The following is a 51,320-nucleotide window of genomic DNA, read 5'->3' as shown; positions in this document are numbered from 1 at the left end:
ACGGCAGATGTGGGAATGGGCACTGCGCCCGAGGTCAGGGGCTCCACCACGAAACCCATGGGTCATGTCATTGCGATGCCCTTCGGGCCGTTACGGCAGATACCAGCAGAACCACTGGCCGTACGACGCAACCACCGACCCCCACAAGCCTGATTGCTCGGCTCCCGGCAGGGTCTTGGGTGCAATAACCAACGCCGCCTAAACAACAGGCGCCACCCACCCCCAAAGTCCCATTTAATCATTTGATCCATCCCCCATCCCCCACCCCAATCAAGCAACCAACCCGCTTGTTGCGCCGCATGCGCCCGCAATCCCTTCCCCCTCCTACCCCTAACCTCCTTCCTTGTTGCGGCGCCGCGGCCTCGCAAAGAGACACCTGGCTCCCCGCAAACCGCCACCCAGCGCGGCCTTTGATCATTTGATCAAATTCCACCATCCACTTCATCAAATGATTGAGCCGCGGCGCATGCGCAGTTCCGGGTAAACGCGAAATCCAGCGCGGCCCGAATCCCGACGCGCCTTGCGCCGCCGTCGTTTGCAGCCGCTGGCACGCTCTTCGCAATAGAGGCCATACAGCCCACGCGAAGGAGCAACGCCATGATCAACCAGTCGGTCCCCTTGTTTGAAGCCTCGCCCCGGTTCGTGCGCGTTGACGGCCGCACGCCCGAGGGCTTCGTGCAGTTCGCGTTCAGCGTGGCGGACCCCGAGCTCAATGTCGAGCTGATCATGCCCGAGCTGATGTTCGAGGCCTTTTGCAGCGTCAACCACGTGCGCTTCCTGCCCCCGGAGATTCCGGCGCCCGATCAGGACGCCTGAGCACAGCAAGCCGCGCGCACCGAATCCACCCACATAAAAACAGCAAGACCCAGGAGACCAAGCGATGCAAGTCGATATCAAGACCCAGCAGATCCAGCCGCTGCGCCAGACCTACGGCCATGTGGCGCGCCGCTTCGGCGACAAGCCCGCCTCGCGCTACCAGGAGGCCACCTACGACGTGCAGTCGGAAGTGAATTTTCACTACCGCCCAACCTGGGACCCGCAACACGAGATCTACGACAAGCGCCGCACGGCAATCGTGATGGCGGACTGGTATGCGCTCAAGGATCCGCGCCAGTACTTCTACGGTGCCTACGTGACGGCGCGTGGACGCCAGCAGGACGCCACCGAGAAGAGCTTTGCCTTCGTGGAAAAACGCGGCCTGCTGCAGGCGCTGCCGGCCGAATGGCAGGACCGCCTGGCCGACGGGCTGCTGCCGCTGCGCCATGTGGAGTGGGGCGCCAACATGAACAACTTCTATTGCGCGGATTATGGCTGGGGCACGGCCATTACCCAGGCCTGCACTTACTGCGCCATGGACCGCCTCGGCATCGCCCAGTACCTGTCGCGCATCGGCATGCTGCTGGACGGCAACACTGGCGTGGCGCTGGAGCGCGCCAAGGTGGCCTGGATGGAGAGCGCCGCGTGGCAGCCGATGCGCCGCCTTGTCGAGCGCAGCTTCGTGATCGAGGACTGGTTCGAGACCTTCGTCACCCAGAACCTGGTGCTCGACGGGCTGCTGTATCCGCTGGTGTACCAGCATGCCGATGCGGCCATCGTGCGCGCCTGCGGCACCGGGCTGGCGGTGCTCACCGAGTTCATGAACGACTGGCGCGAGGAGCACGCACGCTGGGTCGACGCGGTGATCCAGACCGCCGCGGCAGAGTCCGATGCCAATCGCATGCTGCTGTCGGGCTGGGCCCGCGCCGCGCGCGCGCAAGCGGCCGAAGCGCTGGTGCCCGTGGCCGACACCTTGCTGGGCGAGGGCGGCGAGCAGGTGGTGGCGCTGTGCCTGGAGCAGTTCGACGTGCGTCTCAACAAGCTTGGCCTTGCCGCCTGAGGAGCCTGCCATGACCGCCAACGTCTATATCGCGCTGCAGAGCAATGACGACACCCGTCCCATCATCGAGGCCATCACCGAGGCCAACCCGCACGCCGTGGTGTCGCAGTTTCCCGCCATGGTGAAGATCGATGCGCCTGGGCACCTGACCATCCTGCGCGAACTGGTCTCCGACAAGCTCGGGCGCGACTGGGACCTGCAGGAGATCCACCTGAACCTGATTTCGCTGTCGGGAAACATCGACGAAGACGACGACGCCTTCACCCTGCACTGGAACGCCTGAGACGGGCCGCCCACGGCAAAGACAAAGACAAACGGAGACAGAACACCATGGACGCACGCAAGAAGCTGAACCTGCGGGAAAAATACGCGACGATGACCCGCGACCTCGGTTGGGAAACCACCTACGAGCCGATGGACAAGGTCTTTCCCTACGACAAGTACGAGGGCATCAAGATCCATGACTGGGACAAATGGGAAGACCCGTTCCGCATGACCATGGACGCCTACTGGAAATACCAGTCGGAGAAGGAGCGCAAGCTGTACGCGATCATCGATTCGTTCGTGCAGAACAACGGCCACCTCAACGTCTCGGACCCGCGCTACCTGAACGCGCTGCGGCTGTTCCTGACCGGCGTGACGCCGCTCGAATATGCGGCGCACCGCGGCTATGCCCACCTCGGGCGGCACTTCCGCGGCGCCGGCGCGCGGGTTGCGGCGCAGATGCAGTCGGTCGACGAGCTGCGCCATGCCCAGACCCAGATGCACACGCTGTCGGTCTACAACAAGTACTTCAACGGCTTCGGCGAATGGCAGCATATGCACGACCGGGTCTGGTACCTGTCCGTGCCCAAGTCCTATTTTGAGGATGCCATGAGCGCGGGGCCGTTCGAGTTCATCACCGCGATCTCGTTCTCCTTCGAGTATGTGCTGACCAACCTGCTGTTCATGCCCTTCATGTCCGGTGCCGCCTACAACGGCGACATGGCCACGGTGACCTTTGGCTTCTCGGCACAGTCCGACGAATCGCGCCATATGACGCTGGGCCTGGAGGTGGTGAAGTTCCTGTGCCAGCAGGACCCGGACAATATCCCCATCCTGCAGAAGTGGCTGGACAAATGGTTCTGGCGCGGCTTCCGCCTGCTTACGCTGGTCGGCATGATGATGGACTACATGCTGCCCAAGCGCGTGATGTCGTGGGCCGAAGCCTGGGAGATGTACTTCGAGCAGGCCGGCGGCGCGCTGTTCAAGGACCTGGAGCGCTACGGCTTGCGCATGCCCAAGTATCACGAGGTGGCCACCAAGACCAAGGATCGCATCACCCACGAGGCTTGGGGCACCTTCTACAACTACGCCGCCGCGGCCGGCTTCCATACCTGGGTGCCCAAGCAGGACGAAATGGCCTGGCTGACGGAGAAGTATCCCGACACCTTCGCGCGCTACTACAAGCCGCGGCTCGATTACTGGCAGGAACGCCAGCAGCAAGGGGAGCGCTTCTACAACGCCACGCTGCCCATGCTGTGCCAGACCTGCCAGATCCCGATGGTGTTCTCGGAGCCGGACGACCCGACCCAGACCTGCTACCGGGAGAGCAGCTACCACGGCATGCAGTTCCACTTCTGCTCGGACGGCTGCAAGGACATCTTCGACGGCGAGCCGCAGAAGTACGCGCAGGCCTGGTTGCCCGTGCACCAGATCTACCAGGGCAACTGCGGCGGTGGATCGCTTGACGACGTGCTCAAGTGGTACCGCATCAACCCGGGCGCGGACAACCTCGATTTCGAGGGCTCGCAGGATCAGAAGAACTGGAACGCCTGGAAGGGCGTGCCGGGCGCGGCAGCCTGAGCAGCCGGCAACCAAAAGATAAGGAGACCACCATGTCCGTCGTATCCATTGGCCCCTACGCGTTCGAGCCCGCCGACCGCGAAGCGGTGTTCCACGGCAACCGCCTGCTCTATATCGGCTGGGACCGCCACCTGCTGTTTTGCGCACCGCATTGCTTTCCCTTTGCGCCGTCGATGTCCTGGCGCGAGGTCGTGGAGAACGTGCTGCCGGGCGTCTACGGCTATCACCCCGATTTTGCCCGCATCGACTGGAGCCGCGTGGAATGGCTGCGCGGCGGCGAGCCCTGGCAGCCGGATCTCGAGCGCACGCTGGAAGAGAACGGCCTGGGCCACAAGGCGGTGATCCGCTTGCGCACCCCGGGACTGGACGGCATTGGCGGCAGTTGCAGCTAAGGTAGGAGGCAGACGATGTATTCCCTGACCATTGAACCGATCGGGCAGACCATCCCCATCGCACCGGGCCAGACCGTGCTGGATGCTTGCCTGCGTAACGGAGTGTGGTTGCCGCACGCCTGTTGCCACGGGCTGTGCGCCACCTGCAAGGTGCAGGTGGTGGACGGCGAATTCGAGCATGGGGAGGCCTCCAGCTTCGCGCTGATGGACTTCGAGCGCGATGGCGGCCAGTGCCTGGCCTGCTGCGCCACCGCGCAGTCCGACATGGTGATCGAGGCCGATATCGAGGAGGACGCCGACTCGCTAGGCCTGCCGCTGGCCGACTATCGCGCCGAGGTGGTGGAGGCCCGCGCGTTGACGCCCACCATCCGCGGCATCTGGCTGCGGGTGAAGGGGGGCGATACGACGGCCTTCCAGGCCGGCCAGTACCTGAACCTGCACGTGCCGGGCTGCGACCAGCCGCGTGCGTTCTCGCTGGCCAACCGTCCTGGTGACGAGCTGGTGGAACTGCATGTGCGGCGGGTGGAAGGCGGGCAGGCCACCGCCTACCTGCACGAGCAGCTGTCGGTGGGTGACGAACTCGGATTCTCCGCGCCTTACGGCCGCTTTTTCGTGCGCAAGTCGGCGCGAAAGCCGATGCTGTTCCTGGCGGGCGGCTCGGGCCTGTCGAGCCCGCGCGCCATGATCCTGGACATGCTGGGCGCCGGCGAGACCTTGCCGATCACGCTGGTGCAAGGCGCGCGCAACCGCACGGAGCTGTACTACGACGAGGCGTTCCGTGCGCTGGCCGGCGCGCATCCCAATTTCCGCTATGTGCCCGCACTCTCCGACGAACCCGCGGACAGTGGCTGGGATGGCGCGCGCGGTTACGTGCACGACGTGCTGCACGGGCTTTACGCCCATGGCGCCACCGCGGACTTCCGTGGCCACAAGGCCTACCTGTGCGGCCCGCCGCCGATGATCGAGGCTTGCATCCGTACGTTGATGCAGGGCCGGCTGTTCGAGGAGGACATCCACACCGAGAAGTTCATCTCGGCCGGCGATGCGCAGAACAGCGCGCGCAGTCCGCTGTTCAAGATCTGACCAGGGGCGCGGCATGCATACCGTCGAGATCGCGGGAAGCGGCCAGTGCTACCCCTGCGCGCGGGAGCAGAACCTGCTGCGCGCCATGGAAGCCCTGGGCAAGCGCGGCATACCCGCGGGCTGCCGGGGCGGCGGCTGCGGGGTGTGCAAGGTGCGCATCGAGGCCGGCCGCTACCACACCGCCAAGATGAGCCGCGCCTGCCTGTCGGAGGCGGAGGACCGTGGCGTTGCTGCAGCGCTGCCTGGACAAGCAGCGGGAGCAGCGGGAGCGGCAGGGCGCGGCGCAAGAACCGTTGAACAAGCCGCAATAAAGCAGCAAAGAAAGCGGCAAAGAAAGCAGCAAAGAAAGCGGCAAAGAAAGCGGCAAAGAAAGTGGCAATAAGAGCAGCAAAACAAGATGGACCAATCACCCCATCATCAAGGAGACAGTCATGGCATTGACAGGCGTATTGCGCCCGGGGCACGTGGCACTGCGCGTGCTGGAGCTCGAACCGGCGCTCAGGCACTACACCGAGGTACTCGGGCTGATCGAAACCGCGCGCGACGACAAGGGCCGCGTCTATCTGAAGGCGTGGGACGAGCACGATCACCATAGCGTCGTGCTGCGCGAGGCCGACAGCCCGGGCATGGATTACATGGGCTTTCGCGTGGACAGTGGCCGCACGCTGGAGCGGCTGGCGCAGGAGGTGGAGCAGTCAGGACTGGCTTCGGGCTTCCAGTGGATTCCCGCCGGCGAGCATCCGCGCACCGGCGTGCGTTTTCGCTTCACCATTCCCACCGGACATGCCATCGAACTGTTTGCCGACAAGGACAAGCTGGGCTGCCTGACCGGCGACAGCAATCCCGACCCGTGGCCGGACGACCTGCGCGGCATGGCGCCCAGCCGCTTCGATCATTGCCTGTTGTACGGCGACGACCTGGACGGCACCGTCAAGCTGTTCCGCGACGTGCTTGGCTTCACGCTGTCCGAGGAGGTGGTGGCCGGCCCTGACAAGATGATGATCGGCGCCTTCCTGACCTGCTCCAACAAGGCGCATGACATTGCCTTCATCCGGCACGCGGAGAAGAACAAGTTCCATCACGCCTCGTTCAACCTGGACAACTGGGGCGAAGTGCTGAAGGCCGCCGACATCATTTCCAAGAAGGATGTGTCGCTCGATATCGGGCCGACGCGGCACGGCATCACGCGCGGCGCGACGATCTATTTCTTCGATCCTTCGGGCAACCGGAATGAGGTCTTCTCGGGCGGCTATATCCACTATCCCGACAAGCCGACCATCACGTGGACCGACAACGAACTGGGCCGGGCGATCTTCTATCACGACCGCAAGCTGAATGAATCGTTCCTGAGTGTACTGACGTGATCGGAGCGAAACGCCAGCACGACAACGCGGCACGCCCTGTGCGCAACCAGCGAGACAACATGAAAGAGTTCAAGAACTTCATCAACGGCGAATGGGTGGCCACCAACCGCCAGTTCGACGACCGCAACCCGGTCGACAACAGCCTGATCGCCCGTGTGCACGAAGCCGGGCAGGCCGAGGTCGATGCGGCGGTGGCTGCGGCAAGGCAAGCACTGCGGGGGCCGTGGGGCAAGATGACCGTGGCGCAGCGGGTCGAGCTCCTGCATGCGGTGGCCGACGGCATCAACCGCCGCTTCGACGACTTCCTGCAAGCCGAGATCGCCGACACCGGCAAGCCGCGCTCGCTGGCCAGCCACGTCGACATCCCGCGCGGCGCCGCCAATTTCAAGGTGTTCGCCGACCTGATCAAGAACGTGCCTGCCGAGAGCTTCGCCATGGCGACGCCGGACGGCGGCGAGGCCATCAACTACGCGGTGCGCTCGCCCCGTGGGGTAATCGGCGTGGTATGCCCCTGGAACCTGCCGTTGCTGCTGATGACCTGGAAGGTCGGCCCGGCGCTGGCGTGCGGCAATACGGTGGTGGTCAAGCCATCGGAGGAGACGCCCGCCACCGCCACCTTGCTTGGCGAGGTGATGAACGAGGCTGGCGTGCCGCCGGGCGTCTATAACGTGGTCCACGGCTTCGGCCCGGATTCCGCCGGGGCCTTGCTGAGCGCGCACCCGGACGTGAACGGCATCACCTTCACCGGCGAGACCCGGACCGGCGAGGCCATCATGAAAGCCGCCGCCAATGGCGTGCGCCCGGTCTCGTTCGAGTTGGGCGGCAAGAACGCCGGCATCGTCTTCGCCGACGCGGATTTCGACAAGGCGGTTGCCGGCATCACCCGCTCGGCCTTCGAGAACAGCGGCCAGGTCTGCCTGGGCACGGAGCGCGTCTATGTGCAGCGGCCGATCTTCGAGCGTTTCGTCACGGCGCTCAAGGCCAAGGCTGAAGGCCTGCGTGTGGGCCGCCCGGGCGACGAGGGCGTGAACATGGGCCCGCTGGTGTCGCTGGAGCACCGCGCCAAGGTGCTCTCCTATTACAAGAAGGCGGCGGATGCGGGGGCCACGGTGGTCACCGGCGGCGGCGTGCCCGACATGCCCGGCGCGCTGGCCGAGGGTGCCTGGGTGCAGCCCACCATCTGGACCGGCTTGCCGGAGGACTCGGCGGTGATCCGCGAGGAGATCTTCGGTCCTTGCTGCCATATCGCGCCGTTCGATACCGAGGAAGACGTGATCCGGCTTGCCAACGACACGCCTTACGGGCTGGCCGCGACCGTATGGACGTCCGATCTGGGCACCGCGCACCGCATGGGCAGCGCGTTGGAGGTGGGCATCTGCTGGATCAACGCGTGGTTCCTGCGCGACCTGCGCACTGCCTTCGGCGGCGCCAAGCAATCCGGCATCGGCCGCGAGGGCGGGGTGCACTCGCTGGAGTTCTATACCGAACTGCGCAATGTCTGCGTGAAACTGTGAGCCAGGCCATGAAACCCGAACAAATCCTCGACATCGGCGCCAGCCTGCACCACGCGCTGTCCATGCGGCAGGCCGTCGCGCCGCTAACCGAGCGCTATCCCGAGCTTTGCATCGACGATGCCTACCGCATCCAGCTCGCCATGGTGCAACACCGGCTCGACGCGGGCGAGCGCGTGATCGGCAAGAAGATCGGCGTGACCAGCCGGGCGGTGATGGACATGCTCGATGTGCACCAGCCGGATTTTGGGCACCTGCTGTCCGGCATGGTCTACGCCGATGGCGCGGCCATCGCCGCCGATACGCTGATCGCGCCCAAGGCCGAGGGCGAGATCGCCTTCGTGCTGAAGGAGGACCTGGCAGGGCCTGGTGTGACCAACGCCGACGTGCTGCGCGCCACCGCCTACGTGCTGCCGTGCTTCGAGATCGTCGACTCGCGCATCCGCGACTGGAAGATCCGGATCCAGGACACCGTGGCGGACAACGCATCGTCCGGCGTGTTCGTCCTGGGCGACGCCGCCGTAGACCCGCGCGGCCTTGATCTCGGCACAGTCGGCATGACGCTGGAGAAGAACGGCGAGATCGTCGCCACCGGCGCGGGCGCCGCCGCGCTTGGCCATCCGGCCAACGCCGTGGCGTGGCTGGCCAATACGCTGGGCCGTCTTGGCATCGGGCTGAACAAGGGCGAGGTGATCCTGTCCGGCTCGCTGGCCGCGATGGTGCCGGTCAAGGCCGGCGACCAGCTTCGCATCAGCCTGGGCGGCATCGGCTCTGCCGGCGTGCGCTTCATTTGATTGGACTCCATATAGCAGCCCAGGACATTGCCATGAACCTCACCCAAGACACCATCCAGCAGCTTGCCGAGCACCTGGAAAACGCCGAACTCAACCGCGAGCCGGTGCGCAAGATCACCGACACTCATCCCGACATGGACTGGGACGACGCCTACGCCATCCAGGACGCGATCCGGGCGCGCAAGGCAGCGCGCGGCACCCGCATCGCCGGGCTCAAGATGGGGCTGACCTCGTTCGCCAAGATGCGCCAGATGGGCGTGACGGAACCGGTCTACGGCTTCCTGACCGACTACGGCGCCTGCATGGACGGTGGCGCCATCGATACCGCACCGCTGATCCACCCCAAGGTGGAGGCCGAGATCGCCTTCGTGCTCAAGCATCCGCTCAAGGGGCCGGGCTGCCATATCGGCGACGTGCTGGCCGCGACGGATTTCGTTGTGCCGGCGGTGGAGGTGATCGACTCGCGCTATGAGCACTTCCGCTTCGACTTGAAGAGCGTGATCGCGGACAACACATCGTCGGCCCGCTTTGTCGTCGGTGGCACGCATCGCGGCGCCGAGGGGATCGACCTGAAGAACCTCGGCGTGGTGCTGGAAAAAAACGGCGAGGTGGTCGCCACCGCCGCCGGCGCCGCCGTGCTCGGCCACCCGGCCAGCAGCGTGGCCATGCTGGCCAACATGCTGGGCGCGCGCGGGCGCGAACTGCCCGCGGGCACCTTCATCATGACCGGCGGCGTGACCGAGGCCATCGCGGTGGCGGCCGGCGACAACATCACGGTGCGCTACCAGCGCCTGGGCACGGTGTCGATGCGGTTCGTTTGAACCGAACCAGGACCGCACTGAACTGAATCGAAGTAAATCGAAATAAATCGAACTGAGCAGGAGAAACACTATGCCCATCATGCAAGTCTTCTTGATCGAAGGGAGGACCGAGGATCAAAAGGCCCGCCTGATCCGCGCGCTGACCGATGCCGCCGTGGCATCGATCGGCGCGCCGGTGGAGTCGGTACGGGTGATGATCACCGAAGTTCCCAATACGCAATTCGGCATCGCGGGCAAGACGGCGAAAGCACTCGGCCGCTGAAGCGGCAACGGAGAGTCAGCATGGACATGAAAACAAGCGGCAAGCATAAGGTGGCCATCATCGGCTCCGGCAATATCGGCACCGACCTGATGATCAAGGTGATGCGCCACGGCCGGCATCTGGAAATGGGTGCGATGGTTGGCATCGACGCCGCCTCGGATGGGCTGGCCCGGGCGGCGCGGCTCGGCGTGCCGACTACCGCCGAGGGCATCGAAGGCCTGGTGACGATGGAAGGCTTTGGCGATATCCGCATCGCCTTCGATGCGACCTCGGCAGGCGCTCACGCGCATCACAACAAGATCCTGCAGCAGCACGGCATCCAGGTGATCGACCTGACCCCGGCCGCGATCGGGCCATACGTGGTGCCGGTGGTCAACCTGGACCAGCATCTCCAGGCCAGCAATATCAACATGGTGACCTGCGGCGGCCAGGCCACCATCCCGATGGTGGCGGCGGTGTCCCGCGTGGCCAAGGTGCACTACGCCGAGATCGTGGCGTCGATCTCCAGCAGGTCCGCCGGGCCGGGCACGCGCGCCAACATCGACGAGTTCACCGAGACCACCAGCCAGGCGATCTGCTCGGTAGGCGGCGCGGCGCGCGGCAAGGCCATCATCGTGCTCAACCCGGCCGAGCCGCCGCTGATGATGCGCGACACGGTCTTCACGCTCTCCGAAGACGCCGACCAGGCGGCCATCGAGGCCAGCGTGCAAGCGATGGCAAAGGCAGTGCAGGCCTACGTGCCGGGCTACCGGCTCAAGCAACGGGTGCAGTTCGAGCGCATCGATCCGAGCGCGCCGCTCAACATCCCGGGGCTGGGTCCGGTGAGCGGGCTCAAGACCTCGATCTTCCTGGAGGTGGAGGGCGCCGCCCACTACCTGCCGGCCTATGCCGGCAACCTCGACATCATGACCAGCGCCGCACTCGCCTGCGCCGAGCGCCTGGCGCAAACGCGTCTGGCCGCATAAGCGGATAGCGCACGGAGACAGACATGACGCAACAAGCCACACAGAAAAAGCTCTATATCTCGGACGTCACGCTGCGCGACGGCAGCCATGCCATCCGCCATCAATACAGCCTGGGCGATGTGCGCCGCATTGCCGCGGCACTGGACGCCGCCAAGGTGGATTCAATCGAGGTCGCGCATGGCGACGGGCTGGCCGGCTCCAGCTTCAACTACGGGTTCGGCGCGCATAGCGACCTTGAGTGGATCGCGGCGGCGGCCGACACCGTGCGCCATGCCAAGGTCGCCACCTTGCTGCTGCCCGGCGTGGGCACCGTGCACGACCTGCGCGCCGCGTTCGACGCTGGCGCGCGCGTGGTCCGCGTGGCCACGCACTGCACCGAGGCGGATGTATCGCGCCAGCATATCGAGTACGCGCGCAACCTGGGCATGGACACGGTGGGTTTCCTGATGATGAGCCACATGACCACGCCCGCCGCGCTGGCGCAGCAGGCCAGGCTGATGGAGAGCTACGGCGCCCAGACCGTCTACGTGGTGGATTCCGGCGGCGCGCTCAATATGAACGATGTGCGCGACCGCTTCCGCGCCTTCAAGGACGTGCTGAAGCCGGAGACCCAGACCGGCATGCACGCGCACCATAACCTGAGCCTGGGCGTGGCCAACTCCATCGTGGCGGTGGAAGAGGGCTGCGACCGCGTCGACGCCAGCCTTGCCGGTATGGGCGCGGGCGCCGGCAACGCGCCGCTGGAGGTGTTCATCGCCGCCGCCAGCCGGCTTGGGTGGAACCACGGCTGCGACCTCTACACGCTGATGGATGCCGCCGACGAGATCGTGCGGCCGCTGCAGGACCGCCCGGTGCGCGTGGACCGCGAGACCCTCGCGCTTGGCTATGCGGGCGTTTATTCCAGCTTCCTGCGCCACGCGGAGGCAGCCGCCGGGCGCTATGCGCTGAAGACCGTGGATATCCTGGTGGAACTGGGCCAGCGCCGCATGGTGGGCGGGCAGGAAGACATGATCGTCGACGTGGCGCTGGACCTGGTGGCGCGGCGCGAGGCGAAGGCCAGCATCGCCGCCTGATGCTGGCAAGGCAGCCCTAGCCGGCCCGGCCGTCAAGCGGCCGCAGGCTCCTCTTCCCCGCGCGCCATGCGCCGGATTGCCTGCGGCGGTTGCCCGAATGCGCGCAGGAATGCGCGCCGCATGCGCTCGCGGTCGCCAAAACCGGTCTCCCTGGCTACCACATCGATCGGATGCCGCCCGGACTCCATCAACAGCCGCGCGGCCTCGATGCGCAGGTGCTCCACCGCCTTGGCCGGGGTTTGCCCCGTCTCTTCGCGAAAGGAGCGGCTGAACTGGCGCGGGCTGAGGCGCGCCGCTTGCGCCAGTTGGTCGACCGACAATTCGGCATGCAGGTTTTGACGGGCGAAGGCGAGCGCGGACTGGATGCGGTCGGACTTGGGCTCAAGCTCGAGCAGCGCCGAGAACTGAGATTGCCCGCCGGCACGGCGGTGATAGACAACCAGCTTGCGCGCGACAGCGCGCGCGGCTTCGGCGCCGGCGTCTTTTTCGACCAGCGCCAAGGCCAGGTCGATGCAGGCGGTCATGCCGGCGGAGGTCCAGACCGGTCCGTCGACGATGAAGATGCGGTCTTCCTCGACGCTGACCGCGGGATACTTGCGCCGGAACTGGGCGGCGTAAGCCCAGTGCGTGGTGGCCCGGCGGCCGTCCAGCAGCCCAGCCTCGGCGAGGTTGAAGGCGCCCGTGCAGGTGGCGCCGATGCGCCGCGCGCAGGGCGCCGCCTTTTGCAGGAAGGCGACCAGGCCGGGCGAGGCCGGCTGGATATCGTTGTCGCCCACCACCAGCAGCGTGTCGAACGCGCGGTCGTCGAATGCCTCCGTGGTGACGCAGAAGCCTGCCGAGGTCGGCACCAGCCCGCCTCGCTCGGACAGCAGGTGGACCGAGTAGAGCGGATTGGCCGCGGTGCGATTGGCGAACTCAAGGACAGTGGTGACGCCCAGGTTCATGACCTGGAAGCCAGGATAAAGGACGATTCCGACACGCAGCATGACAAACTCCCGCGATGGCATAAAAAGTGGCATCTATGACATTGTTGCCATCGAATTATGCACCTAATCTTCGCTCCGTGGTGACCGGCAACGGGCCGGCAGCAACAACATCGGAGAACGAACATGAGCGCATCGACCGCAACCCCGGCAACCCCGGGCATCAACGCGCACCAAGGCACCGCCCTGATTACCGGCGCGTCCTCAGGGATCGGCGCCGTCTACGCGGACCGCCTCGCCCGGCGCGGCTACGACCTGATCCTGGTCGCCCGCAACCGCGACAGGCTGGCCAGGCTGGCGGAACGCCTGACCAGCGAGACGGGCCGCTCGGTCGAGATCGTGACCGCGGATCTCGGCGCCGATGCCGATGTCCGCCGCGTGGAGACGCTGCTGCGCACCGACGCCAGCATCACCTTGCTGGTCAATAACGCCGGCATCGGCGCGGCGGGGACGCTGCTCCAGTCCGATGCCGACAAGATGGCCTTGATGATCGCGCTCAACGTGACCGCGCTGACCCGGCTGACCTACGCCGCCGCGCACGGCCTGGTGGCGCGCGGCAAGGGGACCATCATCAACATTGCCTCGATCGTGGCGGTCGCGCCGGAATTGCTCAACGGCGTCTACGGCGGGTCCAAGGCCTTCGTGCTGGCCTTTACGCAATCGCTTCAGCATGAGCTGGCGGACCAGGGCGTGCGCGTGCAGGCCGTACTACCCGGTGCGATCCGCACGGCGTTCTGGGATGTGGCCGGCCAGCCGGTGGAGAACCTGCCGCAGGACTGGGTGATGAGCGCGGAAGACCTGGTCGACGCGGCCCTGTCCGGGCTGGACCAGGGCGAGGTGGTGACGCTGCCGTCGTTGCCGGACGCGGCGGACTGGCATGCGTTCGAGGCCGCGCGCGCGGCGCTGGGGCCAAACCTGTCGCGCAGCGTGCCGGCAGCGCGCTTCAGGGTCGCCTGAAAGACGCTGTGCCGTTCAGGCGGAGGGGGAGCGCTGAGGTTGCGGTGCGGCAACCCGCAATGGGTTTCCAAGACCTTACCCCAGCCTGAACTGTCCCACGACCCCCGCCAACGCGCCTGCCTGCCCCTGCAACGCCTCGGCCGCCGCCGTGGATTCCTCAACCAAAGCCGCGTTCTGCTGCACCATCTGATCCAGCTGGCTAACCGCCCGGTTCACCTCCTGGATGCCCCGGGTCTGCTCCTGCGCCGCACTCGTGATCTCGGAAATAATGCTGGTCACCTTGTCCACGTTTCCGACGATCGCACTCATGGTCTCCCCGGCGCGGCGTACCTGTCCGGAGCCGGACACCACGCTGCCGACGGTGGTCTCGATCAGCGTCTTGATCTCCTTCGCTGCCTGCGAACTGCGCTGCGCCAGCCCGCGCACCTCACTGGCAACCACGGCAAATCCACGGCCTTGCTCACCGGCGCGCGCCGCTTCCACGGCAGCGTTCAGCGCAAGGATGTTGGTCTGGAATGCAATGCCTTCGATCACGCCGATGATGTCGGACACCTTGACCGAAGCCCGCTCGATCTCGCTCATGGTTTGAATGGCATCGCCAATGGCGGCGCCACCATTTCCGGCTACCTGCGAGGCCGCAATCGCAGACGCATCAGCTTGCTTGGCCGACATGGCAGACTGGGTCACGGTCGCGGTGATCTGTTCCATCGACGCCGCAGTCTCTTCCAGGCTCGCCGCAGCCGATTCGGTACGCCGCGAAAGGTCGATGTTCCCGGCAGCGATCTCTTCAGCCGCGGCATGTACGGACGCACTGGCATCGCGGATCTGCCGCATCACGCTGACCAGCTTCTCGGCGAACGCATTGAACGCCTGCGCAATCTGCGCCACCTCATCGGAGCCATTGGCTGGCAGGCGACGCGTCAGGTCGCCATCCCCGCTGCCAATATCCCGCATGGCGTCGCGAATCACCGACAGCCGCCGGAACGAGACCGCGGTCACCCCAGCGACGATGGCAGCAGCCACGCAAGCGATCACGATCAGCACGAACACCGATACTTCCAGCATGGAGCGCATGCCGGCAGTGGCCTCGCCCTTGTCCAGCGCGATCACGGCGATCCAGTCGGTACCGGGCACGCCGCGCGCCCGCAACAGCTTGGGCATATTGTCCGCATCGGCCTGCAACGGCGCCTTGGCGCCTTCGAGCGCCGCGAGCTTGTCGATGGCGAGCGCAGGCATCAGATCGGTCACCGGCTTGAGCGTGAGCTTGTCGTCCTGGTGGGCGACGATCTTGCCGTCCCTGGTTACCAGCACGCCGAAGCTGGCGGGCGTGGGGTGGATGGCCTTGATGTTGGCGATGACGCTGTCCATGGACACGTCGCCCGCCACCACGCCCTTGAGCGCGCCGTCGCGCAGGATGGGCACGGCGAAGGTCACCACCAGCTTGCCGCTGCTGGCGGCCACGTAGGGCGGCGTGACCACCGGCTTGCCGGCGGCCACGGCCTGCTTGTACCAGGGGCGGGACGTGGGATCGTAGTTGGGCCGCAGGCCTTCGGTATCGGAGAATCGGTGAGACTTGTCGGGAAAACCGACGTAGGTCATGACGAAACCGCCCGCGCTGGTGACCTGCTTGAGCGCGGCGCTGGCGGCGCTGGCGTCGGGCTGCGTTGCCGCGTCCTGCAGCGAGTCGATCATCTGCATGTGGCTCGCCACCCAGTCGGCGATGGCGCCGACGTGACCGTTCTGCACGGCGGCCAGGTTGCTGTCGATGGCGTCGTCGTTGTACGAACTGGCCACCATGTGGTTGAGAACGGCATTGGCAATGAGTGCGACCACGACGATGGCCACGGATAGGGCCACGATGCGCGCGCGGAGGGAAGACAGCATAGTCAGGTCTTGTTTGTTTGGCTCGTCGGGCGGATAGCCGTTGGAGCAATGGGGGCGGAAGGTCCTGGCTCGCTTTTACGGCAGTGTTGCCTGGGGATTTAGGACGGCCGGGCGGCTTATTTTCAAAGTGCGAAGAGCGCCATTCGGATATCCGGACAAGACGCGCTCGGGCCGTTCGGATATTCGGATACCCGGTACTTTCTGCCTGTCTGGCACCGAAGCGGTGCGCCGGTTGGCAGCGCGCGGATTGGCGGCCGGTAGCGGCGGAGCATGCCGCGCGCCCCCCAAAAAAAGAGAGGCCCCCGGAGTGGAGGCCTCTTATCTTTTTCAGGTTATGCTCTATGCGTGAGAACGCTGCGTCTTTTCCATTGACTGGGCGGACGGATGTCCCCCGCTATCAACTTGACCTGGGCGCATAGCTGGAAACTCAGCGCTGGTAGGCCGGCGGCAGGAAGCCGGCGAAACGTTGCTGCGTGGTCGCCTTGAATTCCGGCGACTGGTACGCCTCGCGGATGTCCTTGACGAACGGCTTGCCGGTGTCGGCGGTGCGCACGGCAACCAGGTTCATGTAGTAGTCGGGAATCTTTTCCAGGCTCAGCGCTTCGGTCAGCTTCAGTCCGGAGGACAGCGCGAAGTTGCCGTTGACGAAGGCGTAGTCCACGTCGTCGAGCGAGCGCGGCAGTTGCGCCGCTTCGAGCTGGATCAGCTTGAGCTTGTTCGGGTTGCCTTCGATGTCGCGTTCGCTGGCGCGGATCGGGTCGGTGCCGGCCTTGAGCGTGATCCAGCCGATCTGCTGCAGCATGGCGATGGCGCGTGCCAGGTTGGACGGATCGTTAGGCAGCGACACCGAGGCACCCGGCTTTACTTCCGTCAGCGACTTGTGCTTGCGGCTGTAGATGCCGATCGGGGCAGTGGGGACCTGGATGACTTCGGATAATTGCAGCTTGCGGTCGCCGGAGAACTTCTTCAGGTAGGCCACGTGCTGGAAGGCATTGGCGTCGATGGCGCCATCGGCCAGCGCCAGGTTGGGCTGCACGTAGTCGCTGAATTCAACGATGGTGACCTTGTAGCCCTTTTTCTCCAGCAGGGGCTTGATGCCATAGCGGATCTGGTCGGAATACGGGCCAGCGGTGGCGCCGAAGCGGATTTCCTTCTTGTCCGGATCAGCCGCGCCGGCCGTCTGGATCACGCCGAGCGTGAGCGCCGCGGCAATCAGTCGAATTCCGAAACCTAGTTTCATCTAAAGCTCCCCGTATTGTTTGTGTGCGCCGTGGCTTGCCGGGATGGCGGCAAGCAAGGATGCCCATTGTAGGGAAGTGCATACGTTCAAGGAACGAGTAAAAATGCATGGCCTTATAACGCACTTGCATATGGGTGCCCGCAACGGCTCTTGTGCCGCGGCCTATGCCTATCGCAATTGGGTAGTTGCGGGATAACCCGTATTGCGGTTATGATTGAACTGTCTCCTCCAATCCCACCAAGGAATTGGATTCGCGCCCGCCTCATTGGTGGGCGTTTTTATTTGTGTTTCGCGCTTTGCCGGGTGCTGCACAAAACAAAACGGCCGGTGGCGCCTCTGCGCCACCGGCCGTTTTGTTGCCTGCGCCGCGCTGCGGCGCCAGGCATCAAGTGCTACCCAGCCACGCCTCAGGCGGCGGCCAGCGCACGCTCCAGGTCTTCCAGCAGGTCGTCGATATGCTCGATGCCGATCGACAGGCGCACCATGTCTTCGCTGACACCGGCGGCTTTCAGCTCAGCGGCGTCGAGCTGGCGGTGCGTGGTGGAGGCCGGGTGGGTCGCCAGCGACTTGGCATCGCCGATGTTGACCAGCCGGGTGAACAGCTGCAGCGCGTCGAGGAAGCGCGCGCCGGCTTCGCGGCCGCCGCTCTTCAGGCCAAACGACAGGATGCCCGGGCCGCGTCCGCCCAGGTAGCGCTGCACCAGCGCGTGATCCGGGTGCTCCGGCAGGCCGGCAAAGTTGACCCACTCCACCTTGGGGCTGGCCTTCAGGTGGCGCGCGACGGCCAGCGCGTTCTCGGTGATGCGGTCCAGGCGCAGCGCCAGGGTCTCGATGCCTTGCAGGATCAGGAAGGCATTGAACGGCGACAGCGCCGCGCCGGTATTGCGCAGCGGCACCACGCGGGCGCGGCCGATATAGGCGGCGGCGCCGAGGGCTTCGGTGTAGACCACGCCGTGGTACGACACATCCGGCTCGTTCAGGCGCTTGAAACGCGCCTTGTGGTCGGCCCACGGGAACTTGCCGCTATCGACGATGGCGCCGCCCACGCTGTTGCCGTGGCCGCCCAGGTATTTGGTGAGCGAGTGCACGACGATGTCCGCGCCATGCTCGAATGGACGGCACAAGTAGGGCGAGGGCACGGTGTTGTCCACGATCAGCGGGATGCCGTGGCTGTGCGCCACCTTGGCGATGGCTTCGATATCGACGATGTTGCCCAGCGGGTTGCCCACCGATTCGACGAAGATCGCCTTGGTGCGCGCATCCACCAGGTCGCCGAAGGCGGCCGGGTTGCGGCCATCGGCAAAGCGGGTCTCGATGCCGGACAGCGGCAGCGTGTGCGCGAACAGGTTGTAGGTGCCACCGTAGAGCTGGCTGGCCGAGATGATGTTGTCGCCGGCCTCGGCGATGGTCTGGATGGCATAGGTGATGGCGGCCATGCCGGACGCCAGCGCCAGCGCGCCCACGCCGCCCTCGAGCGCGGCCAGCCGCTGCTCCAGCACGTCGTTGGTGGGATTCATGATGCGGCTGTAGATATTGCCGGGCACCTTGAGGTCGAACAGGTCGGCGCCGTGCTGCGCGTTGTCGAACGCATAGGCAACGGTCTGGTAGATCGGCACGGCCACGGCGCGCGTGGTGGGGTCCGGGGAGTAGCCGCCGTGAACGGCAATCGTCTCGATTTTCATGATGTCGTTGTCTTCTTATTGGAGTGAATACGCTCAGGAGAGGCCATGGTAGCAGCCGTGCTTCGCGCGTGTCATCCAGGGCGGCGTGCGCGGGCTCGCCCCGGATTCGGGCATTGGCGCCCTTACTGGCTGGCCAGGGGGAAGCTCGCCTGCCAGACGTTGTCCTTGACCTTGATGGCGGTGGGGATCAGTTTTTGCTCGTGGAACAGGTCGGCCACCTGCTGCTGGGCGGCGATCACCTCCGGCGTCACCGGGGTGGCGCCGTACGGCACGCGCTTGAGCCAGGCTTCCACTACCTGGGCGTCCAGGCCCACGGCAGGCGCGAGCAGGGCGGCAGTCTCGCCGGGGTTCTTCACCACCCACAGGCCGGTCGCGCGCAGTTGCTCCAGGATGGCATTGACCACTTGCGGGTGGGCCTTGACGAAGCCGTTGGCGGCTTCATAGAAGTTGAAGGGAGAGGGCACGCCTTCATAGTCGGCGATGGTGCGCACTTTCAGCGCCTTCTGCGCCAGCGCGTAGTACGGGTCCCAGACCACCCAGGCATCCACGCTGCCGCTCTCGAAGGCGGCGCGCGCATCGGCGGGCGGCAGGTAGATCGGCTGGATGTCCTGCAGGGCCAGGCCATGCTTCTTTAGCAGCTGCACCAGCAGGTAGTTGGAACTGGAGCCTTTTTGCAAGGCGATGCGCTTGCCCCGCAGGTCGGCCACCGAGCGGATTGGCGACTTCTCCAGCACGAACAGCGCCTCGTTGGTCTTGCCGCCGGGCTCCGCGCCCACGTAGACAAAGTTGGCGCGGGCCGCCTGGGCGAATACCGCCGGCGGCGCGCCGGTGTAGCCAAAGTCGATGCCGCCGGCGTTGAGCGCCTCGAGCAGTTGCGGGCCGGCGGGGAATTCCTTCCACTCCACCTTGAAGCCGAGCGGGGCGAGTTTTTTCTCCAGCGAGCCCTGCGCCTTGAGCACGGCCAGCAGGCCGGCTTTCTGGTAGCCCACGCGGACCGGCGCGTCGGCCGCATGGCCCGTGGCGGACCAGGACAGCGCGGCGATGGCCAGGGCGCGGCCGACGACAGGTAGCCATTGGCGGAAAGGATGCATTGCGTTTTTTCTCCGGGGTCGACGAGTGAGGCAGCAAGGGTCTGGCTTTGGGATGCGGCCCTATGGTTGCCAAATCGCGCGGGGAGGGGAACGAAGGTTATTGCATTTGGATAGAACCGCGGCGGGGGCAACGCAGTGGCAAGCACGTTTCGGCGGTCCGTGGCATCCTGTTTTCCCGCCACATTGCCCACCGCCCGCGCGTTGCGGTTTGTGCAGTTGCTTTCAAGGGTGCGCACCCCTGCGACACCTTGCCGCAGTCAGAAATGTCCGGGCTTAATCGGGTGTTGCCGGTGCGATGGCAGACGAAGCTGCATTGTCCGGTTTGCTGAACAGTGTGTTCTGCCTCACGGGTTTACCCTCAATGCTGCGATGCGGTAGATTCGCGGCCACGATGTCTGACGTACCGCGAACCTCACCCGAATGCCCTGTTTGCCCACCAGGCAAGCTCGCCGGGCCGCGCCACGCCGACGTCCTCCTGTGTGGACCACCGCAGTCCCACTTTGATCCGTCCCACAAGGACCAAGCCAGGCTGCCGCTGATCGGCGCGTCCCCCGGCACACCGGTCGCTTGACCCGGATCTGACCCAGTTTCCCCCAAGCCTTAAGCCTGCCTCTTGCTCCCGCATCCGGCAGCAAAACCGCGCCGCGCCGTCGCTTGCCGTGGCCAACTCAACCAGTCGTGACATGAAGATACCCAAACTTCCGCGTTGGACGCGGCTAATGCCTTGCGCCGCCCTGCTCTTGCTGGCCGGATGCAACATGGCCGTGCTAGATCCGAAGGGCCAGATTGGCGCCGACGTCAAAAACATCATCCTGATCGCGACCTGGCTGATGTTGCTCGTCGTGGTGCCGGTGATCGTGCTGGTCTTCACCTTCGCCTGGAAGTACCGGCCTGGAAGTACCGCGCCAGCAATAAGTCGGCCCGCTACGAACCGGACTGGTCCCACTCGACCGGGATCGAAGTGGTGGTCTGGCTGATTCCCTGCCTGATCATCGTGGTGCTGGGCATCATCACGTGGAAGTCCTCGCACGACCTGGACCCGTACAAGCCCATCGAATCCAACGTCAAGCCGATCACCATCGAGGCGGTGGCGCTGAACTGGAAATGGCTGTTCATCTATCCGGACCTGGGCATCGCCACGGTCAACGAGATCGCGTTCCCGGTGAACACGCCCGTGAACTTCAAGATCACGTCCGACTCGATCATGAATTCCTTCTTCATCCCGCAACTGGGCAGCCAGGTGTACGCCATGGCGGGCATGGAGACCAAGCTGCACCTGATCGCCAACCAGACCGGCGCGTTCGACGGCATGTCGGCCAACTACAGCGGCGGCGGCTTCTCGGGCATGAAATTCAAGGCCAAGTCGGTGTCGAACTTCGACTTCGAACAGTGGGTCAAGCAGGTCCGCGCCTCGTCGAGCCAGCTCACCCTGGCTGACTACAGCGCGCTGGCCAAGCCCAGCGAGGCGAACCCCGTGGCGCTGTACGCCAAAGTCGACCCGCAGCTGTACCACGGCATCCTGCACAAGTACATGGACGGCGCCGGTGGCGCTATCGCCGGCAACGGCACCTCGTTTGGTCCCGTCTGCACCTCGCGCAACACCCTTGGCGTGAGCCAGGTGTCGATGGCGCCCGCTACGCCGGCGCCGGGCTCGAATTCCTAGGAGTAGAGATGTTTGGCAAATTGAGTTTGGATGCCATCCCGTTCCACGAGCCCATCATCATGGGCACGTTGACGATGGTGGCGCTGGGTGGCGTGGCGCTATGCGCGCTGATCACCTATTTCGGCAAGTGGAAATGGCTGTGGAACGACTGGTTCACCTCGGTCGACCACAAGAAGATCGGCATCATGTACACCGTGGTCGCGCTGATCATGCTGCTGCGCGGCTTTGCCGACGCCATCATGATGCGTACCCAGCTGGCGCTGTCCACCAACGGCTCGCCGGGCATCCTGCCGCCTGAGCACTACGACCAGATCTTCACCGCCCACGGCGTGATCATGATCTTCTTCGTGGCGATGCCGCTGATGACGGGCCTGATGAACCTGGTCGTGCCGCTGCAGATCGGCGCGCGCGACGTGGCCTTCCCGTTCCTCAACACGCTGAGCTTCTGGCTGTTCGTGGCCGGCGCGATGCTGGTCAACGTCTCGCTGGGCGTTGGCGAGTTCGCGCGCACCGGCTGGCTGGCCTATCCGCCGTTGTCCGGCATTGCGTACAGCCCGGGCGTGGGAGTGGATTACTACCTCTGGAGCTTGCAGATATCCGGCCTGGGCACCTTGCTGACCGGCGTCAACTTCCTGGTGACCATCCTCAGGATGCGCGCCCCGGGCATGACCCTGATGCGCATGCCGGTGTTCACCTGGACCGCGCTGTGCACCAACGTGCTGATCATCGCCGCTTTCCCGGTGCTGACCGTCACGCTGGGCCTGCTGGGGGCCACCCCGAGGTGTACATCCTGATCCTGCCGGCATTCGGCATCTTCTCGGAAATCATCTCGACGTTCTCCGGCAAGAAGCTGTTCGGCTACAAGGGCATGGTCTACGCGACCTGCGCCATCATGGTGCTGTCGTTCCTGGTCTGGCTGCACCACTTCTTCACGATGGGCTCCGGCGCCAACGTGAACGCGTTCTTCGGCATCACCACGATGATCATCTCCATCCCGACCGGGGTGAAGATCTTCAACTGGCTGTTCACCATGTATCGCGGCCGTGTGCAGATGACCACGCCCGTGCTGTGGACCCTGGGCTTCATGGTCACCTTCGTGATCGGCGGCATGACCGGCGTGCTGATGGCAGTGCCGGCGGCGGACTTCGTGCTGCACAACAGCCTGTTCCTGATCGCCCACTTCCACAACGTGATCATCGGTGGCGTGCTGTTCGGCTACATCGCCGGCATTACCTACTGGTTCCCGAAGGCCTTCGGCTTCAAGCTCGACGAGCGCCTGGGCAAGTACGCGTTCTGGTGCTGGATCATCGGTTTCTACCTGGCCTTCATGCCGCTGTACGCACTGGGCTTCATGGGCATGACCCGCCGCCTGAACCACACCGACAATCCGGCGTGGAACCCGTACCTGTACGTGGCCGTGCTCGGCGCCGTGTTTGTCGGACTGGGCATCCTGTTCCAGGTCCTGCAGATCGTGGTCAGCGTGCGCCGCCGCAAGGAACTCCTCGACGTGACCGGCGACCCCTGGGGTGGCCGTACGCTGGAGTGGGCAACTTCGTCGCCGCCGCCGTTCTACAACTTCGCGCACACCCCGGTGGTGCGTGACCTGGACGCGTTCGCCGACATGAAGGCGCGTGGCGAAGTGCCGCAGCAGCAAGCGCACTACGAGCAGATCCACATGCCGAAGAACACCGGCGCCGGCTTCTACATCGGTGCCTTCAGCCTGGCGCTGGGCTTTGCCCTGACCTGGCATATCTGGTGGCTGGCGGCGGTAGGCCTGGTTGGCATGATCGTCAGCTTTATCTTCCGCAGCAACGACGACCACATCGACTACTACGTGCCCGCGCACGAAGTCCAGACGGTCGAAACGAGCCATTTCCAGCGCATTGCGTCACAGGCCTGAACCATGACGACTGAAGTCCTACAGCGTTATCCCGCGCATGGCGCCGCCGAGGCGCATGCCCACTCGCACGATCATTCGCATGATCACGCCCATCACGACACCAGCGCCAACACGGTGTTTGGTTTCTGGGTGTACCTGATGAGCGACTGCATCATCTTCGCCGGGTTGTTCGCCGCGTTCGCGGTGCTGCGCGGCGAGGTGGCAGGCGGCCCGTCGGGCAAGGAGCTGTTCGAGCTGAACTACGTCCTGGTCGAGACCTTCCTGCTGTTGTTCAGCAGCTTGACCTCGGGCATGGCGATGATCTCGCTGCACAACGGCCAGCGTGCCCGCCTGCAGTTCTGGCTTGCCATCACGTTCTTGCTGGGCGTGGCGTTCATCGGCATGGAAATCAACGAGTTCCATCACATGATCGCCGAGGGCGCAGGCCCCGAGCGCAGCGCGTTCCTGTCGTCGTTCTTCACGCTGGTTGGCACCCACGGCCTGCACGTGGCGAGCGGCTTGCTGTGGATGGCCGTGCTGATGTGGCAGATCTCCCGCAAGGGCCTGACCGCCACCATGACCAAGCGCCTGGCCTGCTTCGCCTTGTTCTGGCACTTTCTGGACATCGTCTGGATCGGCGTGTTCACCGTGGTCTACCTGATGGGAGCGATGTAATGGAGCATAGCCACGTTTCTACCGCCGGCGCTCACGACGCGCACGGCACCACCTCGGCGGGCGCCAGCCATGGCAGCGTCAAGTCGTATGTGATCGGTTTCGTGCTGGCGGTGATCCTGACCGTCATCCCGTTCAAGCTGGTCATGGGCGGCACGCTGGAAGCCTCCACCACGCTGGCCGTGATCCTCGGCCTGGCCGTGGTGCAGATCGTCGTGCACCTGATCTACTTCCTGCACCTGGACAGCTCGTCGGAGCAGCGCTGGAACGTGATGGCCCTGGCCTTCACCGCGCTGATCCTGCTGATCGTGGTAGCGGGTTCGCTGTGGATCATGCACAACATGAACGCCAATATGATGGTGCATTGAGCGTTAAGCGTAGCTAAGAAAAACGACCCGGTCGCGTGAGCGCCCGGGTCGTTTTTGTTTGTGCGGCAGCGTGACGCTTGTTTCCGGCGTCGCGGGTGGCCGGTTTTTCCCCGCCAGGCCTTGATTCTTCGTTGTATACAACGTGTTCGGTGCAGTCGATTTTTCATCCGAATCTGGCGTCAAAATCTTCATTATTCTCCAGGTTTTCTGCGTTTTATCGACGTTTACCCTAAGTTTCCAGCTTTCACGTTGTCTGGCCATATTCTTGTGGATACAATCTGTATTCAAGAGCGGCCAACTTGCGTCACCGGACACGCTCGCCCCCACAAGTAGAGGCAACACATCATGCAGACCGACAACGACAACCTCAGCGACAACAAAGCCGGCGCCAGCGCTTCCCAGGCGGTGCGGGCCCTGCTTGGATTGCGGGAGTTGATCCTCGGTGGCGACCTCGCGCCAGGCGCCCGCATCTCCGAACTCTGGGTGGTCGAGCGCCTCGGCGTCTCCCGCACGCCGATCCGGGCGGCGCTGATCCGCTTGCAGGACGAAGGCCTGGTCGAGCCCATCCCGTCCGGCGGCTTTGCGGTCCGCTCCTTCGCCGAAAGTGAAATCAGCGATGCGATCGAACTGCGGGGCACGATGGAAGGCATGGCGGCCCGGCTTGCCGCGGAGCGCGGCGTCGGCCAGACCATCCTGAGCGGCTTGCGCGACTGCATCACGCACATCGACACGGCGCTCACCGGCGAGCTGACCGCGGTCAAATTCTCCGCTTATGTCGATCTCAACGCGCGCTTCCACCAGTTGCTGGCCGAAGCGGCCGGCAGCACGCTGGTTGCACGGCAGATCGAGAAAGTGACGAACATCCCGTTTGCCTCCGCGAGCGCCTTCGTGATGGTCCAGTCCATCGATGAAAGCGCGCGCGAAATGCTGCTGCTCGCACAGGCGCAGCACCGCTCGGTCGTCGAGGCGATCGAGCTGCGCGAGGGCGCCCGCGCCGAAGCGCTGATGCGCGAACACAGCCGCATCGCCAACCGTAACCTCAAGATCGCCATGCAGAACCAGCAGGCGATGTCGCAGGTGCTCGGCGGCAGCCTGATTCGCCGCGCGGGCCGCCCAGCCTGACCTAACCCACTTTCGTAAGTCACTGAACCTTGGCGCGATCGGGCGCCAGGGAGGGGATCGCTATGTTTCTGAAAAATACCTGGTACGTGGCCTGCACGCCGGACGAACTCGCGGGAAAGCCGCTTGGCCGCACGATCTGCAATGAAAAAATGGTGCTGTTCCGGGGCGAGGACGGCAACGTCGCCGCGCTGGAGGACTTTTGCCCGCACCGTGGCGCGCCGCTTTCGCTGGGCTTCGTCCGCGACGGGCAACTGGTCTGCGGCTACCACGGCATGACCATGGGACGCGACGGCAAATGCGCCAGGATGGCCGGGCAGCGCGTCGGCGGGTTTCCGTCGATCCGTAGTTATCCGGCCGTCGAGCGTTACGGTTTTGTCTGGGCCTGGCCCGGCGACGCCGCGCTGGCCGACGCGGCCACGATCCCGCATCTGGAGTGGGCCGTGAGCGCGGACTGGGCCCACGGCGGCGGGCTGTATCACATCCATTGCGACTACCGGCTGATGATCGACAACCTCATGGACCTGACCCATGAGACCTACGTCCATGCCTCCAGCATCGGGCAGGCCGAGATCGAAGAGTCGGCACCGGCCACCAAGGTCGAAGGCGACATGGTCGTGACCGGCCGGCATATGGAGGGCATCATGCCGCCGCCGTTCTGGGCCGCGGCGTTGCGCGGCAATGGCCTCGCGGACGATGTGCCTTGCGACCGCTGGCAGATCTGCCGCTTCACGCCGCCAAGCCACGTCATGATCGAGGTGGGCGTGGCGCACGCGGGCAAGGGCGGCTATCACGCCGAGCCGCAGCACAAGGCGTCGAGCATCGTGGTGGACTTCATCACGCCGGAAACCGAGACCTCGATCTGGTACTTCTGGGGCATGGCGCGCAACTTCAAGGCAGACGACGCGCAACTGACCGAAACCATCCGCGACGGGCAGGGCAAGATCTTCGCCGAAGACCTCGAGATGCTGGAGGCGCAGCAACGCAACATCCTGGCCAACCCCGAGCGCAAGCTGCTCAAGCTCAATATCGATGCCGGCGGCGTGCAGGCGCGCCGCATCCTCGATCGCCTGCTGCAGCAAGAGCAGTCCGGGCAGGCGGAGGGCGCGTGATGCAGGTCCGGATCGCGAGCAAGGCCGACGCGGCGTCGGGCATCGCCGTGTTCGAGCTGGTAGCGCCGCACGGCGGCACCCTGCCGGCATTCACCGCGGGCGCCCATATCGACGTACGGATCGGGCCGGGCCTGGTGCGCCAGTACTCCCTGTGCAACGACCCGGCCGAGACCCATCGCTACCAGATCGGCGTGCTGCGCGACCCGGCCTCCCGGGGCGGGTCGGTGGCCATGCACGCGCTGGCGGTCGGCGCCACGCTGGAAATCAGCGAGCCAAAGAACCACTTTCCCCTGGCTGCCGGCGCCGCGCATTCGCTCCTGCTCGCCGGCGGCATCGGCGTCACGCCGATCCTCGCCATGGCGCAGCGCCTGGCGCAATCCGGCGCATCGTTCGAGTTGCACTACTGCACCCGCACGGCGACGCACACGGCGTTCCGCGAACGCCTTGCGCACGACGATCTCCGGGACCGCACGCATTTCTATTTCGACGAGCCGCCGGGCCATCGTGCCGACCTGCCGCGCTTGCTCGCCGCCCCCGGCGCGCAGACGCATCTCTATGTGTGCGGCCCCGCCGGCTTCATGGACGCGGTGCTGCGGCAAGCGAAGGAGGCCGGCTGGCCGGAGGCGAATCTCCACCGCGAGTATTTTGCCGCGCCCGAGGTGCCGGGCGCCGTCGCCGGGGCGTTCCAGGTGAAGGTCCAGAGCAGCGGGCTGGTGATCGATGTCGCGCCGGACCAGACGGTGGTGCAGGCGCTGTCGGCCAATGGCGTGGAGATCCAGACATCGTGCGAGCAGGGCGTTTGCGGAACGGATCGATCGGACTGAACAGGTAAATCAGAATAATGACATGGAGGTAGACAATGAAGCTCGACATCAGGGAAACCATCAACCAAGGCGAGATGAGCCGGTTCCAGATCCTGGCGGTAACGATCTGCATCGTGCTCAATATGCTCGATGGCTTTGACGTACTGGCGATGGCGTTCACCGCCTCGCATATCTCGGCCGACTGGCACCTGAGCGGCAAGGAGATTGGCGTCCTGCTCAGCGCCGGGTTGTTCGGCATGGCGGCAGGATCGCTGTTCCTGGCGCCATGGGCCGACCGGCTTGGGCGCCGCCCCGTCATCCTGCTATGCCTGGTGACGATTTCTGCGGGCATGCTTTGTTCCGCGTTCGCACAGGGCGTGACCCAGCTGGCGGCCATGCGGGCGATCACCGGGCTGGGCATCGGCGGCATGCTGGCCAGCATCAACGTCATTACCGGCGAGTATGCCTCCGACAAGTGGCGCAGTACCGCGATCGTGCTGCAGGCCACGGGCTATCCGGTGGGCGCGACCATCGGCGGCGCCATTGCCGGCGTGCTGCTGATGCACTACGGCTGGCGCAGCGTCTTCGTCTTCGGCGGGCTGGTCACGCTGGCCATGATCCCGGCCGTGCTGGCGCGCTTGCCCGAATCGCTGGACTTCCTGATTGCCAAGCGCCCGGCCGGCGCGCTCGACAAGCTCAACAAGCTCCTCGCCGGCATGGGGCGCGAACGCATTGCCGACATGCCGGCGCGCGCCGCCGGGCAGACGCTAGCCCAGGGCGGGGTTCGCAGCTTGTTTGGCGGCCGCCTCGCGATGCAGACGCTGATGATCTGGACCTCGTTCTTCCTGGTGATGTTCAGCTTCTACTTTGTCCTGAGCTGGACGCCGAAGCTGCTGGTGGCGGCTGGCATGTCGGCGCAGCAGGGGATTACCGGCGGCGTGCTGCTCAACGTTGGCGGCATCGTGGGGGGCACCTTGTTTGGCTTTCTCGCCGCGCGCATCGGGCTCAAGCCGCTGCTGTGGAGCTGCTTTGTCCTGACCGCCTTGTTGCTGGTGGCGTTTGGCATGTACGCCAATACCTTGTCGGTGGCATTCGTGCTGGCCCTGTTCATCGGCGGTGGCATCTTTGGCTGCATGGTCGGCTTGTACGCCTACGCGCCCATTCTCTATCCGGCGCAAAACCGCACCACCGGCATGGGCTGGTCGATCGGCATGGGCCGCTTCGGCGCGGTGCTGGCCCCGCTGGTCGCCGGCGCGCTGGTCGACGCGGGCTGGCCTACCTCAAACCTGTACTACGTCTTCGCGTTGCCACTGCTGGTCGCCATCGCGAGTGTCGGCCTGCTTGGCCGGTCCCCGGCGGCTGGCGGGCAAGCGGCACATATCGCCGCGCACTGAGCGGTACCAGATAGAACACGCCATAGCGTGCCGACGTTGGGCGGCAGGCCCCCGGCTTGCCCCGAACTTTAGAATAAACGGGAGGATGACAATGAAACTTGGACATACGGTCGCAGCCATCGCGGCAGCGATCCCGGTGGTTGCCGCGGCGCAGGCCGTGACGGCTTATGGGGTGGTGGATACGGGTGTGGAGTACATCTCCCATATCGGCGCGGCGAAGGACAGTGTCTTTCGCATGCCGAACCTGACCGGCACGGTGCCGTCGCGCTGGGGCTTGCGCGGCACCGAGGACCTGGGCGGCGGTATGAAGGCCATCTTCTGGCTGGAGTCCGGATTTGCGCCCGATAGCGGCACCAGCAACCAGGGTGGACGCCTCTTCGGCCGCCAGGCCCTGGTCGGGCTTTCCGGTAACTGGGGGCAGGTCGCGCTGGGCCGCCAGTACACCATGCTGTTCTGGGCCATGGCCGATGCCGACATCCTGGGGCCGAACGCCTTCGGCTCGGGCTCGCTGGATAGCTATATCCCCAACGCGCGCACGGATAACGCCATCTCGTACAAGGGAACGTTTGGCGGCCTGACCGCTGGCGCCACCTACAGTTTCGGCCGCGATACGGTCAACGCGGGCCCGAGCCCGTCGGGCACCAACTGCGCCGGGGAGAATCCGGCGGACCAGCGCGCCTGCCGCGAGTGGTCCGCGATGCTCAAGTACGACACTGCGACCTGGGGCGTGGCGGCCGCTTACGATTCGCTGCGCGGCGGCCCGGGCGCCTTCGCCGGGCTGAACCGCAGCAGCCTGACAGATGACCGCCTGTCCCTCAACGGCTATATGCTGGTCAACAAGGACACCAAGATCGGCCTGGGCTGGCTGCGCCGGGACAACAGGGCCAGCCCGACCTCCGTGAGCGACATGTTCTACGGCGGCGTGACGTATCAGGTGACGCCGGCCTTCAGCGTCGACGGCGAAGTGTTCAACCTGCGCTATCACAACAGCGCCGACAAGGCATGGCTGTTCGCCGCGCGCGGAGTCTATGCCTTTACCAAGCGCACGTCCGTCTACGGCACCGCTGGCTTCATCAACAATGGCGGCAATCTTGCGCTGTCGGTCACCAACGCGGGGACGGGCACCAATCCCACACCCGGTGCTAGCCAGCTTGGCGCCATGGTCGGGATGAAGCACGTGTTCTGAGCGCGCATGCGCGCCCGACGCTCAGGCCACCCGCCGCGTGCCGCCAGACGCGCGCGGATGCGCCGGCCGCGCCAGGCCCAGGTGCTCGCGCAAGGTGCTGCCCGCATAGCGCTCGCGAAACAGCCCACGCCGGCGCAGCTCAGGCAGCACCAGTCCGATAAAGTCGTCGAGCCCGCCCGGCAGCCAGGGCGGCATGATGTTGAAGCCGTCGGCGGCGCCGCCTTCGAACCACGCCTGCAACTGGTCGGCAACGCTCTCGGCGGTGCCATGAATGGACCAATGCCCGCGCGCGGTAGCCACGCGCAGGTAGAGCTGGCGAATGGTCAGTCCTTCGCGCCGGGCTAGCCCCGTCACTAGCTGGAAACGGCTCTTGGCGCCGTTGGGCTCGGGCAGGTCATCGGGCAGCGGCCCGTCGAGCGGGTAGCCGGAGAGATCCACGCCGCCCAGGTTCTGCGACAGCAGGGCCAGCCCCACGGCCGGATGGATCAGGCTTTGCAGTGCCTCGAATTTCTCCTTTGCTTCGGCCTCGCTGCGCCCGATCACGGGGAACACGCCCGGCATGATCTTGAGCTGGTCGGGCGCGCGGCCATAGCGCGCCATCCGGCCTTTCAGGCCCTGGTAGAAGGCCTGTGCGTCCTCCAGCGACTGCTGCGCGGTAAAGATGACCTCCGCCGTGCGCGCGGCCAGCTCCTGCCCGGCCTCCGATGAGCCCGCCTGCACAATCACCGGATGGCCCTGCGGCGGGCGTGACACGTTGAGCGGCCCGCGTACCTGGAAATGCTTGCCGTGGTGGTCCAGCGCGTGCAACTTGTCCGGCGCGAAATGCAGCCCGCTCTCCTTGTCGTAGAGCAAGGCGTCATCCTCCCACGTGTCCCACAAACCGGTCACCACATCGACGAATTCCTCGGCGCGCGCGTAGCGATCCGCATGCTCGGGGTGCTTGTCCAGGTTGAAGTTGCGGGCCTCGGCGTCGGACCACGACGTGACCACATTCCAGCCGGCGCGGCCGCCGCTCAGGTGATCGAGCGAGGCGAATTTGCGCGCGACATGGAAGGGCTCGTTGTAGGTGGTGGAGACGGTGGCCACCAGGCCGATGCGCTCGGTCACCGCGGCCAGCGCCGAGAGCAGCGTGAGCGGCTCGAAGCTGGCGGCGCGCGCGGTGCGGGGCAGGGTGGCGTCGTCAAGCGCGCGAATTGCGACGCCGTCGGCGAGGAAGATCGTATCGAACTGCGCGGCCTCGGCGCTTCGCGCCAGCCGCACATAGTGCGCAAGATTCTGCCCGGCGTTGGCTTGCGCGCCGGGGTGGCGCCAGCCGGCCACATGGTGGCCGGTGGCTTGCAGGAAGGCGCCGAGCCTGAGCTGGCGCTTATGCGCGGGTTGGCTCATCCGTGGCTCCCTTATGCGGCGGCGCGCGCCGGCGCCGCGTGGTTGGCCGGCTCGGCTGGCTTGGGCGCTCCCGACTTCACCGATACGCTGCGGCGTCCGTCCACGCTGACCGGCACATCGCCTGCGATGGTCACGCGGCGCACGACCCGGTGCGCGTCGCCGTAATCGTTGATCGCATAGTGCTGGGTGGCGCGGTTGTCCCAGATTGCCACGTCGTTGGCACGCCAGCGCCAGCGCACGGTGTTTTCCAGGCGATGCACGTGATCCTGCAGTACGGAAACCAGATGCTGCGAGTCGGAGGACGAATAGCCCAGCAGCTTCTTCACGAAATGCCCCAGCACCAGCGTGCGCTCGCCGGTCTCCGGATGCACGCGCACCACCGGATGCTCGGTTTCGTAGATGGCGGCGGTGAAGACTTCGCGATAGCGCTTGATGGCATCGGTGCTGACCGTGTTGCGGGTGGCGGCGTAATCGTAGTCGTTGGTGTGCAGCGCCCAGAGCCTGTCGGCCAGTTCGCGCAATGCCTCGGGCAGGTCCTGGTAGGCCGCCGCCGTATTGGCCCATACGGTGTCGCCGCCGGCGGCGGGAATGACCACGCCGCGCAGCACGGACACCTGCGGGTAGGCCAGGTCGAAGGTCACATCGGTATGCCAGGAGTTGGCGCGCCCGCCGTGCCCGGAATCGAGTTCGAGCAGGTACTGCGTGCCGTCGCGTGACGGCACGGTGGGGTGGGGCACTGGCTTGCCGAACAGGCTGGCAAAGCCCTCATGGGCTTGATCGTCCAGGTGATCCTGGTCGCGGAAGAACAGCACCTTGTGGCGCAGCAGCGCGGCGCGCACGGCGCCGAAGGTGGTGGCGTCGAGGTCTGGCGCCAGCTTGATTGCGCGGATCTCGGCGCCGATGCGTCCAGCTACCGGGTGGATGTCTAGCGTGACTTGTGCTGCGGATTGCTGCTGGGTCATTTGGGCTTCTCCTGTGGGCCAAGGATGCGGTTCAGATCGCGAACTGGATATTGGGTGGCAGCCGGTCGGTGTATTGCGCCGCGGCATCGCGCTTGATGGGCGCTTCGGCGAGATCGGCCAGCCGTCCGGTGAATTCCTGCAGCACGTCATCCTTGACGCGCGCAAAGCCCAGCGCGGCGCGGTCGCGCGGATGGGCCAGCGGCACCGGCAGGATGCGCCGGATGCGCCCGGGACGCGGCTCCATCACCACCACGCGATCGCCCAGGTAGATGGCTTCTTCGACATCGTGGGTGACCAGGATCATGGTGATGCCTTCGGCCTGCCAGATACGATGCAGTTCTTGCTGAAGGTAAGCGCGGGTCAGGGCGTCGAGCGCGCCGAAGGGCTCGTCGAGCAGCAGGATCTCCGGGCGCGTGACCAGCGCGCGGGCAATGGCCACGCGCTGGGACATGCCGCCCGATAGCTGGTGGGGGAACGCGGTCTCGAAGCCGGCCAGCCCCACCAGGGCGATATGCTCGCGCACCGTGCGGCGCTTGTCGGCCTCGCTAAGCTTGGCGTTGAGCAGCGCCGTGCGGATGTTCTGCTCCACCGTCAGCCACGGGAACAGCCGGTGCTCCTGGAACACGATGCCGCGGTCCAGGCTGGTGCCCACCACGCGCTTGCCGTCGAGCAGGATCTCGCCCTTGTAGTCCTCCTCCAGCCCCACCACCAGCCGCAGCAACGTGGATTTGCCGCAACCGCTGGCGCCGACGATGCTGACGAACTCGCCGGGGGCGATGGACAGCGTGATGTCTTCGAGGACGGGCAGGGGCTCGCCCTTGACTTCATATTGCTTGCGCAGGTGCGCGATGTTGAGCGTGCCGGCTCGGGCCATGACAGGTCTCCGGGATGGGTTCAGAAGCAATGGGTTCAGGATCAGAAGGCGGCAACCGAGCGCCCGCGCCACGCCAGCAGGCGGCGCTCGATGCGGCTGGCGATCCAGTTCAGCGTAAAGCCGACCAGCCCGACCACGATCACGCCGAAGAGCACCAGGTCCATCCAGAAATTCTCGCGGCCATCGGTCAGGGTGTTGCCGATGCCCTTGCCGGACACCAGCATGTACTCGGCGCCGAGCGTGGCCAGCCAGGCGTAGATCAGTGCCAGGTGGATGCCGGCGAAGATCGACGGCGAGGCCGACGGCAGCACCACGCGCAGCAGCACCTGCCGGCCCACGCTGGCACCCAGCGCGAAGCCGGCAACGTCGCGCCACAGGCTGGCCGACAGCGCGGCAAGCAACGCGCCGCTGCGCACTTGCTCCACCGCCGTGGCCCAGACCTTGGACACCGGCACCAGCAGCGGTGATGTGCTCCAGCCAAAGCGCACCGCGGCCCACCACAGGATGATCAGGCCGATAGGAAGGACCCAGCCGCGCAACGCGCGCGGGAGGCGAAGGGAGCGCGGGTTGAGGGGATTCGTGACCTGCGTCGTGGCGGCATCGGCCATGTTGTTTTCCTTTGCTGTTGTTTTGCGCCGCAACTCAGAGCCCCGGCTTGCGCCAGCGCAATACCGCGCGCTCGGCCAGCGCCAGCACCTTGTCCAGCGCGAATCCCACCGCGCCCACCACGATCACCGCGGCAATCACCATGTCGAGCTGGAACAGCTGCCGGCCGTACACGATCATGTAGCCCAGCCCTTCGGAGGAGGCCAGCAACTCCACCACCACCAGCGCCAGCCACGCGTGCGTCAGCCCGTAGCGCACGCCGCTCCAGATCGGCGCGGCGGCGGCGGGAAACACCACCCGCGATAGCAACTGCCAGCGCGTGAAGCGCAGCACCCGCGCCACCTCGATATAGCGCGTGGGCACGTTCTGGATGCCCTTGTAGGTATTGAGCGCGATCGGTACCAGCGAGGCCTTGGCGATCAGGATGATCTTGAGCGCTTCGTCAATGCCGACCAGCAGCATCAGCAGAGGCAGCCAGCCCAGCACGGGCACCTGGCTGAAGGCCTTGAAGGTGGGATAGACGTAATCGCGGAAGCTGGGCGACAGGCCCATCGCCACGCCCAGCGCCAGCCCGCCGGCCAGGCCCAGCGCAAAGCCGCCCGCCACGCGCAATGCGCTGACGGCCAGGTTGGCCTGCAGCTCGCCGCTCTGGTACAGCTCGGTGAGCGTGTGCCAGACGGTGGCGGGGGCGGGCAGCACCTGTGGCGGAATCCACGCGAAGCGCGCCGCCACGTACCAGGCCAGCAGCAGCGTCAGCGGCACCGGCCAGGCCAGCAACCACGCGCCGTGCTGCCGGGTGGGCCGCCAGCCGCGCAGGCTTTTGCCGCTATGGGCGGGGGCGGCGCCCGCCACGGACGGCAGCGCCAGGGTCTCGTTGGCTGCCATCGCGTCAGGCTCCGAGGATTTTGCCGTTGGGCTGGTAGACGGGCCAATAGCTCTGCAGGCTCAGGTCGTTCAGCGCGGCCTTGAGGAAGCTCGGGTCGATCCACTGGTCCACGTCGAACTTCGCGCGTGAGAGCCGCAGGCGATAAGCCTGCTCGGCGGCATCCTTGTAGCGGGTCACCAGGAAGGGGTCGAAGTTCGGGTTCAGCCGCACGCGCAGCGGTTCGCCTTCGTAGTCTTCTTTCCAGTGCTCATAGGGCGTGCCGGCGCGCGCCCAGGTGCGCAGCACGTCTTCGCGGTTCTTTTCGTCGGAGGCCCAGCGCGCGGCCTGCACCGCGGTCTTGACGAGTTGCTGGGTGGCTTCGGGGTACTTGCTGGCGAACGCGTCGGTCACCAGCACATGGCTCTGGCGCGTGTAGATCGGCGACTGGTTCTTGCTGGAGTACAGGATGCGCACCGCGCCCTTGTCGCGCAGGCGCAGGATATCCATGGCGCCGATGGCGCCGTCGATATCGCGCGTGGTGAGCGCGGCCAGGTAGCCGGCGGTGTCCAGGTTCAGCAACCGCAGGTCCTTCTCGGCCAGGCCGTTGGCTTCGAGCAGGCGCAGCGCGGGCAGATGCATATTGGTGCCCTTGAACAGCGACACGCGCTTGCCGCGCAGGTCCGCCACGGTCTTGAGCGGGGAGTCGGGCGGCACGCCGATATAGATGTTGGTGCGCACGCCCGTGGCCAGCACCAGCCGCGTCTTGAGGCCCGCTGCGCGCGCCACGATGGCGGGCAGGTCGCCCTGCATCGCAAAATCGAGCTGGTTGGTGCTGATGGCTTCGTTCACGGCCGGCCCCGCGCCCTTGAAGAACAGCCATTCGATGCGCGTGCCGGACGGCTTGAATGCCTCTTCCAGCCAGCCGCGCGCATGCGCGATGGCCATGGAGCTGCCCGCGAAAGTGGGCGGCGTGCCGGTGGCCGGCTGTGCCACGCCAATGCGGATCACGTCCGGCCGCGCCGCGCCCGACGCGCTAAAACCGCTGAGCGGGCCAGCCGACGCGGCGGCACCCAGGCCGGACACTGCAAGGCGTTTAAGAAGGGTACGTCGCGTGATTGCCATCTTGGATGTGGTCCTGTGTCCTGTGCTCGTGGGGAAGAATTCCACCAACGGCTCTCAAGATACGCGGCGCCATCGGCATGGCAGAACGAATGTTTTTGGCTTTGGATATGGCCTGCGCGCATATGCACCGCAGATGGCGATGGCGACGCGGCAACGCATATAGGCATGCGCTTTCCTTCGTTCCGTGAGGCGGCGCGGTGGCATAGAGTGCGCCATTTTCGCTATGTGCCAAATGCACAAGGCCTGAGCCAATGACCAACAACAACGAAAAGAACGGGCAGCCGCAGCCCGGCCGGCGCCGCTTCCTGCGCCAGGGCGCGGGCCTGGGTGGCGTGGCGCTTGGCGCGGGCGCGCTCGCAACCGATGTGCCCGCCACCGCCCGGGCAGAAGTATTGACGGTGCCGCCATGGACCCGTACGCCCGGCGAGCCGGTGCTGTGGCGCGCCTACGGCCAGCCCTCGGAGTTCGAGAAGAATGTGATCCGGCGCAACCGCGGCCCCGCGCCGATGCCGGGCGCGAACTCCTCCATGACGCCGCTGCAGGACCTGCGCGGCATCATCACGCCGACGGGCCTGGTGTTCGAGCGCCATCACGCCGGCATCCCGCAGATCGATCCGGCGCGGCACCGCCTCGCGGTGCATGGCCTGGTGGACCGCCCGCGCATCTTCACCATGGACGACCTGGTGCGGCTGCCATCGGTCTCGCGCATCCACTTCCTGGAATGCTCAGGCAATACCGGGCGCGAATGGCGCGCGCCCAGCGCCGCTTCCGTGCAGATCAGCCACGGCTTGCTGTCGTGCTGCGAATGGACGGGCGTGCCGCTTGCGGTCGTGCTGGAAGAGGTGGGCGCACGCCCGGAAGCCGCCTGGCTGCTGGCCGAGGGCGCCGACTCCGCCACCATGACGCGCAGCGTGCCGATGGCCAAGGCGATGGAAGACGCGCTGCTGGTCTACGCGCAGAACGGCGAGATGCTGCGGCCCGAGCACGGCTATCCGCTGCGGCTGTTCCTGCCGGGCTTCGAGGGCAATATGAGCATCAAATGGCTGCGCCGGCTCAAGCTCGGCCGCGAGCCCTTCATGACGCGCGAGGAGACCTCCAAGTACACGGACGCATTGCCGGACGGCAGCGCGCGCCAGTTCACCTTCATGATGGACGTGAAGTCCGTGATCACCTTTCCCGCGCCGGACCACCGGCTGCGCGACAAGGGCTTTTACGAAATCTCCGGCCTCGCCTGGTCCGGCTACGGCCGCATCCGGCGCGTGGACGTGTCGGCGGACGGCGGGCGCAACTGGCGCGAGGCGCAGTTGCAGGATCCCGTGCTGGATCGCGCGCTAACGCGCTTTCACCTGCCTTGGCGCTGGGAGGGCGGCCCCGCCGTGCTGCAAAGCCGCGCCATCGACGAGGCGGGCAATGTGCAGCCCTTGCCGGATCAACTGGTGGCCGCACGCGGCTATGAGTCCACCTATCATTACAACGCCATACAAGCCTGGCGCGTTAGCGCCGACGGGAGCATTGCCAATGCGCGCGCTTGAATCTCACCGTCCCCACATTGCCGCCGCGGTGCTGGCGATGGCCGCGGTCTGCGCGCAGGCACAGGCGCAAACCTATGGCGTTGGCTTGCTGGCCAGCGAGCGCGATCTCGCCGCTTGGAACATCGATGTCGCGCCCGATGGCGCCGGGCTGCCGCCAGGCGGCGGCAGCGTGACGCTTGGCAAGCAGGTCTACGAGAACCAGTGCGCCGCGTGCCATGGCGTGAAAGGAGAAGGGAAGCCGGCCGATGCGCTGGTAGGCGGGCACGGCAGCCTGAAAGGCGGTGGCGCGAACGGCAAGCCACCGTTGAAGACCATCGGCAGCTTCTGGCCGTATGCGACGACAGTGTTCGACTTCATCAACCGGGCCATGCCGTACAACGCGCCGCAAAGCCTCAAGGCGGATGAGGTCTATGCGGTCACCGCTTATCTGCTGCACCTGAACGGCATTGTGCCGGCGGATGCCGTGCTGGATGCGCGCACGTTGCCACGGGTGCGCATGCCAAATCGCGACGGCTTCGTCGCGGACGCGCGGCCCGATACGGCGAACGTGCCTTGCCGCCGCAGCTGCGGCGCACCGGCACGCTGAGATTACGCTGAGATCACCCGAGGCGCCAATATGCGGTAAGCGAATAAGCGGCAGCGATTACATTCGTTGACCGCTCCAGCCCGGGATCACTACAGTGCAAAGCTTAGGAACAAGCGGTGCAGGCTCGGCTATTGCCGTAAGCGGCCAGGCGCCTCGCCGCGCGCGTTCAGCTATGCATTTTCGGTCTCCCGCTCAAGAGCCTGCCATGACGATTGGAATCCACCCCGCCTCAACTTCCCGTGCCACCGCGCCCGCTGCCTTCGCCGGCAGCGCCCGGTTCGAGATCCATCCCTTCGATGCGCCGCTGGGTGCGCAGATCGTCGGCCTGGACCTCGCCGAGCCGCTGTCCGCGGACGACTTCGCCCGCCTCCACCGCGCGCATCTCGATTACCACGTAGTGGTCTTGCGCGACCAGCGCATCACGCCCGCGCAGCAGATCGCATTCAGCCGCCGCTTCGGCCCGCTACAGATCCATGTGCTGCACCAGTTCCAGCTCGCCAATCACCCCGAGATCCTGATCGTCTCCAATGTGCTCAAGGACGGCAAGCCGATCGGGCTAGGCGATGCCGGGCACTTCTGGCACTCCGACCTCTCGTACAAGGAAAAACCCAGCCTGGGCTCGCTGCTGCACGCCCAGGAGTTGCCGGCCGAAGGCGGCGACACCTTGTTCGCCAACATGCACCTGGCCTGGGAAACGCTGCCCGCGCATCTCAAGGCGAAGGTGGAAGGGCTGAAAGCGGAGCACACCTACCTGGCCAAATACGCCGAGCTGCAACAGCGCAGCCCGTGGCGTCCCAACCTGACCCCCGAGCAGATCGCGCAGGTGGCCCCTGTGCTGCAGCCGGTGGTGCGCACGCACCCGGAGACCGGCCGCCGTGCGTTGTTCGTCAGCGAGCATTTCACCACGCGCATCGCCGGGCTGCCCGAAGACGAAAGCCGCGACCTGCTGGCGCAACTGTTCGCGCATAGCGTCAAGCCCGAGCATATCTACCGCCACGCCTGGCAGGAGCACGACCTAGTGTTCTGGGACAACCGCTCGACGTTGCATCTGGCAGCAGGATGCCCGCAGGCCATGCGCCGCGTGATGTACCGCACGACTATCGAAGGCGATCTGCCCGTCTGAGCGGCACGCATCGCACGCTGCCGGGCGGGCCTGGCCCGCTTCCCACTGTATCCACCGAATCCACCATATCCACCGGAGTCCCGCATGTCCGTGCTACGTTCCCGTCTTTTCTCCGCCCGCTGGCCGCGTGGTGTCGTCGCGCTGACGCTCGCCGCCGGCATGGCGGCCTCGGGCGCGGCCCACGCGGAAGGGAAGATCCGCATCGCCGAGCAGTTCGGCGTGGCCTACCTGCTGCTCAACGTGGCGCGCGACCAGCAACTGATCGAGAAGCACGGCAAGCAGCAGGGCGTGGACGTCAAGGTGGAATGGACCCAGCTCTCCGGCGGCGCGGCGGTCAACGATGCGCTGCTGTCCGGCGCCATCGATATCGCCGGCGCGGGCGTGGGCCCCTTGCTGACGGTGTGGGACCGCACGCACGGCAAGCAAAATGTGAAGGGCGTGGCATCGCTGGGCAACTTCCCCTACTACCTGGTCAGCAATAATCCCAAGGTCAAGACCCTTGCCGATTTCACCGACAAGGACCGCATCGCGCTGCCCGCGGTATCGGTATCGGTACAGTCGCGCGTGCTGCAACTGGCCGCTGCCAAGCAGTGGGGCGACAAGGAGTTCAACCGGCTGGACAAGTGGACGGTGGCGGTGCCGCATCCCGACGCGGCCGCCGCCATCATCGCCGGTGGTACCGAGATCAGCGGCCACTTCGGCAACCCGCCGTTCCAGGAGCAGGAGCTGGCCGGCAATCCCAATGCGCGCATCGTGCTGAATTCGTATGACGTGCTGGGCGGCCCCAGCTCGGCCACCGTGCTGTACGCCACCGAGAAGTTCCGCAACGACAACCCCAAGACCTACCGCGCCTTTGTCGATGCGCTGGCCGAGGCGGCCAAGTTCGCCACCGCCAATCCGGAAGCCGCCGCCGACCTGTATATCCGTGTCAACAAGGCCAAGATCGATCGCGCGTTGCTGCTCAGGATCCTGAAGAACCCGCAGGTGCAGTTCAAGGTCGCGCCGCAGAACACCTTTGCGCTGGCCGAGTTCATGCACCGGGTAGGCGCCATCCGCAACCAGCCAAAATCCTGGCAGGATTATTTCTTCCAGGATCCGGTCACCGCGCAGGGTAGCTGACATGGCCGTGCAACCTTCCCCGCTACGCGTGGTTTCCGCGCGCGCCGCCCCTGCGCCGCTGTTGCAGGTCGACGGCGTCTCGCTGGAATACCGCACCCCCGAGCGCGTGGTGCGTGCCACCCACCAGGTCAGCTTCGATGTCCATGCGGCCGATCGCTTTGTGCTGCTCGGCCCGTCGGGCTGCGGCAAATCGACCCTGCTCAAGGCCGTGGCGGGGTTCGTTGCGCCGTGCGAGGGCGAGATCCGGCTGGAGGGTTCGCCCGTCAGTGCGCCCGGCCCCGACCGCATCGTGGTGTTCCAAGAGTTCGACCAGTTGCCGCCATGGAAGACGGTACGGCAGAACGTGATGTTTCCGCTCATGCATTCACGCGCCATATCGCGACGTGAGGCGTCGGAGTGCGCGCTGCATTTCCTCGACAAGGTGGGGCTGGCGAATTTTGCCGATGCCTATCCGCATACCCTGTCGGGCGGCATGAAGCAGCGCGTGGGCATCGCCCGCGCGCTGGCGATGCGGCCCAAGGTGCTGCTGATGGACGAGCCCTTCAGTTGTTGACGTTGTGGCACGACGCCGCCTTGGGTGGGCAGCCGCATCCTGCTGCTGTCGCCGCATCCGGGACGCGTGCGCGCCGAGCTCAACAGCCACCAGTACGATCTCGCCAGCCAGGGCGGGGCGGAGTTCCAGGCCACCGCGCAGCGCATCCACCATCTGCTGTTCGACGAGGCGCCGCACCCGGCGCCGTCGCCGGCGCGCACCGCGCGGGCGCGCTGAACGCCTGCCAGGATCGACCATGACGAGTACAAGCACGGGCACAACCTCTCTTTGCCCCACCACGGTGGTCCGCGCGGAGTACGAGCGCGTACTGGAACCCTTCACCGCGCTGCCCGTCGCGCGCGCCTTGCCCTGGCCGCAGCGCCTGTGGCAGCAAGGCTGGCTGCGCAAGATGCTGATCCTGGTGGCGCTGGCCTGCCTGTGGGAACTCATCGCCCGCGTGCAGGACAACGATCTGCTGTTCCCGAGCTTTCTCGCCACCGCGCGGGCTTTCGTCGCGGGCATCGGCAACGGCGAGCTGCTGGCCAAGGCCGGCATCTCGCTCTCGGTGCTGCTGCAAGGCTATGCTGGCGGCATCGTGATGGCCTTCGTGCTGACCACGCTGGCGGTCTCCACCGAACTGGGGCGCGACGTGCTGGATACGCTCACCGCCATGTTCAACCCGCTGCCGGCCATTGCGCTGCTGCCGCTGGCGCTGCTGTGGTTTGGCCTCGGCAGCAAGAGCTTGGTGTTTGTGCTGATCCACTCGGTGCTGTGGCCGCTCGCGCTCAATACCTATGCGGGCTTTCGCGGGGTGCCGGCCACCTTGCGCATGGCCGGGCGCAACTACGGCCTGAGCGGGCTGCGCTATGTGCTGCTGATCTTGGTGCCCGCCGCGCTGCCGGCCATCCTGTCCGGCCTGAAGATCGGCTGGGCCTTTGCCTGGCGCACGCTGATCGCGGCCGAGCTGGTGTTCGGCGCGTCGTCGGGCAAGGGCGGGCTGGGCTGGTATATCTTTCAGAACCGCAATGAGCTGTACACCGACCGCGTCTTCGCCGGCCTGGCCATGGTGATCCTGATCGGGCTGCTGGTGGAGAACCTGGTGTTCAAGACCCTGGAGCGTGTGACCGTGCGTCGCTGGGGCATGCACCACTGAGGTCGGCGGCGACGGGGAATAGTGCCGTTACCGGCACGCGGCGCCGGGCGGGCTCAGGGATCGAGCGCAGGCGGCAAAACCCGCTCGCTTAACCCGAGGCGCTCCAGCACGCGGCCGGCGGCATTCGCCACGCTGTCGCCATGCGGGGGCATGATCAGGTGCGCGGTCTCGCGATACAGCGGGTCGCGCACCTGGAACAGCGCCTCGAGCGTGGCGCGCGGGTTGGCGACCTGCAGCAAAGGGCGGTTGCGGTTGCGCCGCGTGCGGTGCCACAGCTCGGCGGGCGAGGCGCACAGGTAGATCACGCAGCCGCGCGATCGCAGCATCTCGCGGTTTTCCGGGCGCAGCACGGCGCCGCCGCCGGTGGCCATTACGATGCCACTGCGCTGGCTGAGCTCGTCCAGCACCCGGGTCTCGCGCTCGCGAAAGCCTTCCTCGCCTTCCAGCTCGAAGATAGTGGGTATCCGCACGCCGCAACGCGCCTCGATTTCGTGGTCGGAATCGAAAAAAGGCAGCCCGAGCCGGCGCGCCACCGTCCTGCCGATGGTGGTCTTGCCGGCTCCCATGAAGCCCACGAAGAAGAGATTATCGAAATCCAAGTTTGCGTTGAGCCGTTTTCGGCTCCGGATCCGGTCTACTCTACGGTAGCACGAGATGCGCGGCGATCAAAACGGGGCGGCGGCGGGATTGCCGGCTGCGGATGCCAAAACGCTCATGCCAGGCCGAGCAACCGGCGCGCCTCTTCCGGCGTGGCCACGGCGCGGCCGTACTGCGCGCATAGCGCCGCCACCCGGCCAACCAGCTGGGCGTTGCTGGCGGCCAGCGTGTCCTTGTCCCAGCGCACATTGTCTTCCAGGCCCGTGCGGCAGTGGCCGCCGAGCTGGAGCGTCCAGTGATTGACCTCCAACTGGTGCCGGCCGATGCCCGCCGCGGTCCAGGTCGCGCCGGGCAGTACCTTGGCCAGTTGCGCTACCTGGAATTCGAGGATTTCCTTGCGCGCCGGCAGCGCATTCTTGATGCCGAGCACAAATTGCACGTGCGCCGGCGCCAGCAGCAAGCCCTCCTTGACCAGGTCCGCCGTGTTGTAGAGCATCGCCAGGTCGAAGATCTCGATCTCGGGCTTGATGTCGTAATCGCGCATCGCCTTGGCCAGCGCGCGCACGAACTCGGGTGGGTTCTCGTAGACGGTGGTGGGGAAGTTGACCGAACCCGTGGCCAGCGAGGCCATGTCCGGGCGCAGGTCGAGCATGGCACCGCGCTGCTCCATGGCCCGCCCGCGCCCGCCGGTGGAGAACTGCACGATCATGCCTGGGCAATGCTTGCGGATGCCTTCCTGCAGTTCGGCGAAGCGTGCGGGATCCGAGCTGGAATTCCCGGCCTCGTCGCGCACGTGCAGATGCACCAGCGTGGCGCCTGCCTCGAAGCTCTCGTGGGTGCTCTCGATCTGCTCGCCGACCGAGATCGGGATGGCGGGGTTGTCCTTCTTGCGGGGTACCGAGCCGGTGATGGCGACTGAGATGATGCAGGGATCTTGCATGGGAAACTCCAGTTCCAGTTTCAATATGCCAATGAATGAACGGCGCGCGTGGCCAGCCTCAGGCCGGCCGCAGCGGACGGCTGCGGCTGGCGAGGGCTTGCGCCGCCATGCGCAGCGAGGCGTTGGCCGCACCAAAGCCGAGATAGCCGTCGCGCTGCACCAGTTCGAAGAAGAAACGGTCGTGAAACGGCTCGGTGTAGGCATGCAGGAATTCACCGCCGGCATCCTTGTCGTACAGCAGCTGATGGCGCCGCAGGCGTGCCAGCAGCGCGTCGTCCAGCCCGAGGCGCGCGCCGACATCGTCGTAGTAGTTGTCGGGCACATGGAGCATGGCGGCTTCGGCCGGAACGATCTGCGCCAGCGTTGCGCTCAGGTCGGGCGTACGCAAGGCGATATGGTGGATGCCCGAGCCGGCATAGGCGGTGACGAACCACTGCTTTCCGAGACGTTGAGCGGAATCCGTATGTTTTGCCCGGGACTGACCATGGCGCGGCTCTTCACCAGGCCATAGGGATCGGCGATTTCATGGAGCGCCTCCGCCTGCAGGCCGAACACCGTCTTGTAGAACAGCACGAAGCTGTCGAGCCGGTGCGGGGGCAGGGCCTGGGCGATATGGTCGATGGCCGTGAGGCCGACGCCGGTGCCGTGGGCGCTGCAATCGTCCAACAGGAAATCGCTCTCGTAGATACTGCGGCCGGAGCCCTGTTCGTCGATCAGGTAGAACAGCATGCCGTCCGGCGCGCGCACCGCGGGGATGCTGCGCTCGTCCGGGCCGATGCGTTCGCGCCATTCCTTGCATAGCAGGGCACGGGCGCGGGCGATGGCGCGCTGGGCGTCGTCCACCTTCAGCCCCAGCGCACAGACGGATGGCCCGTGCAGCTGGAAATGCTCGGCGGCGGCGCTGTCCTGCTCGGCATTGAGGATGATATTGACGCTGCCCTGGCGGTACAGGTCCACTGCCTTGGAACGGTGGCGCCCGGCGCGGACGAAGCCCAGCGAACGCAGGCGCTCACCGAGCTCGCGCCCGGCCACGTAGTCCACCGCGAACTCCAGGAAGTCGATGCCGCCGAAATCCGGCGCCGCTGGCAGGGCGGGACCACCGGCCTCGGACTCGAGCCAGATCAGCGAGCGCAGCCCGTCCTGCGCGGTCAGCCGCGCGGGCGCCGCGCGGAACTCGTCGTTGAAGATCTCCAGCGAGAGCGGCCCGCGATAGCCCGCGCCAATGGCCGCGCGCGCGAATTCGGTGACGGCAAGATCGCCCTGGCCGGGGAAGTTGCGGTAGTGCCGGCTCCACGACAGCACATCCATGCTCATCCTGGGCGCATCGGCCAGTTGCACGAAGAACAGTTTCTCCGCCGGCACCGCGTCGATGCCTTCCAGCGTATCGCCCAGCGAGAGGGTGTGGAAGCTGTCCAGGATCAGGCCGAGCGCGGGGTGGTCCGCCTGCCGCACGATCTCCCACGCTTGGCGCCACAGCTTGGTGTGGCGCGCCCAGGCCAGCGCCTCGAAGCCTACCAGGAGGCCGCGCTTCTCAGCGGCCTCGGCCATGGCGCGCAGGTCGGCGGCGGCGCGAGCGGGATCGTCGATGGCGATGCCCTGCACATTGCTGCAGACCAGCACCATAGGCGCACCCAGCTCCTCCATCACGTCGAACTTGCGCTCCGCGCGCGCCATATTACGGGTGCGCAACGCGTCGGGCATGGCCTCGAAATCGCGGAAGGGCTGATACAGGGGAATAGCCAGTCCGAGATCGGCCGCGATACGGCGCACGTCGGCGGGGGAGCCGTCGAAATTCAGCAGATCGTTCTCGAAGATCTCGACGCCGTCGAATCCGGCCGCCGCGGCTGCTTCCAGTTTTTCCGGCAAGGTGCCGGAGAGCGATACGGTGGCGATCGATTTCGGGTGGCGCCAGGCTGCGGGTTCCATGTCAAATCCTGCGTGCATGCTTCGGGTGATCGGTTGGGTAGGGGGAGGCGGATGCGCGCGCCTCGCACTGCCGCGCCGCCGGGCGCGCGGGTGGGGCTTGGCGATGGTCCGGACGAGCGCGCGCTTCGTGTAGAGCAAGGTTAGGACCGTTTGCGCACCGCAACAAGCGCAATCCGCGCGTAGACGTGCGATAATCGCGCCAATGCGAGCGACTGTCGCTCGGGACTAGGGTTTCCACTATGGATAAAGAACCATTGAGCCGGCGCGACTGGATTGCCGGGCTGGAGAAGGGCCTGGCGATCCTGGAGGCGTTTGATAACGACCATCCGCGCCTGACGCCCACGCAGGCGGCCCAGCTGACGGGCCTGACGCGCACCGCGGCGCGGCGCTACCTGTTGACGCTGGAGCACCTTGGCTACACCACCAGCGACGGCACGCGGTTTAGCCTTAGCCCGCGCGTGCTGAAAGTGGGCTGGTCCTATTTCGACTCCGCCCGTTTGCCGCGCACGGTGCAGCCTTTCCTGCAGCAGATCACCGCCGCGGTTGGCGAGCCGGCTTACCTGAGCGTGCTGGATGACTGGGAGCTGGTGTTCATCTGCCGGACCGGCACCAGCCGGGTCATGAGTACCGGCTTCGTGCTGGGCGCGCGCGTGCCGGCGCCACTGGCGTCGGCCGGCGTGATGATGCTGGCCTCGGAGCCGGAGGATAAAGTCAAGGCCTGGCTGGAGGACTGCGTGCTCACGCCCTACACGCCTTACACCATCATGCAGCACGACCGCCTGTTCACGGAGGTCAGGAAGGCCGGCGCCCAGGGCTATGCGCTGGTCGAGCAACAGTTGCAGATCGGCGTGCGGGGGGTGGCCGTGCCGCTGCGGGACCGTCACGGCAAGGTGATCGCCGCGCTCAGCGTCAATATGCAGATCGGCACCGAGACCGCCGAGCAGGCGCTGGAGCGCGTGCTGCAAGTGCTGCAGGACACCGCGATCTCGATCATGCGGGTGCTCTGACGCTCGCTGGCCCGACCGGCGCCACTGCGCCCGGCAAGCGTGTCAGGGGAGCGCGTGAAAGGCGCCAAGCAAAAAGAGCAAGGCGCTCAGCGTGAAGAACGAAGCGATGGTTGTGATCAGCAAGGTCACCGCGCTGAAATCTTCCTGCCCGTAGGCCTGGCCCAGGGTGGCGTAGATGCCCATCATGGGCATGGCCGCCATCAGCACGGCCGCCGCGCCAAGCGAGCGATCGATCGCGGGCAGCCCGAGCATCGGCAGCGTCGTGATCGCCAGGAAAACGCACAACGGATGCAGCACCAGCTTGCCCACGACAATCGGCGCGATGCGCGAGCCGAGCCCACCCATGGGCAGTCCGACCAGCGTTCCGCCGATGACAAAGAGGGAGAGCGCACTGCAGGCGGTTGCCAGCGTATCGACGGTGCGCGTGACCGGCGCGGGCACTGTCAAGCCAAGCACCGACACCGCGAGCCCCGCGAGCAAGCCAAGGATCAGCGGGTTGCAGATCAGCCGGGCCAGCGCTTTGCCCAACGCTTGCCACTGGCCGGCGCCGCCCTGTTTACGCTCCGCCATGAAGAGCAGGAAGGGAATCACCAGCAGGTTTTCCACCGTCATGTTGAGCGCGAGCGAAACGCCCGCCACCGGCGCCAGCGTCAACAGGACGATGGGATAGCCGATGAAGCCGCTGTTCGAACACGACATGCCCATCGCATAGAACGCGCTGGTAGCCGGATTCAGCCGGCTGACGTGCCGGCACCAGGCATAACCCAGGCCGATCACCGCCCATGATCCAACGCAGTAGGCAAGCAGGTAGCTGACGTTGAGAATCTCGCCAACCTGGCGTTGCGACAGCGCGCGAAATAGCAGCGCCGGCAATGCCAGGTTGATCACGAATTTCCCGAAGACGCGCATGTCGGCCTTGGCAAACAGCCCGGCGCGGGTCGTCGCGAATCCGATCAGGATGAGGATGTAGATTGGCGCGATGATCGCCAGGATATCGAACATGCGAGTCTTGTCGGTATTCTTGTCTGTATTCTTGTCTGTTTATCTGCTTGCCTGCTTATGTCTGGCTACGCGCCTCAGAATTTATGGCGCAGGCCGGCCATGAAGCCCAGCCGGGTCGTGTTGCCGAACATATTGCCGCTGTTGTTGAAGTTCGGGGAGCTGTTCAGCGGGATCCAGGCGCCGCTCAGGTGGGTGTAATCCACTGCCACATAGACGTCGGTACGCTTGCTGAAGTTGTAGTCCAGCATGCCCGCGGTGGTCATGCGCTTGCCGCTCTCGCCGGCATGCTTGAGCCAGTCGTACTGGAAGGTCCCGATAAAGCTGAAGGCCTCGGTGATGTTCACGCGCGTGCCGATATAACCTACGTTGTTGCGGTAGTCGGCCACATCCAGGCGGTTGTTGGTATAGCCCAGGTAATACTGCGCGCGCGAAGCCTTCCAGGTACCCCCCAGGCCCCACACGGTTTGCTTGCTGGCCTGCGCGGCCGGCACGGCGCCGAAGAAGGCGGAGGAGACATCGTGCGTGACCTGGTAGACGGTGCCCACTTCGATGGGGCCGCTGCTGTACACCAGCGAGCCCGCGGCCGCGTTGCTGGCCTTGATGCTGCCCGCCACCTCGCCGAAGGTATAGGCCGCCGCCGCCTGCAGCGCGCCGAAGGACTTGATGTACTTGATGGTGTTGTCGTAGCGCAGTCCGGTGTAGTTGCCGCCCTGGTAGCCGACGATGGAGTTGTTGGCGAAGGCCATGGCCTCGTAGGAGGACAGGATTTCGTGGGCGAGCGTGTATTGCCGGCCCAGCGCAAGTTTGCCGAGATCGCCGTCCAGGCCGATCACCGCGGTGCGCCCGAACAGGCGGCCGCCTTGCTGGCTGCTGCCGGTATCCGGGCTGAAACCCGATTCGAGGATGTAAAAGGCCTTCAGGTTGTTGCCGAGGTCTTCGGTGCCGCGCAGGCCCCAGCGGCTGCCGGTGAGTTCGCCATCGGTCATTTCCCACTTGCTGTTGCCGGCGGCGTTCGCGTGGGTGGCGTAGCGGATGGTGGTGTCGATGAGGCCATACAGGGTGACGCCGGATTGCTGGGCGAATGCAGGCAGGGCGGCGCTCCCGAGAACGAGCAGGGCGGCGGCTTTCTTGTTCATGTCGATACTCCTCCAGATACTTTTCATGTGGATTTCAATATGGATATTGATTTTTTTTAAAGCACGGGCCTCGTCATTCAATCGTGCTTTTGTGTTTCAGCGCTTTCGGGGAAATGGGCACCCCTTGGGTGCGTGCGATCGCACCGACATCAGGTGAAAGCAGGTGACGGGTGACGGGCGACGGCGGGAGAACCTGGCTTCAGAGAGCGCTGGTCCGCCGCGGACCGGCGCTCTTTGCGCTCTAGCCAGGCCGTGCTGCGTTCAGGTGGCCGCGCGGGCCAGCTTTGCCTCGCCCATGGCCTCGGCGCGCAGCCGGTCGTAGTCCTGCTTGTCCATGGGAACGGCGTTGGGCTCGCCGAGTTCGCTCATGCGGATGCGGTGGGTTTCCCGGGCACTCAGGGCCGCCAGGGCCGCAACGATCGTCACGGCGAAGGTGATCGCGCCGACCGTCAGCGGGATATTGGCCGATCCCGGAGGCGCCACGGTGGCGAACAGCGCGGGAAGCAAGGCGGTGACGGCGGTGCCGATATTCTGCGCGATGGCCATGGCCGAGACGCGGGAGCGCGTCGGGAACAGCTCGGGGTAGAAGCTCGGGAAAATCGCGTTATAGCCTTGGTAGGCGATGCCCCACATCAGCAGCGATGCCACGATGGCAAGCGGCACGTTATGGATGCTGATGGCGTAGAGGTAGACGAAGGACAACAACCCCGAGCCAAGCGCGCCGACGACGATCGGCGGCTTGCGGCCGATCTTGTCGGACAGGTTGCCGACAATCGGAATGACCAGCACCGCGAGGATATTGCCTGCCACCGGAATCCACAGGTAAAGGCTCTTGTCGAAGCCGATGCCGTACGCCGGCTGCACCGCATAGGCCGCGCCGAAGATTGTGGCCACCACCGGGATCACGTTCATCAGGGCCATGCACACCACGCGGATCATGTCGCGCCAGCTGAACTTGAAGGCTTCGATGATGGGCGAACGCACCACTTCGCCAGCCTTGGCTTCCTTGGCAAACGCTGGCGTCTCGGAGACTTCACGGCGGATGACGAAGCCGGCCACCAGCACGAAGGCGCTCAGCAGGAAGGGAATGCGCCAGCCCCAGGCATTGAACGCGTCCGACGGCATGTAGTACGCAAGCGGCAGGAAGACCGCGGCGGCCAGGATCTGGCCGGCCTGCACGCCCTGGAGCGTGAAGCTGGCGTAGTAGCCGCGGCGCCCGAACGGCGCGTGCTCCAGGATCATCGAGCTGGCGCCGGAGATTTCACCGGCGACCGCGAAGCCCTGGATCAGGCGAAGGATAACCAGGAGCACCGGGGCGAGCATGCCGACCTGGCCGTAGGTCGGCAGCAGGCCGACTGCGACGGTCGAGAAGCCCATCAGGAACATGCACAGCACCAGCACGTTCTTGCGCCCGTGGGTGTCGCCCCAGTGGCCCAGGAAGAGGGCGCCGATGGGCCGGGCGATATAGCCGACACCGTAGGTTGCCAGCGAAGCAACGATGGCGACCTTGGGGTTGCCCGAGGGGAAGAAGATCTGGGGGAAGATCAGCGACGCCGCCGTCGCATAGATGAAGAAATCGTAGTATTCGAGTGCCGAGCCGATCCAGCCGCTCGCGGTCGCCTTCTTGGTTTGGCGCTTGCCGTGTAGGTCACGGTCATTGAGGGTTGTAGCCAATTTCGTCTCCAGTCATTGTTGCCTGGAAATTAAGCGATCCCTCGACCGCAGACAAGGCAAATTCGCGCAATTTGCGCGCTATTCGCGCAGATTGCGCGGTGCACGCCCAAAAGCCGGGTTTCTACCAGCGGGATGGCACCCGATCCGTTGCAAAGAGCGACCGGATCCGGAGCCCGTTCAAGGGGCGCGGTGGCCTCGCTGGGGTTGTCTGCGCTATCAGAAAGGTGACGTTGAGCCCATGTGGCTCAAGACCTATGCGCACGACCAGGACCGCTTGTGGGTTCAAGCCTTTCCAGGCCAGCTCGCGCATTTCTGCGACGTGATCCGCGGCGCCGCCGTGCCCCTTGTCACCGTGCACGACGGGCTGCAGAATCTGCGCCTGACTGAAGCCATCGCCAAAGCTGCGCGCAGCGCGGGCCCAACCTGAACCTGCTGGGCACGCGCGAGCCGCAGATCTACGGCTCGACCACGCTCGCCGATGTCGAGGCCGACCTGCGGCTGCAGGCCGTCCAGCTGGAGAGGGTGCCATCGTCGATCGCATCCACGCGGCGCGCACCGAGGGTGTCAGCTTTATCCTGATCAATCCGGGCGCGTTCACCCACACCAGCGTGGCGATCCGCGACGCCTTTGCCGGCGTTGCCATCCCCTTCGTCGAGGTGCATATCTCGAACGTCCACAAGCGCGAGGCGTTCCGCCACCACTCCTACCTGTCGGATATCGCGGAGGCGGTGATGGCGGGTTTCGGCACCCAGGGGTACGGGCTGGCGCTGCAGTTCATCGCCGCGAAACTGGCGGGCGCGCCGGCCAGATAACGCGGTGCTTGTCAGACGGCAAAACAGCCAGGCTTGTACCTGGCTCAGACCGCCGACAAACCTGATGCACAGGCCAAAGCCGCGCGCCGTGACGGCGGCTTGGCTGTCTCTCCCTCCCTTCAGGCCCGTCAGGGGCGAGAGGGTAGGGGTAGGGGGGATTAGCCAGGAGCCCCTTGAAGCGAAGCCCGTGGTGTTGTCTCGCACGCAGGTGTAACGAGCGCCCAGCCTCTCTCCCGCACGCGGGAGAGAGGCGCACGGCAACGCAGATCCGGCTTCGCGTGGAGCGCGGGCTTTTCAATCGTCCCGATGCTGTGTTCAGTATGCGAGCCTGGCGACGGCGCGCAGCT

45 protein-coding genes and 6 pseudogenes (1 of these 51 only partly in view) are annotated in these 51,320 nt (G+C 65.7%); 33 read left to right on the top strand and 18 right to left on the bottom strand.

The window, feature by feature from the left end; genetic code table 11:
* Window positions 1-597 precede the first annotated feature (597 nt).
* The 14 genes from OR16_RS13720 (at window position 598) to dmpG (ending at window position 11,986) form a co-directional block, all read left to right on the top strand.
* Window positions 598-816, top strand: coding sequence for a phenol hydroxylase subunit (locus OR16_RS13720; RefSeq protein WP_006158559.1), 219 nt, complete (start codon window positions 598-600; stop codon window positions 814-816).
* Between the two features lie 64 nt (window positions 817-880).
* A complete protein-coding gene (locus tag OR16_RS13715) occupies window positions 881-1,876 on the top strand; it encodes an aromatic/alkene monooxygenase hydroxylase subunit beta (protein WP_006158558.1) in 996 nt (331 codons plus the stop codon).
* A gap of 10 nt (window positions 1,877-1,886) precedes the next feature.
* Complete coding sequence (locus tag OR16_RS13710) at window positions 1,887-2,159, top strand: MmoB/DmpM family protein (protein WP_006158557.1); 273 nt, start codon at window positions 1,887-1,889, stop codon at window positions 2,157-2,159.
* 47 nt (window positions 2,160-2,206) lie between these two features.
* The gene (locus OR16_RS13705) at window positions 2,207-3,721 is read left to right on the top strand and encodes an aromatic/alkene/methane monooxygenase hydroxylase/oxygenase subunit alpha (protein WP_006158555.1); all 1,515 of its coding nucleotides are present in this window, start codon (window positions 2,207-2,209) and stop codon (window positions 3,719-3,721) included.
* Window positions 3,722-3,753: 32 nt separating this feature from the next.
* Window positions 3,754-4,113 carry a phenol hydroxylase subunit P4 gene (locus OR16_RS13700; protein ID WP_006158554.1) on the top strand — a complete coding sequence of 120 codons (360 nt, stop codon included), beginning with the start codon at window positions 3,754-3,756 and terminating at the stop codon, window positions 4,111-4,113.
* A gap of 15 nt (window positions 4,114-4,128) precedes the next feature.
* Entirely contained in the window at window positions 4,129-5,196 is a 1,068-nt protein-coding gene (locus OR16_RS13695; protein WP_006158553.1) for an NADH:ubiquinone reductase (Na(+)-transporting) subunit F, read from the top strand.
* A gap of 85 nt (window positions 5,197-5,281) precedes the next feature.
* Entirely contained in the window at window positions 5,282-5,578 is a 297-nt protein-coding gene (locus tag OR16_RS41240) for a 2Fe-2S iron-sulfur cluster-binding protein (RefSeq protein WP_237717053.1), read from the top strand.
* Window positions 5,579-5,627: 49 nt separating this feature from the next.
* Window positions 5,628-6,560: a catechol 2,3-dioxygenase gene (locus OR16_RS13690; RefSeq protein ID WP_006158551.1), complete on the top strand. Its 933-nt coding sequence runs from the start codon at window positions 5,628-5,630 to the stop codon at window positions 6,558-6,560.
* A gap of 59 nt (window positions 6,561-6,619) precedes the next feature.
* Window positions 6,620-8,074 (top strand): 2-hydroxymuconic semialdehyde dehydrogenase, encoded by a 1,455-nt coding sequence (locus OR16_RS13685; protein WP_006158550.1) that lies wholly within the window; start codon window positions 6,620-6,622, stop codon window positions 8,072-8,074.
* 8 nt (window positions 8,075-8,082) lie between these two features.
* Window positions 8,083-8,865: a 2-oxopent-4-enoate hydratase gene (gene dmpE, locus OR16_RS13680; protein WP_006158549.1), complete on the top strand. Its 783-nt coding sequence runs from the start codon at window positions 8,083-8,085 to the stop codon at window positions 8,863-8,865.
* Window positions 8,866-8,897: 32 nt separating this feature from the next.
* Window positions 8,898-9,686 (top strand): 2-oxo-3-hexenedioate decarboxylase, encoded by a 789-nt coding sequence (gene dmpH, locus OR16_RS13675; protein WP_006158548.1) that lies wholly within the window; start codon window positions 8,898-8,900, stop codon window positions 9,684-9,686.
* 52 nt (window positions 9,687-9,738) lie between these two features.
* Window positions 9,739-9,948 carry a 2-hydroxymuconate tautomerase gene (locus OR16_RS13670; protein WP_272942846.1) on the top strand — a complete coding sequence of 70 codons (210 nt, stop codon included), beginning with the start codon at window positions 9,739-9,741 and terminating at the stop codon, window positions 9,946-9,948.
* Between the two features lie 20 nt (window positions 9,949-9,968).
* Window positions 9,969-10,913: an acetaldehyde dehydrogenase (acetylating) gene (locus OR16_RS13665; protein WP_006158546.1), complete on the top strand. Its 945-nt coding sequence runs from the start codon at window positions 9,969-9,971 to the stop codon at window positions 10,911-10,913.
* Between the two features lie 23 nt (window positions 10,914-10,936).
* On the top strand, window positions 10,937-11,986 hold the full coding sequence (gene dmpG, locus OR16_RS13660) for a 4-hydroxy-2-oxovalerate aldolase (protein WP_006158545.1): 1,050 nt from the start codon (window positions 10,937-10,939) through the stop codon (window positions 11,984-11,986).
* Window positions 11,987-12,018: 32 nt separating this feature from the next.
* On the opposite strand, the gene OR16_RS13655 is transcribed toward dmpG, so the two are convergent.
* Window positions 12,019-12,972: a GlxA family transcriptional regulator gene (locus tag OR16_RS13655; protein WP_006158544.1), complete on the bottom strand. Its 954-nt coding sequence runs from the start codon at window positions 12,970-12,972 to the stop codon at window positions 12,019-12,021.
* 123 nt (window positions 12,973-13,095) lie between these two features.
* Between OR16_RS13655 and OR16_RS13650 the strand changes: the two genes are divergently transcribed.
* Entirely contained in the window at window positions 13,096-13,926 is an 831-nt protein-coding gene (locus OR16_RS13650; RefSeq protein WP_006158543.1) for an SDR family NAD(P)-dependent oxidoreductase, read from the top strand.
* Between the two features lie 75 nt (window positions 13,927-14,001).
* Here OR16_RS13650 and OR16_RS13645 read toward each other — a convergent pair whose 3' ends face one another.
* From OR16_RS13645 to OR16_RS13630, 4 genes are all read right to left on the bottom strand, one after another.
* Entirely contained in the window at window positions 14,002-15,810 is a 1,809-nt protein-coding gene (locus OR16_RS13645; protein ID WP_006158542.1) for a methyl-accepting chemotaxis protein, read from the bottom strand.
* Between the two features lie 427 nt (window positions 15,811-16,237).
* Window positions 16,238-17,050, bottom strand: a complete 813-nt coding sequence (locus tag OR16_RS13640; protein ID WP_006158540.1) for a MetQ/NlpA family ABC transporter substrate-binding protein — start codon at window positions 17,048-17,050, stop codon at window positions 16,238-16,240.
* 407 nt (window positions 17,051-17,457) lie between these two features.
* On the bottom strand, window positions 17,458-18,732 hold the full coding sequence (locus OR16_RS13635; protein WP_006158539.1) for an O-acetylhomoserine aminocarboxypropyltransferase/cysteine synthase family protein: 1,275 nt from the start codon (window positions 18,730-18,732) through the stop codon (window positions 17,458-17,460).
* Between the two features lie 122 nt (window positions 18,733-18,854).
* Window positions 18,855-19,823, bottom strand: a complete 969-nt coding sequence (locus OR16_RS13630; protein ID WP_006158538.1) for a sulfonate ABC transporter substrate-binding protein — start codon at window positions 19,821-19,823, stop codon at window positions 18,855-18,857.
* 683 nt (window positions 19,824-20,506) lie between these two features.
* On the opposite strand from OR16_RS13630, the pseudogene cyoA reads away from it, so the two are divergent.
* The 9 genes and pseudogenes from cyoA to OR16_RS13585 all read left to right on the top strand — a co-directional run bounded on the left by cyoA (window position 20,507) and on the right by OR16_RS13585 (window position 30,019).
* Window positions 20,507-21,486: pseudogene (gene cyoA / locus OR16_RS13625) on the top strand (ubiquinol oxidase subunit II).
* Window positions 21,487-21,494: 8 nt separating this feature from the next.
* Window positions 21,495-23,386, top strand: a pseudogene (locus OR16_RS13620) (cytochrome ubiquinol oxidase subunit I).
* A gap of 3 nt (window positions 23,387-23,389) precedes the next feature.
* On the top strand, window positions 23,390-24,040 hold the full coding sequence (gene cyoC, locus OR16_RS13615; RefSeq protein WP_006158535.1) for a cytochrome o ubiquinol oxidase subunit III: 651 nt from the start codon (window positions 23,390-23,392) through the stop codon (window positions 24,038-24,040).
* Window positions 24,040-24,405: a cytochrome o ubiquinol oxidase subunit IV gene (locus OR16_RS13610; protein ID WP_006158534.1), complete on the top strand. Its 366-nt coding sequence runs from the start codon at window positions 24,040-24,042 to the stop codon at window positions 24,403-24,405. The genes cyoC and OR16_RS13610 overlap by 1 nt, the downstream gene beginning before the upstream one ends.
* 345 nt (window positions 24,406-24,750) lie before the next feature.
* Window positions 24,751-25,527 carry a GntR family transcriptional regulator gene (locus OR16_RS13605; protein ID WP_006158533.1) on the top strand — a complete coding sequence of 259 codons (777 nt, stop codon included), beginning with the start codon at window positions 24,751-24,753 and terminating at the stop codon, window positions 25,525-25,527.
* Between the two features lie 62 nt (window positions 25,528-25,589).
* Window positions 25,590-26,636, top strand: a complete 1,047-nt coding sequence (locus tag OR16_RS13600; RefSeq protein WP_006158532.1) for an aromatic ring-hydroxylating oxygenase subunit alpha — start codon at window positions 25,590-25,592, stop codon at window positions 26,634-26,636.
* On the top strand, window positions 26,636-27,460 hold the full coding sequence (locus tag OR16_RS13595) for a PDR/VanB family oxidoreductase (protein ID WP_006158530.1): 825 nt from the start codon (window positions 26,636-26,638) through the stop codon (window positions 27,458-27,460). The genes OR16_RS13600 and OR16_RS13595 overlap by 1 nt, the downstream gene beginning before the upstream one ends.
* 35 nt (window positions 27,461-27,495) lie before the next feature.
* Complete coding sequence (locus tag OR16_RS13590) at window positions 27,496-28,833, top strand: MFS transporter (protein WP_006158529.1); 1,338 nt, start codon at window positions 27,496-27,498, stop codon at window positions 28,831-28,833.
* 91 nt (window positions 28,834-28,924) lie between these two features.
* On the top strand, window positions 28,925-30,019 hold the full coding sequence (locus OR16_RS13585; RefSeq protein WP_006158528.1) for a porin: 1,095 nt from the start codon (window positions 28,925-28,927) through the stop codon (window positions 30,017-30,019).
* A gap of 21 nt (window positions 30,020-30,040) precedes the next feature.
* Here OR16_RS13585 and OR16_RS13580 read toward each other — a convergent pair whose 3' ends face one another.
* The 6 genes from OR16_RS13580 to OR16_RS13555 are packed head-to-tail and all read right to left on the bottom strand — an operon-like array spanning window position 30,041 to window position 35,834.
* A complete protein-coding gene (locus OR16_RS13580) occupies window positions 30,041-31,405 on the bottom strand; it encodes an LLM class flavin-dependent oxidoreductase (RefSeq protein ID WP_006158527.1) in 1,365 nt (454 codons plus the stop codon).
* Between the two features lie 11 nt (window positions 31,406-31,416).
* Window positions 31,417-32,367, bottom strand: coding sequence for a TauD/TfdA dioxygenase family protein (locus OR16_RS13575; RefSeq protein WP_006158526.1), 951 nt, complete (start codon window positions 32,365-32,367; stop codon window positions 31,417-31,419).
* Between the two features lie 31 nt (window positions 32,368-32,398).
* Complete coding sequence (locus tag OR16_RS13570) at window positions 32,399-33,241, bottom strand: ABC transporter ATP-binding protein (protein ID WP_006158525.1); 843 nt, start codon at window positions 33,239-33,241, stop codon at window positions 32,399-32,401.
* Window positions 33,242-33,282: 41 nt separating this feature from the next.
* The gene (locus tag OR16_RS13565) at window positions 33,283-33,849 is read right to left on the bottom strand and encodes an ABC transporter permease (RefSeq protein ID WP_006158524.1); all 567 of its coding nucleotides are present in this window, start codon (window positions 33,847-33,849) and stop codon (window positions 33,283-33,285) included.
* A 34-nt stretch (window positions 33,850-33,883) separates the two neighbouring features.
* Window positions 33,884-34,732 carry an ABC transporter permease gene (locus OR16_RS13560; RefSeq protein WP_006158523.1) on the bottom strand — a complete coding sequence of 283 codons (849 nt, stop codon included), beginning with the start codon at window positions 34,730-34,732 and terminating at the stop codon, window positions 33,884-33,886.
* 4 nt (window positions 34,733-34,736) lie between these two features.
* Window positions 34,737-35,834 (bottom strand): ABC transporter substrate-binding protein, encoded by a 1,098-nt coding sequence (locus OR16_RS13555; protein ID WP_043419629.1) that lies wholly within the window; start codon window positions 35,832-35,834, stop codon window positions 34,737-34,739.
* A gap of 251 nt (window positions 35,835-36,085) precedes the next feature.
* Between OR16_RS13555 and soxC the strand changes: the two genes are divergently transcribed.
* From soxC to OR16_RS13525, 6 genes and pseudogenes are all read left to right on the top strand, one after another.
* Window positions 36,086-37,366 carry a sulfite dehydrogenase gene (soxC, locus tag OR16_RS13550; RefSeq protein ID WP_006158521.1) on the top strand — a complete coding sequence of 427 codons (1,281 nt, stop codon included), beginning with the start codon at window positions 36,086-36,088 and terminating at the stop codon, window positions 37,364-37,366.
* Window positions 37,353-37,952 carry a c-type cytochrome gene (locus OR16_RS13545; RefSeq protein WP_006158520.1) on the top strand — a complete coding sequence of 200 codons (600 nt, stop codon included), beginning with the start codon at window positions 37,353-37,355 and terminating at the stop codon, window positions 37,950-37,952. The genes soxC and OR16_RS13545 overlap by 14 nt, the downstream gene beginning before the upstream one ends.
* Before the next feature lie 205 nt (window positions 37,953-38,157).
* Window positions 38,158-39,075: a TauD/TfdA dioxygenase family protein gene (locus tag OR16_RS13540; RefSeq protein ID WP_006158519.1), complete on the top strand. Its 918-nt coding sequence runs from the start codon at window positions 38,158-38,160 to the stop codon at window positions 39,073-39,075.
* Between the two features lie 84 nt (window positions 39,076-39,159).
* Window positions 39,160-40,194, top strand: a complete 1,035-nt coding sequence (locus OR16_RS13535) for an ABC transporter substrate-binding protein (protein ID WP_006158518.1) — start codon at window positions 39,160-39,162, stop codon at window positions 40,192-40,194.
* A gap of 1 nt (window position 40,195) precedes the next feature.
* A pseudogene (locus tag OR16_RS13530) lies at window positions 40,196-40,963 on the top strand (ABC transporter ATP-binding protein).
* Between the two features lie 19 nt (window positions 40,964-40,982).
* On the top strand, window positions 40,983-41,879 hold the full coding sequence (locus OR16_RS13525; protein WP_050982965.1) for an ABC transporter permease: 897 nt from the start codon (window positions 40,983-40,985) through the stop codon (window positions 41,877-41,879).
* A gap of 53 nt (window positions 41,880-41,932) precedes the next feature.
* On the opposite strand, the gene OR16_RS13520 is transcribed toward OR16_RS13525, so the two are convergent.
* The 3 genes and pseudogenes from OR16_RS13520 to OR16_RS13510 form a co-directional block, all read right to left on the bottom strand.
* Complete coding sequence (locus OR16_RS13520) at window positions 41,933-42,478, bottom strand: shikimate kinase (RefSeq protein WP_006158516.1); 546 nt, start codon at window positions 42,476-42,478, stop codon at window positions 41,933-41,935.
* A gap of 113 nt (window positions 42,479-42,591) precedes the next feature.
* Window positions 42,592-43,416: a 3-keto-5-aminohexanoate cleavage protein gene (locus OR16_RS13515; protein WP_006158515.1), complete on the bottom strand. Its 825-nt coding sequence runs from the start codon at window positions 43,414-43,416 to the stop codon at window positions 42,592-42,594.
* Between the two features lie 58 nt (window positions 43,417-43,474).
* Window positions 43,475-45,342 (bottom strand): annotated as a pseudogene (locus OR16_RS13510) (bifunctional sugar phosphate isomerase/epimerase/4-hydroxyphenylpyruvate dioxygenase family protein).
* Window positions 45,343-45,581: 239 nt separating this feature from the next.
* Here OR16_RS13510 and OR16_RS13505 point away from each other — a divergent pair.
* Entirely contained in the window at window positions 45,582-46,349 is a 768-nt protein-coding gene (locus tag OR16_RS13505) for an IclR family transcriptional regulator domain-containing protein (RefSeq protein ID WP_006158514.1), read from the top strand.
* Window positions 46,350-46,391: 42 nt separating this feature from the next.
* Here OR16_RS13505 and OR16_RS13500 read toward each other — a convergent pair whose 3' ends face one another.
* From OR16_RS13500 to OR16_RS13490, 3 genes are all read right to left on the bottom strand, one after another.
* Complete coding sequence (locus OR16_RS13500) at window positions 46,392-47,351, bottom strand: AEC family transporter (RefSeq protein WP_006158513.1); 960 nt, start codon at window positions 47,349-47,351, stop codon at window positions 46,392-46,394.
* A gap of 74 nt (window positions 47,352-47,425) precedes the next feature.
* The gene (locus OR16_RS13495) at window positions 47,426-48,487 is read right to left on the bottom strand and encodes a porin (RefSeq protein WP_006158512.1); all 1,062 of its coding nucleotides are present in this window, start codon (window positions 48,485-48,487) and stop codon (window positions 47,426-47,428) included.
* A gap of 261 nt (window positions 48,488-48,748) precedes the next feature.
* Complete coding sequence (locus OR16_RS13490) at window positions 48,749-50,161, bottom strand: MFS transporter (protein WP_006158511.1); 1,413 nt, start codon at window positions 50,159-50,161, stop codon at window positions 48,749-48,751.
* Between the two features lie 238 nt (window positions 50,162-50,399).
* Between OR16_RS13490 and OR16_RS13485 the strand changes: the two genes are divergently transcribed.
* The gene (locus OR16_RS13485) at window positions 50,400-50,588 is read left to right on the top strand and encodes a Gfo/Idh/MocA family oxidoreductase (protein WP_006158510.1); all 189 of its coding nucleotides are present in this window, start codon (window positions 50,400-50,402) and stop codon (window positions 50,586-50,588) included.
* Window positions 50,585-50,973: pseudogene (locus tag OR16_RS13480) on the top strand (type II 3-dehydroquinate dehydratase). The gene OR16_RS13485 and the pseudogene OR16_RS13480 overlap by 4 nt, the downstream one beginning before the upstream one ends.
* Before the next feature lie 315 nt (window positions 50,974-51,288).
* Here OR16_RS13480 and OR16_RS13475 read toward each other — a convergent pair.
* Window positions 51,289-51,320 (bottom strand): annotated as a pseudogene (locus OR16_RS13475) (shikimate dehydrogenase family protein); it runs 774 nt beyond the window's last position.

The organism is Cupriavidus basilensis OR16 (assembly GCF_000243095.1).
In the GTDB taxonomy this organism is placed as follows: domain Bacteria; phylum Pseudomonadota; class Gammaproteobacteria; order Burkholderiales; family Burkholderiaceae; genus Cupriavidus; species Cupriavidus basilensis_D.
This window is presented reverse-complemented; position numbering and strand designations above follow the sequence as displayed.

Bases quoted from the DNA above. Each gene is read 5' to 3' on its own strand.
- OR16_RS13690 (WP_006158551.1), top strand. From the start codon at position 5,628: ATGGCATTGACAGGCGTATTGCGCCCGGGGCACGTGGCACTGCGCGTG.
- OR16_RS13535 (WP_006158518.1), top strand. From the start codon at position 39,160: ATGTCCGTGCTACGTTCCCGTCTTTTCTCCGCCCGCTGGCCGCGTGGT.
- OR16_RS41240 (WP_237717053.1), top strand. From the start codon at position 5,282: ATGGAAGCCCTGGGCAAGCGCGGCATACCCGCGGGCTGCCGGGGCGGC.
- OR16_RS13635 (WP_006158539.1), bottom strand. From the start codon at position 18,732: ATGAAAATCGAGACGATTGCCGTTCACGGCGGCTACTCCCCGGACCCC.
- soxC (WP_006158521.1), top strand. From the start codon at position 36,086: ATGACCAACAACAACGAAAAGAACGGGCAGCCGCAGCCCGGCCGGCGC.
- OR16_RS13505 (WP_006158514.1), top strand. From the start codon at position 45,582: ATGGATAAAGAACCATTGAGCCGGCGCGACTGGATTGCCGGGCTGGAG.
- OR16_RS13685 (WP_006158550.1), top strand. From the start codon at position 6,620: ATGAAAGAGTTCAAGAACTTCATCAACGGCGAATGGGTGGCCACCAAC.
- OR16_RS13545 (WP_006158520.1), top strand. From the start codon at position 37,353: ATGCGCGCGCTTGAATCTCACCGTCCCCACATTGCCGCCGCGGTGCTG.
- OR16_RS13710 (WP_006158557.1), top strand. From the start codon at position 1,887: ATGACCGCCAACGTCTATATCGCGCTGCAGAGCAATGACGACACCCGT.
- OR16_RS13715 (WP_006158558.1), top strand. From the start codon at position 881: ATGCAAGTCGATATCAAGACCCAGCAGATCCAGCCGCTGCGCCAGACC.
- OR16_RS13580 (WP_006158527.1), bottom strand. From the start codon at position 31,405: ATGAGCCAACCCGCGCATAAGCGCCAGCTCAGGCTCGGCGCCTTCCTG.
- OR16_RS13720 (WP_006158559.1), top strand. From the start codon at position 598: ATGATCAACCAGTCGGTCCCCTTGTTTGAAGCCTCGCCCCGGTTCGTG.
- OR16_RS13565 (WP_006158524.1), bottom strand. From the start codon at position 33,849: ATGGCCGATGCCGCCACGACGCAGGTCACGAATCCCCTCAACCCGCGC.
- OR16_RS13645 (WP_006158542.1), bottom strand. From the start codon at position 15,810: ATGCTGTCTTCCCTCCGCGCGCGCATCGTGGCCCTATCCGTGGCCATC.
- dmpE (WP_006158549.1), top strand. From the start codon at position 8,083: ATGAAACCCGAACAAATCCTCGACATCGGCGCCAGCCTGCACCACGCG.
- OR16_RS13605 (WP_006158533.1), top strand. From the start codon at position 24,751: ATGCAGACCGACAACGACAACCTCAGCGACAACAAAGCCGGCGCCAGC.
- dmpG (WP_006158545.1), top strand. From the start codon at position 10,937: ATGACGCAACAAGCCACACAGAAAAAGCTCTATATCTCGGACGTCACG.
- OR16_RS13700 (WP_006158554.1), top strand. From the start codon at position 3,754: ATGTCCGTCGTATCCATTGGCCCCTACGCGTTCGAGCCCGCCGACCGC.
- OR16_RS13485 (WP_006158510.1), top strand. From the start codon at position 50,400: ATGTGGCTCAAGACCTATGCGCACGACCAGGACCGCTTGTGGGTTCAA.
- OR16_RS13515 (WP_006158515.1), bottom strand. From the start codon at position 43,416: ATGCAAGATCCCTGCATCATCTCAGTCGCCATCACCGGCTCGGTACCC.
- OR16_RS13540 (WP_006158519.1), top strand. From the start codon at position 38,158: ATGACGATTGGAATCCACCCCGCCTCAACTTCCCGTGCCACCGCGCCC.
- OR16_RS13495 (WP_006158512.1), bottom strand. From the start codon at position 48,487: ATGAACAAGAAAGCCGCCGCCCTGCTCGTTCTCGGGAGCGCCGCCCTG.
- OR16_RS13665 (WP_006158546.1), top strand. From the start codon at position 9,969: ATGGACATGAAAACAAGCGGCAAGCATAAGGTGGCCATCATCGGCTCC.
- dmpH (WP_006158548.1), top strand. From the start codon at position 8,898: ATGAACCTCACCCAAGACACCATCCAGCAGCTTGCCGAGCACCTGGAA.
- OR16_RS13610 (WP_006158534.1), top strand. From the start codon at position 24,040: ATGGAGCATAGCCACGTTTCTACCGCCGGCGCTCACGACGCGCACGGC.
- OR16_RS13555 (WP_043419629.1), bottom strand. From the start codon at position 35,834: ATGGCAATCACGCGACGTACCCTTCTTAAACGCCTTGCAGTGTCCGGC.
- OR16_RS13525 (WP_050982965.1), top strand. From the start codon at position 40,983: ATGACGAGTACAAGCACGGGCACAACCTCTCTTTGCCCCACCACGGTG.
- OR16_RS13575 (WP_006158526.1), bottom strand. From the start codon at position 32,367: ATGACCCAGCAGCAATCCGCAGCACAAGTCACGCTAGACATCCACCCG.
- OR16_RS13600 (WP_006158532.1), top strand. From the start codon at position 25,590: ATGTTTCTGAAAAATACCTGGTACGTGGCCTGCACGCCGGACGAACTC.
- OR16_RS13640 (WP_006158540.1), bottom strand. From the start codon at position 17,050: ATGAAACTAGGTTTCGGAATTCGACTGATTGCCGCGGCGCTCACGCTC.
- OR16_RS13585 (WP_006158528.1), top strand. From the start codon at position 28,925: ATGAAACTTGGACATACGGTCGCAGCCATCGCGGCAGCGATCCCGGTG.
- OR16_RS13595 (WP_006158530.1), top strand. From the start codon at position 26,636: ATGCAGGTCCGGATCGCGAGCAAGGCCGACGCGGCGTCGGGCATCGCC.
- OR16_RS13650 (WP_006158543.1), top strand. From the start codon at position 13,096: ATGAGCGCATCGACCGCAACCCCGGCAACCCCGGGCATCAACGCGCAC.
- OR16_RS13705 (WP_006158555.1), top strand. From the start codon at position 2,207: ATGGACGCACGCAAGAAGCTGAACCTGCGGGAAAAATACGCGACGATG.
- OR16_RS13655 (WP_006158544.1), bottom strand. From the start codon at position 12,972: ATGCTGCGTGTCGGAATCGTCCTTTATCCTGGCTTCCAGGTCATGAAC.
- OR16_RS13500 (WP_006158513.1), bottom strand. From the start codon at position 47,351: ATGTTCGATATCCTGGCGATCATCGCGCCAATCTACATCCTCATCCTG.
- OR16_RS13570 (WP_006158525.1), bottom strand. From the start codon at position 33,241: ATGGCCCGAGCCGGCACGCTCAACATCGCGCACCTGCGCAAGCAATAT.
- OR16_RS13630 (WP_006158538.1), bottom strand. From the start codon at position 19,823: ATGCATCCTTTCCGCCAATGGCTACCTGTCGTCGGCCGCGCCCTGGCC.
- OR16_RS13560 (WP_006158523.1), bottom strand. From the start codon at position 34,732: ATGGCAGCCAACGAGACCCTGGCGCTGCCGTCCGTGGCGGGCGCCGCC.
- cyoC (WP_006158535.1), top strand. From the start codon at position 23,390: ATGACGACTGAAGTCCTACAGCGTTATCCCGCGCATGGCGCCGCCGAG.
- OR16_RS13695 (WP_006158553.1), top strand. From the start codon at position 4,129: ATGTATTCCCTGACCATTGAACCGATCGGGCAGACCATCCCCATCGCA.
- OR16_RS13590 (WP_006158529.1), top strand. From the start codon at position 27,496: ATGAAGCTCGACATCAGGGAAACCATCAACCAAGGCGAGATGAGCCGG.